55 protein-coding genes and 2 pseudogenes are annotated in these 55,597 nt (G+C 59.8%); 32 read left to right on the top strand and 25 right to left on the bottom strand.

Annotated elements, in window-relative coordinates:
• Window positions 1–171: 171 nt before the first annotated feature.
• The 5 genes from V2I08_RS14510 to V2I08_RS14490 all read left to right on the top strand — a co-directional run bounded on the left by V2I08_RS14510 (window position 172) and on the right by V2I08_RS14490 (window position 4,086).
• Window positions 172–657 (top strand): transcriptional regulator, encoded by a 486-nt coding sequence (locus tag V2I08_RS14510; RefSeq protein WP_349635761.1) that lies wholly within the window; start codon window positions 172–174, stop codon window positions 655–657.
• A gap of 17 nt (window positions 658–674) precedes the next feature.
• Complete coding sequence (locus V2I08_RS14505) at window positions 675–1,298, top strand: GntR family transcriptional regulator (RefSeq protein ID WP_349635760.1); 624 nt, start codon at window positions 675–677, stop codon at window positions 1,296–1,298.
• A 170-nt stretch (window positions 1,299–1,468) separates the two neighbouring features.
• Window positions 1,469–1,603 (top strand): benenodin family lasso peptide, encoded by a 135-nt coding sequence (locus V2I08_RS14500; protein ID WP_161600418.1) that lies wholly within the window; start codon window positions 1,469–1,471, stop codon window positions 1,601–1,603.
• 60 nt (window positions 1,604–1,663) lie between these two features.
• Entirely contained in the window at window positions 1,664–2,338 is a 675-nt protein-coding gene (locus tag V2I08_RS14495; RefSeq protein ID WP_349635759.1) for a lasso peptide biosynthesis B2 protein, read from the top strand.
• Window positions 2,338–4,086, top strand: coding sequence for an asparagine synthase-related protein (locus V2I08_RS14490; protein ID WP_349635758.1), 1,749 nt, complete (start codon window positions 2,338–2,340; stop codon window positions 4,084–4,086). The genes V2I08_RS14495 and V2I08_RS14490 overlap by 1 nt, the downstream gene beginning before the upstream one ends.
• A gap of 48 nt (window positions 4,087–4,134) precedes the next feature.
• Here the strand turns inward: V2I08_RS14490 and V2I08_RS14485 are convergent, their stop codons facing one another.
• The 12 genes from V2I08_RS14485 to V2I08_RS20610 all read right to left on the bottom strand — a co-directional run bounded on the left by V2I08_RS14485 (window position 4,135) and on the right by V2I08_RS20610 (window position 14,951).
• On the bottom strand, window positions 4,135–6,243 hold the full coding sequence (locus V2I08_RS14485; protein ID WP_349635757.1) for an Atxe2 family lasso peptide isopeptidase: 2,109 nt from the start codon (window positions 6,241–6,243) through the stop codon (window positions 4,135–4,137).
• Between the two features lies 1 nt (window position 6,244).
• A complete protein-coding gene (locus tag V2I08_RS14480) occupies window positions 6,245–8,788 on the bottom strand; it encodes a TonB-dependent receptor domain-containing protein (RefSeq protein ID WP_349635756.1) in 2,544 nt (847 codons plus the stop codon).
• 108 nt (window positions 8,789–8,896) lie between these two features.
• Window positions 8,897–9,976: a FecR domain-containing protein gene (locus V2I08_RS14475; RefSeq protein ID WP_349635755.1), complete on the bottom strand. Its 1,080-nt coding sequence runs from the start codon at window positions 9,974–9,976 to the stop codon at window positions 8,897–8,899.
• A complete protein-coding gene (locus V2I08_RS14470; RefSeq protein WP_349635754.1) occupies window positions 9,973–10,539 on the bottom strand; it encodes an RNA polymerase sigma factor in 567 nt (188 codons plus the stop codon). The genes V2I08_RS14475 and V2I08_RS14470 overlap by 4 nt, the downstream gene beginning before the upstream one ends.
• Window positions 10,540–10,778: 239 nt before the next feature.
• Window positions 10,779–11,708, bottom strand: a complete 930-nt coding sequence (locus V2I08_RS14465; protein WP_349635753.1) for a nucleotidyltransferase domain-containing protein — start codon at window positions 11,706–11,708, stop codon at window positions 10,779–10,781.
• Between the two features lie 27 nt (window positions 11,709–11,735).
• Window positions 11,736–12,125, bottom strand: a complete 390-nt coding sequence (locus tag V2I08_RS14460) for a type II toxin-antitoxin system VapC family toxin (protein ID WP_349635752.1) — start codon at window positions 12,123–12,125, stop codon at window positions 11,736–11,738.
• Window positions 12,118–12,861: an AbrB/MazE/SpoVT family DNA-binding domain-containing protein gene (locus tag V2I08_RS14455; protein WP_349635751.1), complete on the bottom strand. Its 744-nt coding sequence runs from the start codon at window positions 12,859–12,861 to the stop codon at window positions 12,118–12,120. The genes V2I08_RS14460 and V2I08_RS14455 overlap by 8 nt, the downstream gene beginning before the upstream one ends.
• Before the next feature lie 69 nt (window positions 12,862–12,930).
• A complete protein-coding gene (locus tag V2I08_RS14450; RefSeq protein ID WP_349635750.1) occupies window positions 12,931–13,599 on the bottom strand; it encodes a DNA repair protein RadC in 669 nt (222 codons plus the stop codon).
• On the bottom strand, window positions 13,503–13,943 hold the full coding sequence (locus tag V2I08_RS14445; RefSeq protein ID WP_349635749.1) for a hypothetical protein: 441 nt from the start codon (window positions 13,941–13,943) through the stop codon (window positions 13,503–13,505). The genes V2I08_RS14450 and V2I08_RS14445 overlap by 97 nt, the downstream gene beginning before the upstream one ends.
• 53 nt (window positions 13,944–13,996) lie before the next feature.
• Window positions 13,997–14,341: a hypothetical protein gene (locus tag V2I08_RS14440; RefSeq protein ID WP_086486290.1), complete on the bottom strand. Its 345-nt coding sequence runs from the start codon at window positions 14,339–14,341 to the stop codon at window positions 13,997–13,999.
• A gap of 59 nt (window positions 14,342–14,400) precedes the next feature.
• On the bottom strand, window positions 14,401–14,772 hold the full coding sequence (locus V2I08_RS14435; protein WP_349635748.1) for a hypothetical protein: 372 nt from the start codon (window positions 14,770–14,772) through the stop codon (window positions 14,401–14,403).
• Window positions 14,700–14,951, bottom strand: coding sequence for a helix-turn-helix transcriptional regulator (locus tag V2I08_RS20610; protein ID WP_405053654.1), 252 nt, complete (start codon window positions 14,949–14,951; stop codon window positions 14,700–14,702). Before V2I08_RS20610 ends, V2I08_RS14435 begins: the two co-directional genes overlap by 73 nt.
• Before the next feature lie 358 nt (window positions 14,952–15,309).
• On the opposite strand from V2I08_RS20610, the gene V2I08_RS14430 reads away from it, so the two are divergent.
• Both V2I08_RS14430 and V2I08_RS14425 read left to right on the top strand, forming a co-directional pair.
• Window positions 15,310–15,798 (top strand): sigma factor-like helix-turn-helix DNA-binding protein, encoded by a 489-nt coding sequence (locus tag V2I08_RS14430; RefSeq protein WP_349635747.1) that lies wholly within the window; start codon window positions 15,310–15,312, stop codon window positions 15,796–15,798.
• Window positions 15,795–16,703: a toprim domain-containing protein gene (locus V2I08_RS14425; protein WP_349635746.1), complete on the top strand. Its 909-nt coding sequence runs from the start codon at window positions 15,795–15,797 to the stop codon at window positions 16,701–16,703. The genes V2I08_RS14430 and V2I08_RS14425 overlap by 4 nt, the downstream gene beginning before the upstream one ends.
• Before the next feature lie 56 nt (window positions 16,704–16,759).
• Here the strand turns inward: V2I08_RS14425 and V2I08_RS14420 are convergent, their stop codons facing one another.
• Window positions 16,760–17,035, bottom strand: coding sequence for an HU family DNA-binding protein (locus tag V2I08_RS14420; protein WP_349635745.1), 276 nt, complete (start codon window positions 17,033–17,035; stop codon window positions 16,760–16,762).
• 149 nt (window positions 17,036–17,184) lie between these two features.
• Here V2I08_RS14420 and V2I08_RS14415 point away from each other — a divergent pair, with 149 nt between their 5' ends.
• Window positions 17,185–19,224 (top strand): ParB/RepB/Spo0J family partition protein, encoded by a 2,040-nt coding sequence (locus V2I08_RS14415; RefSeq protein ID WP_349635744.1) that lies wholly within the window; start codon window positions 17,185–17,187, stop codon window positions 19,222–19,224.
• A gap of 109 nt (window positions 19,225–19,333) precedes the next feature.
• Window positions 19,334–19,516, top strand: coding sequence for a hypothetical protein (locus V2I08_RS14410; protein ID WP_349635743.1), 183 nt, complete (start codon window positions 19,334–19,336; stop codon window positions 19,514–19,516).
• Between the two features lie 254 nt (window positions 19,517–19,770).
• Here the strand turns inward: V2I08_RS14410 and V2I08_RS14405 are convergent, their stop codons facing one another.
• Complete coding sequence (locus tag V2I08_RS14405; RefSeq protein ID WP_349635742.1) at window positions 19,771–20,436, bottom strand: UPF0149 family protein; 666 nt, start codon at window positions 20,434–20,436, stop codon at window positions 19,771–19,773.
• Between the two features lie 128 nt (window positions 20,437–20,564).
• On the opposite strand from V2I08_RS14405, the gene V2I08_RS14400 reads away from it, so the two are divergent.
• Window positions 20,565–24,842 (top strand): strawberry notch-like NTP hydrolase domain-containing protein, encoded by a 4,278-nt coding sequence (locus tag V2I08_RS14400; protein ID WP_349635741.1) that lies wholly within the window; start codon window positions 20,565–20,567, stop codon window positions 24,840–24,842.
• Between the two features lie 109 nt (window positions 24,843–24,951).
• Here V2I08_RS14400 and V2I08_RS14395 read toward each other — a convergent pair whose 3' ends face one another.
• Entirely contained in the window at window positions 24,952–25,836 is an 885-nt protein-coding gene (locus V2I08_RS14395; RefSeq protein WP_349635740.1) for a MucR family transcriptional regulator, read from the bottom strand.
• A gap of 187 nt (window positions 25,837–26,023) precedes the next feature.
• On the opposite strand from V2I08_RS14395, the gene V2I08_RS14390 reads away from it, so the two are divergent.
• From V2I08_RS14390 to V2I08_RS14370, 5 genes are all read left to right on the top strand, one after another.
• Window positions 26,024–26,509, top strand: a complete 486-nt coding sequence (locus V2I08_RS14390; RefSeq protein ID WP_349635739.1) for a hypothetical protein — start codon at window positions 26,024–26,026, stop codon at window positions 26,507–26,509.
• Window positions 26,502–27,164: a hypothetical protein gene (locus V2I08_RS14385; protein WP_349635738.1), complete on the top strand. Its 663-nt coding sequence runs from the start codon at window positions 26,502–26,504 to the stop codon at window positions 27,162–27,164. Before V2I08_RS14390 ends, V2I08_RS14385 begins: the two co-directional genes overlap by 8 nt.
• A 46-nt stretch (window positions 27,165–27,210) precedes the next feature.
• The gene (locus V2I08_RS14380) at window positions 27,211–27,909 is read left to right on the top strand and encodes a hypothetical protein (protein ID WP_349635762.1); all 699 of its coding nucleotides are present in this window, start codon (window positions 27,211–27,213) and stop codon (window positions 27,907–27,909) included.
• Window positions 27,910–28,022: 113 nt separating this feature from the next.
• On the top strand, window positions 28,023–28,808 hold the full coding sequence (locus V2I08_RS14375; protein WP_349635737.1) for an N-6 DNA methylase: 786 nt from the start codon (window positions 28,023–28,025) through the stop codon (window positions 28,806–28,808).
• Window positions 28,809–28,840: 32 nt separating this feature from the next.
• Window positions 28,841–29,182 (top strand): hypothetical protein, encoded by a 342-nt coding sequence (locus V2I08_RS14370; protein WP_349635736.1) that lies wholly within the window; start codon window positions 28,841–28,843, stop codon window positions 29,180–29,182.
• A 51-nt stretch (window positions 29,183–29,233) separates the two neighbouring features.
• Here V2I08_RS14370 and V2I08_RS14365 read toward each other — a convergent pair whose 3' ends face one another.
• Both V2I08_RS14365 and V2I08_RS14360 read right to left on the bottom strand, forming a co-directional pair.
• Window positions 29,234–29,785: a hypothetical protein gene (locus V2I08_RS14365; RefSeq protein WP_349635735.1), complete on the bottom strand. Its 552-nt coding sequence runs from the start codon at window positions 29,783–29,785 to the stop codon at window positions 29,234–29,236.
• Entirely contained in the window at window positions 29,775–30,149 is a 375-nt protein-coding gene (locus V2I08_RS14360) for a hypothetical protein (protein WP_349635734.1), read from the bottom strand. Before V2I08_RS14360 ends, V2I08_RS14365 begins: the two co-directional genes overlap by 11 nt.
• An 84-nt stretch (window positions 30,150–30,233) precedes the next feature.
• On the opposite strand from V2I08_RS14360, the gene V2I08_RS14355 reads away from it, so the two are divergent.
• From V2I08_RS14355 to V2I08_RS14345, 3 genes are all read left to right on the top strand, one after another.
• Window positions 30,234–31,430 (top strand): DUF932 domain-containing protein, encoded by a 1,197-nt coding sequence (locus tag V2I08_RS14355; protein WP_349635733.1) that lies wholly within the window; start codon window positions 30,234–30,236, stop codon window positions 31,428–31,430.
• A gap of 92 nt (window positions 31,431–31,522) precedes the next feature.
• Window positions 31,523–31,735 (top strand): hypothetical protein, encoded by a 213-nt coding sequence (locus V2I08_RS14350; RefSeq protein WP_349635732.1) that lies wholly within the window; start codon window positions 31,523–31,525, stop codon window positions 31,733–31,735.
• Window positions 31,736–31,855: 120 nt separating this feature from the next.
• Entirely contained in the window at window positions 31,856–32,920 is a 1,065-nt protein-coding gene (locus V2I08_RS14345) for a hypothetical protein (protein WP_349635731.1), read from the top strand.
• 37 nt (window positions 32,921–32,957) lie between these two features.
• Here the strand turns inward: V2I08_RS14345 and V2I08_RS14340 are convergent, their stop codons facing one another.
• Both V2I08_RS14340 and V2I08_RS14335 read right to left on the bottom strand, forming a co-directional pair.
• A complete protein-coding gene (locus tag V2I08_RS14340; protein WP_349635730.1) occupies window positions 32,958–34,355 on the bottom strand; it encodes a DUF6880 family protein in 1,398 nt (465 codons plus the stop codon).
• Window positions 34,355–34,603 (bottom strand): hypothetical protein, encoded by a 249-nt coding sequence (locus V2I08_RS14335; protein ID WP_349635729.1) that lies wholly within the window; start codon window positions 34,601–34,603, stop codon window positions 34,355–34,357. The genes V2I08_RS14340 and V2I08_RS14335 overlap by 1 nt, the downstream gene beginning before the upstream one ends.
• A gap of 76 nt (window positions 34,604–34,679) precedes the next feature.
• Between V2I08_RS14335 and V2I08_RS14330 the strand changes: the two genes are divergently transcribed.
• The 9 genes from V2I08_RS14330 (at window position 34,680) to V2I08_RS14290 (ending at window position 43,422) form a co-directional block, all read left to right on the top strand.
• On the top strand, window positions 34,680–36,347 hold the full coding sequence (locus V2I08_RS14330) for an ATP-binding protein (RefSeq protein ID WP_349635728.1): 1,668 nt from the start codon (window positions 34,680–34,682) through the stop codon (window positions 36,345–36,347).
• Between the two features lie 66 nt (window positions 36,348–36,413).
• A complete protein-coding gene (locus V2I08_RS14325) occupies window positions 36,414–36,974 on the top strand; it encodes a hypothetical protein (protein WP_349635727.1) in 561 nt (186 codons plus the stop codon).
• Between the two features lie 95 nt (window positions 36,975–37,069).
• Window positions 37,070–38,272, top strand: a complete 1,203-nt coding sequence (locus V2I08_RS14320; protein WP_349635726.1) for a helicase HerA domain-containing protein — start codon at window positions 37,070–37,072, stop codon at window positions 38,270–38,272.
• Between the two features lie 12 nt (window positions 38,273–38,284).
• On the top strand, window positions 38,285–39,583 hold the full coding sequence (locus V2I08_RS14315) for a hypothetical protein (protein WP_349635725.1): 1,299 nt from the start codon (window positions 38,285–38,287) through the stop codon (window positions 39,581–39,583).
• Window positions 39,584–39,595: 12 nt separating this feature from the next.
• Complete coding sequence (locus V2I08_RS14310) at window positions 39,596–39,814, top strand: hypothetical protein (RefSeq protein WP_349635724.1); 219 nt, start codon at window positions 39,596–39,598, stop codon at window positions 39,812–39,814.
• Between the two features lie 289 nt (window positions 39,815–40,103).
• A complete protein-coding gene (locus V2I08_RS14305) occupies window positions 40,104–40,574 on the top strand; it encodes a DUF736 domain-containing protein (RefSeq protein ID WP_349635723.1) in 471 nt (156 codons plus the stop codon).
• An 86-nt stretch (window positions 40,575–40,660) separates the two neighbouring features.
• Window positions 40,661–40,942 (top strand): hypothetical protein, encoded by a 282-nt coding sequence (locus V2I08_RS14300; protein WP_349635722.1) that lies wholly within the window; start codon window positions 40,661–40,663, stop codon window positions 40,940–40,942.
• Window positions 40,943–41,015: 73 nt separating this feature from the next.
• The gene (locus V2I08_RS14295; protein ID WP_349635721.1) at window positions 41,016–42,026 is read left to right on the top strand and encodes a DUF2493 domain-containing protein; all 1,011 of its coding nucleotides are present in this window, start codon (window positions 41,016–41,018) and stop codon (window positions 42,024–42,026) included.
• A 415-nt stretch (window positions 42,027–42,441) separates the two neighbouring features.
• Window positions 42,442–43,422, top strand: a complete 981-nt coding sequence (locus tag V2I08_RS14290) for an SLOG family protein (RefSeq protein ID WP_349635720.1) — start codon at window positions 42,442–42,444, stop codon at window positions 43,420–43,422.
• Between the two features lie 460 nt (window positions 43,423–43,882).
• Here the strand turns inward: V2I08_RS14290 and V2I08_RS14285 are convergent, their stop codons facing one another.
• Window positions 43,883–44,119, bottom strand: a complete 237-nt coding sequence (locus V2I08_RS14285; protein WP_349635719.1) for a hypothetical protein — start codon at window positions 44,117–44,119, stop codon at window positions 43,883–43,885.
• Window positions 44,120–44,771: 652 nt separating this feature from the next.
• Between V2I08_RS14285 and V2I08_RS14280 the strand changes: the two genes are divergently transcribed.
• The 4 genes from V2I08_RS14280 to mobF all read left to right on the top strand — a co-directional run bounded on the left by V2I08_RS14280 (window position 44,772) and on the right by mobF (window position 50,595).
• A complete protein-coding gene (locus V2I08_RS14280; RefSeq protein WP_349635718.1) occupies window positions 44,772–45,098 on the top strand; it encodes a hypothetical protein in 327 nt (108 codons plus the stop codon).
• A 159-nt stretch (window positions 45,099–45,257) separates the two neighbouring features.
• Window positions 45,258–45,557: a CopG family transcriptional regulator gene (locus V2I08_RS14275; protein WP_043152366.1), complete on the top strand. Its 300-nt coding sequence runs from the start codon at window positions 45,258–45,260 to the stop codon at window positions 45,555–45,557.
• The gene (locus tag V2I08_RS14270; RefSeq protein WP_349635717.1) at window positions 45,554–47,644 is read left to right on the top strand and encodes a type IV secretion system DNA-binding domain-containing protein; all 2,091 of its coding nucleotides are present in this window, start codon (window positions 45,554–45,556) and stop codon (window positions 47,642–47,644) included. The genes V2I08_RS14275 and V2I08_RS14270 overlap by 4 nt, the downstream gene beginning before the upstream one ends.
• Window positions 47,641–50,595, top strand: coding sequence for a MobF family relaxase (gene mobF / locus V2I08_RS14265; protein WP_349635716.1), 2,955 nt, complete (start codon window positions 47,641–47,643; stop codon window positions 50,593–50,595). Before V2I08_RS14270 ends, mobF begins: the two co-directional genes overlap by 4 nt.
• Before the next feature lie 424 nt (window positions 50,596–51,019).
• Here the strand turns inward: mobF and V2I08_RS14260 are convergent, their stop codons facing one another.
• From V2I08_RS14260 to V2I08_RS14250, 3 genes are all read right to left on the bottom strand, one after another.
• Window positions 51,020–51,667, bottom strand: a complete 648-nt coding sequence (locus V2I08_RS14260) for a transposase (RefSeq protein WP_235209790.1) — start codon at window positions 51,665–51,667, stop codon at window positions 51,020–51,022.
• A 293-nt stretch (window positions 51,668–51,960) separates the two neighbouring features.
• Window positions 51,961–52,137: a hypothetical protein gene (locus V2I08_RS14255; protein WP_349635715.1), complete on the bottom strand. Its 177-nt coding sequence runs from the start codon at window positions 52,135–52,137 to the stop codon at window positions 51,961–51,963.
• Window positions 52,137–53,360, bottom strand: a complete 1,224-nt coding sequence (locus V2I08_RS14250) for an IS256 family transposase (protein WP_349635714.1) — start codon at window positions 53,358–53,360, stop codon at window positions 52,137–52,139. Before V2I08_RS14250 ends, V2I08_RS14255 begins: the two co-directional genes overlap by 1 nt.
• A 70-nt stretch (window positions 53,361–53,430) precedes the next feature.
• On the opposite strand from V2I08_RS14250, the pseudogene V2I08_RS14245 reads away from it, so the two are divergent.
• Window positions 53,431–53,860, top strand: a pseudogene (locus V2I08_RS14245) (transposase); the annotation flags it as partial.
• 95 nt (window positions 53,861–53,955) lie between these two features.
• On the opposite strand, the pseudogene V2I08_RS14240 reads toward V2I08_RS14245, so the two are convergent.
• Both V2I08_RS14240 and V2I08_RS14235 read right to left on the bottom strand, forming a co-directional pair.
• Window positions 53,956–54,372 (bottom strand): annotated as a pseudogene (locus V2I08_RS14240) (transposase); the annotation flags it as partial.
• Window positions 54,373–54,661: 289 nt separating this feature from the next.
• Window positions 54,662–55,465: an IclR family transcriptional regulator gene (locus V2I08_RS14235; RefSeq protein WP_349635713.1), complete on the bottom strand. Its 804-nt coding sequence runs from the start codon at window positions 55,463–55,465 to the stop codon at window positions 54,662–54,664.
• Window positions 55,466–55,597 lie beyond the last annotated feature (132 nt).

Below are 55,597 nucleotides of genomic sequence, written 5' to 3'. Positions count from 1 at the left end.
GCGGCCCTCCTGCATATGCGGGACGCTGAAGATGTTCTCATATTGAGAAGCTATCACCTCATGCTCGACAAGATTAAGCGTTCAGCGAGATAGGTCATCAAACACTATCGCAGATGACAGTATTACTGATGTGCGATGTAAAATTACTCTCGATCACGATACCAATATCCGTTGACCAACGGATTAATTTACAACAAAAACCGTTACAGCGATGTGGTTGGAGTTTTGAGCCGCTGCCGGGGAGACCTGCAGATGACGCTTCAAAGTCCGAAAATGACGGGTAGTGAGGCCCTGTCGTTGATCAAGGAGCTTTCCGGAAAGCTCATCGAACGCCGCCGCCGCCGGGACCGTATCACGCAACGGCACATGGCGCGCGGTATCGGGCGCAGTGAACGCTGGGTCCGCGAAATCGAAGCAGGCGTCGAAACCTCGATGATTGAGGATCATATCCGCTGTGCGCACGCGCTGCGCATGACGACACTGCATTTGTTCATTCCTTTACTGGCCGTGGAGCATGACATGCCGATACCCAGAGAACTTTTGATGCAGGACGATCTTTGGGACCTTGAGCGTGAGATGCTTGAGGTCGTAGTACGGCATCAGTCTGCTATCCTTACGCGGATCACCCAGCGATCCTTGCTGGGAGGGAGCCGCTAGGCTCTGGCGGGGCAGACATGTCTCCCGAACCAGTCGCGGCGGATCGTGCCTATCTCCTTTTTAAGACCGATATTCTGTCGGGACGGTTCTCGCCTGGAAGGGCGATTATCGAACGCGTTGTCGCGATCGAATATGGTGTATCCATATCGCCGATCAGAGACGCAGCGCAGCGTCTTGTGGGTGAACATCTTCTCGAAATCGGCACCGGTGGTGGATTTAGGGTTCCGATCGCAACGCCTGCCGCGGTCCGGGATCTCTACAGCTGGCACGACCATCTCGTGCGTCACCTTATCAAGGTGCAGATGCCGACCGAGCTTTTAACACCGAAGCCATGGATTCTGCGGGATATTGTTGGAGGGGAGAAAATCGCGCGAGCCGCCACAGGACTGTTCAGGGCGCTGGCTGATCAAGCCGTTAATCGTGAACATGCCCGCTCCCTCCACGCCGCCAACGATCGTCTTCAAGCCATACGACTCCGGGAGCATCTTGTTATGGACAATCTTGATATGGAGCTGCAGCAGATTACGGCGGCGATCAATTGTGGTTCAGGTCTGAACCGTTTTTCGGTTCTACGCGCCTATCACCGCCGGCGGATGCGTCGCGCTGAAAAGATATCCGATTCACTTAGGTCGCTAGGATGAACAATAAAATCAGCAAGCTATAATCACGAATCGACATAAAAATAGCAGAAATGCGCGCAAGTACGCAATAGCTACATGCCCGATACCTTATAAGTTCGGTCATTCTCCATTCTTCATCGTAAAATCAATCTGGCTGCAATGGTGCAGCTGATTTCAGAATGGAGGCTATTATGAATCGCGAAGAACATGTTGGATCCGAGCTGATCGACCTCGGCTCCGTCGCGGAAGAAACCAAGGGACCCGGTTTCGACAACAGCGACGGGATCGGCGGTCAGCAGCTTGTCCCTGGACTCTCGGACGACTGAAATCCGGGCACGCGGGCCATACCGGCCCGCGTGCTTTTCGCTGTTCGGAGGAAATAGGTCATGTATTTCGGTCTTCGGCCTGGATTGAGCTTTTGCATATCGGTGGATCGCGTGATCCTGCTGGACCTTGCGATCGGTCGCTATTTTTCATTGCCGCCACATTTCCATGAAAGCTTTTCGCGTTGGGCATCTGGTGCGCAGCCTGCTGATGACGATCTCGATCATTTCCAGAAGCTGATAAATGAAGGCATTTTCGTTACGCTGCCTCAGCGACCTGACCCCGAACTGACGATTTCCGCAAAAGTCACCCCACCAACCACGCAAATCGATGTTGGTCACGCGCACCCGCCGCTTACATCCGTCATCGCGGCAATATGGTCTCGTTTGTTGTGGTTGAGGCGAGCCAAGCGTTGGTCCTTTGCCCGGATGATCGAACAACTTGGCGCATTGGCCGATCATGTGGATAAAGGGTCTTCGGAGTTACACAATGCGAAGCTGGCGCAAATCGCCCGCTCATTCGAATATGCCGATCTGATCGTTGGTAGCCATGACCGTTGCCTGTCGCGATCGCTGGCACTCGCGGTCACTTGCCGCAGGCAGGGGTTGCCGACAATGTTGGTGATCGGCGTTCAGGCGGATCCCTTCGCAGCCCATTGCTGGGTACAGAAAGGAAGCACGATACTCAACGAAAAACCGGACCGTGCGAGAATGTTCTTGCCGATAATGGTGGCGTGATGAAGCACCGCTACCTCCTGCTCATCCTTGCCGAAGATGAAGGGTGCCAAGAGCATATCCAGCACATCGCGACTCTAACGCAGCTACCTCTCGTCTGGCGGCATGGCCGAATTATTCTGTTCTCGGATCAATTACCCGATGTTCTACTCTTACCCCAAGGGAATGGCGTGATCATAGGCAAGCTGTTTCGCCGTCACGGATATCCTGAGCAGGTTTGCGAGCTAAAATCTGATGATGCCGCTCGATTTGCGCCTGATCCGGTCCAATGTCTGATCGAACACTATTGGGGCAGCTATGTTGCGGCAATTTCAAATTCTAACCGTGTAACAATACTACGCGACCCATCCGGCGGAATGCCTTGTTACTATCTATCATCCAGCGGGATCGCTGCGCTCACGTCGGACATCTCTCTCTTGATCGATACCGGGTTGCTCACGCCTTCAGTCAACTGGAATGGAGTGGGAAGGACGCTCTATTGGCACCAGTTGCCACCAGAAGAAACAGCCATTTCCGGTGTATCGCAGCTTCTGAGTGGATGTTCGCTGATCATAGAGGGACGCGAGATAAACAGGACAGAAAGTTGGAGGCCTTGGAACTATGTCGCTTATGACGGAGATGACGATCGGAAGAAACGTAGCGAAGGGCTGAGGCGCGTTGTCCAGGCCAGCATAAGCGCGTGGGGGTCCTGTTTTCCGCGCTCGCTGGTTGGTCTATCGGGAGGACTGGACTCATCCATTGTAACTGCATGCCTTGCCAGAAGTAGCGCCAAGGTTACGTGTTTGACCTTGGCTACTGACGATCCAGTTGGCGACGAGAGGTCGTACGCCCGGTATGTCAGTCAGGCTATTGATGCCGAACTTATCGAAGACTTCTATTCAGAAGACGATATCGATCTGGATAAATCAGTTGCTGCAGGCTTTCCCATCCCTTCAGGGAAAGCACACGAACAGACCTATAACAAGAGAGTAAGAGCCGCAGCCGCGACTTCTCAAGCAGCCGCATTTTTCGTGGGTGCTGGAGGAGACAATGTTTTCTATCTCACGCATTCGGTTCGACCTTTGATTGATCGGCTAAGGACTGAGGGATGGTCGTTGGATTTGGTCTCCACCGCACGCGATATTTGCCGTATCACCGGTGCGAATATTTGGGAGGTGGTAGCGGAAGCTGTTAGAATTTCCCCAAAGACGACAGGGCTTCAGTGGAACGGTGCGGAAGACTATCTTAGTCGGGAATTTGTGGAGAGCGAGCGCGGCCTTCTGCCAGAACATCCCTGGCTGAATTCCCACGACACGGTACCGTTGGGGAAAAAGGGTCATGTAGCGATGATCTTGCGTGCTCTGCATCACATTGAGCATCGTGATAAGGCCTTGGCGGTACCGATGATCAGTCCGCTATTATCCCAACCGGTGATCGAATTCTGCCTGGGCGTTCCCTCGTGGTGGGCGTGCGAGGGAGGCATCGACCGCGCTGTTGCTCGGCGCGCGTTTGCTGACGTCTTGCCTGCTCCTGTCTCTGGTCGATCCGGAAAGGGCAGCCCGGATGGCTTTGTCGCGAGATTTATCGCTCGTCACCGTGCCGCAATAAGCGAACGCCTTCTGGAAGGAAATCTCGCCCGCCACGGGTTGCTTGATCGGGCAGCCGTTGAACGCGTAATGGCGCCGAATGCAAAGTTTGAGTTGCTTGATTGCCCTCGAGTGATGGCGTTGCTGGATACCGAAGCATGGACCAATTCCTGGTCTGCGCGATAGGGTGATGGCGGACTTGACCCTCAGAAACGCTTATTTCGTTCCAGAACTTCAATGTCGAATGTATTTTTTGCGCATCTCCTCCCAGCGGATCCCGTCACTGTGACCTTGGGTGTCCGTAGGTCTTTGACCGTTCAGCCAAAAATCGAACCAGGCAAGATTGCGGCGATATACCGCAAGACGGTGGGTTGGTTGCCATTTGATGTGATCCTCATCGGGAAAGATATAGAGTTCACTTGGAATATTTGCTTGCGTCAGAGCCGTATGGCTTGCGACCATAGCTAAATATTCGTTGTCTGCGGCTTGAAACAGCATCGGGAACTGCACGCGTCCCGGTTGTGCCATCACCGATATTTGAGACCAGAAGCTAGAATCTATGTCCGCCAGGCGAGGCCATCCTCCATCGTGATAGCTTTGCGCTACTATTGGTCCCAAGAATGCATCCTGCACTGGTTCCCAGCCGCACCCTGACACCGAACCAGCGGAGAAAAGCGTGCTGTGGATGGCAGCGTACTGCACTGTAGTGCATCCATCGCTCAAGCCAGTGATCCCGATCCGTTTCGGATCTACGATCCCCCGTTCGATCAAAGATCGCGTGGCGACCTCTATCGCCGAGAGAATGTTTCGGCGACCCGCAAAATCGCGGTTGAAGGCTGCAGTTAATGCTGAGGCGGACTTCTGCTTGCCGACGATATCCTCATATGTCAGATTGTCGACGACAAGAACAAAATACCCTCGGTTGGCAAATGTCTGGATAGGAACCTCGTCTCCGATTCCGCCGCGCAGGAATCCCTTGGTGCGGTATTGAACGATGATGAGCGGATGGCGGCGTCCCGGGTTGAAGCCGACCGGATAGACAAGGTCACCATAAAAGGGGACACCAAAGCTGTTGCGCCAATTCATACGCTCTACAGTGCCAAGAGTGAGTGACGCAAATTCGGGATTCGGGTCAAATATCTTTTGATCTTTGTTGCGACCTAGCCCCAGTTTAACAAAATGCCTTGGCGCGAGTGATCCTTCGCGCAAGCAAAATAGGTCATTGCCCAATGGCTCGCATTCAATCAGATCATCGCCTGTCAGATATAGACGCCGCACCGTGGGACTGCCAGGACGCCACTCGTAAATCGCCGTCAGACTGCCCGCCCAGCCTTCCTTTCTGGTGAAGCGAAGTCGTTTGCCGTCGCCCGACCACCAAAAGGAGACGGATCTGTCCGTTTGGCACAGATCTGCCGGGCAGATCTGCCGGCGGCCTGCATCCCTTTCAACGATCACCCGATAACTTGGTGGATATACTGACTTATCGGCGGGTTCCGCATAGGCATCCCATCCCAACAATCCCACAGAGTAACCGATCTGGTCGGGGCCGAGGTAAGCGGGAGCCTTAAAGTCGGTGATCTCATCAGAAGAAGCAGGGCGCTCCAGGCCACTGTCTATGTCCATCGTGATATAATGGCGTCCCGCGTCAGGTGTCTGTGGCCTGGCACCGCGGACAGGGAACGCTCGCTCGTCGTAGCGCCATCCCGACAGACCCTCTCGGTCGATTGCGGCATTCCTTGTGATCAGATCGGGACGTGCCACATAGATTATAGCGCGCCCATCAGACGATATCCGGAAATCATCGACATCTACCAGAGCGCGGGTCACCTGCCTTGCGTCGTTTGACGAGACACTGGCCCGCCAAACTTGTGTCCTGCCTCCTGCACGCTTGAGATAGGCAATCCATCGCCCATCAGGTGCCCAGCGCGGTGTGACTGGTGCAGGCGAACCAATAGGGAATGCCGCCCAGCCGTATCGCGGCGGTTCATCCCGGATCAGTTCGGTGCTGGTATCCAACATTTTTGGCCGAGCTACGGGCGAAAGTGGGAGAACCACCAGACCAATGCAGTAGCGGTTCTCTCCCGGATCGGCACGATGTAGTTGGAAAGCAACGAAGCGACTGTCGGGTGAAATTGTAAACAATGGACGTTTGCGATCGGGACGGGGGGCTGGCCCGATGTCTCTCAGTCTCGCCAGTGCTTCAGGGGTTACCGGGCCGGGACCTCTGCTGATGCCATCCGTCGGTAGGAGCGTTTTGCAATCATCGGCCGCCAGGGCGGGCTGGCTAGTGATCCATAAAGCCGATGCCGCCAGCAAATGCGAAGCCCTAAGATAATAGCGCATATCACCACTTCTTCGTCAGAGTGAAATTGACGACCCGGCCGTAAAGCGAGTGGTTTGTAGAATCGGCCTGTACCTCGGCGGCGTAGGTGGCCCGAATTTGTGGCGGCTTGGCATTGAAGATGTTTTGAATTCCCACCTGCCATTCGACGCCGGCAAACAGACCGCCCTCAGTGCTGCTGCGGATCATGGCCACCGTATCCAGCGTGGTGAAGGAACCGACTTTTACGGTCGGAGAAAGGCGATTGTCCCTGGTTTCCCCAACATATGTAGCGGTGGCTGACAGAATAACATTGTTCCGCTGCCAGCTTGCAAAAAGTCGACCACGCCAGTGCGGCAGGGTGAAGATTATCCCAGCCTGCTCCACCAATGGCAGACCCGGGGCGATCTCCCGGATGCTGTCAAGATAGCTCGCCGATCCTTTCACCGACAATTGCCCGTAGGGTCCAAGATCTCGACGGTAGCTTGCCGAGAAATCGAGGCCCTCCAGCTTTTGCACCGAGATATTCTGCAGGTAATTGCGGAGTATTGCTGAAACCGTGGTCGGGTCGAAAACACTGTTCGTCAGGTTCGTAAACACGCCCGTTATTCCGTCAATCGCGGAAAGGACGTCCGAAGCACCAGGGTTGGACTGAATGAAGCCGCTATAGACAGGCTGGAATGCCCTTCCTGATGAAGCGACGGGGGCAGCTATGCGATTGCGATAGCGAATATTGAAATATCCTAGCTCAGCCTTGAACCCATCCATAAAGGCCGGCGTAATCGCCACTGAGGTCGTCCAGGTCGTTGCGCGTTCGGGTGCGAGGTCCGGATTGCCTCCAAAAAGGTAGAGGACCGGGAGATTTGTCGGAGGGGCCGGATTATATCGTGTGCTTGGAACGAGCTGTGCGTTGGTCAGCTGACCGGTCTGATACAGATTGGGAGCCTTGAACGACTTGCCCCAACTCCCTTTGAGTTCGACGCTTTCGAATGGCGAATAGAGCAGGCCCAGCTTCGGTGTGGTTACGCGATCGATATTATGATGATCTTCATACCGCAGGGCGCCGATCAAATTCAATTTGCGGATGAGGCTGATGCCATTGGCAGGCGACACCAAGGGCAGGAATAACTCGCCATAAGCAAAAGCCACGTCTCTGGTTTCGCGGAGGGCTTCAGTCGTTGTCTCAACGCCGCCCACAACGGCACGTGAATCAATGGTGAGGGTGTTCGACCGAAACCCAGCTCCGACCGCCAACCTCGCCTGGCCGCCAGGCAACGAAAATAAAGGCCCCTCAGCGCCGACTTCGGTGGCCTTCAGTTCATTGCTATAGTCTGGCAGCGCTCGGTAGGTCTCCCTGCCCGCAGAAAAAACGCCGGTGACGACCTTCGTATCACTTCTGCTGTAAGTTCCTGACAGGCGGGTATTCCAGTCTGCCGCCAGTTCGACTTTCAGCGTTGGGGATAGCGACCAGCTCTGAGCGGTCGATTCAACCACGCTGCCTTGCGCGTAACAACTCGAGGCAACAACTGCAATCAGACATCGCAACGTGGAGCGATGCATGTAATGACCGTCGAGCTCGACACCGATCGCATCATTGATTGCTTGATGACCGGCTGTCACAAGGCTGATCTGGTCCTGCGCGGGTATGAGCGTTGCATCGGGGGCGACGTTGGCGGTGTAGGATCGCTGACGCGCGGTGATCTGGCTAGAATCCTGATAGTCTGCCGCCACCATGAACCCGCCGGTGCGCCACGATGAGCCAGCGACGATATTATATTGTTGCGTCAGCGCGCCGCTATCAGTTGCCGCTGCCAGCCTGGCAGACGTGACAACGCCGTCGATATCTCGTCGCAGGGTTATGTTGGCAACGCCAGCAACGGCATCGGAACCATATAATGCGGATGCACCGTCGGCTACGACGTCGATCCGTTCCATCGCGGCCAGCGGGATCGATGAAATATCGATTCCCTGACTAATGGCATCGAAGGCGACGCGATGGCCGTTAAACAAAGTCAGCGAGGCATCCGGTCCGAGGCCCCGCAAATTCAATGCGGATGACCCGGAAACATTTGTGAAGCCGCCTTGCCCGGCTGCAGATAAAGTTGGATTTTGACCGCCAGCGAAATTCTGCGGTAAATCGCGGATGATCTGACCAAGATCGGTCTGTCCGGCTGCCAAGGCTTCCTGACGATTGATGGTAGCGACCAATGAAGTAGATGGACCGCCGCGAATGCGCGTACCGGTCACTATGATGGCGGTTTTGCGATCCTCGCCTTTTTCACTTTCTGTTGCAGAAAGTCGCTCCCGGACAAGTATAGCTCCGTCACGATCGACAGCTTCGAGGCCCGTTCCTTTGATCAGAGCTTCGATTGCGTCGATCGTCGTATAGTGGCCGCGCAAAGGAGGGGCCTGTAGTCCTTTTATCAATCGTGGCTGGAAGATGATCTCATGATTGGTCGAGCGGCCTACCATGGCCAAGGAATTCGCCAGATCCTGCCGCTCCAGCTGAAATTCCTGTCCATGATTCAACGCAGCAATGGTCGGTATCGGGGCAATCGCGGCTGCCATCGCTATCGCTGAACAGAACGTTCTCATTCGACTATTCGTCATCATCGCCCCCATCATGCCGGCTCGTTTTCCGGCTCCATGGGAGCTACGACGACGTTGACGAGCCGATTATGATGGTGACCGGCAATTTTTCCCGGAATTGGTGGGACAATCGCGCGCAAGCGAAATCGAGGCCGGACTGGTGATCACCGCCAACGCGAGCAGATCGGCCAGATTACCGGCAAGGCGGTGCGTATCGGTTATGCGAAATTTACCGGACACCCGAATATCGCTCACCTCTGGCGTGGCGGCAAGCAGGGGAGTTTTCGCATAGCGATTGGCTTCTTCAAACAGGTCGGCTAGCCTTATATCGGTATAATCTCGTAAGCCGTCCGGCCATCGAGCATCCTCCATCGCCGCTTTTTCGAATTGTGGGGAACTCCTGGGTGTCGCCGACAATAGCAGCTGCTGCCCCGGCGAAAGCCTGATTGTCGATTGGGACTGGTCCTTGACGTCCACGGCACCGCGCATGAGGTGTACTCTTACGAGGTTCCGGGCACTGATCGCGACATCGAAAATCGTGCCGCGTGCGACAACTGTTCTTCGACCGGCATGGACAGTGAATGGCCGGTTTTCGTGCGCGACCGTGAATCGCCCGCGTCCGCGCACAAGTTGGAGGTCCCGTCGGGATGCATCATAGCGCACGAACACAAGACTATCCGTATCAAGGGCGACCAGAGATCCATCGTTGAGCCGAAATGAACGGATCTCACCTGAGGATGTAGCCAGTCGCAATGGTACACGCGTGGATGCTAGCGATGCATCTAAAGGGGGTTGGGCTACCCCGGCAAGATTGGTCAAGCCTACACCCAATACCCAGTGCGCGCAGAGTGAAAGTAAGGCAACGGCGCTTGCAATCAGCAGGGGCTTTCGTATCTCGCTCGATCGCGTCGCGGGCAGGCGCGCCGGAACGGCTTCCGAGATGTTATCTCCGCCGCCTGCATCGTCCTGTTTCAGATGTTTGCCTACGCTATAGGTTTCGGCGACACGGCTATAGGCGGCGCGATGTAGCGCGCCGCAGGCCAGCCAGGCCTCGAATTCCTTGCGCCTGATATCCGCTTCTTCAGTATTACGCATGATGGCGAACCAGTCGGCGGCTTCTTCTCGTAGCTTGCCATGACGACGTGGTAGCTGCGTATCGTCCATCATTCCTGTTCCAAAGCTGCATCGATATGGGCAAGCGCGCGCGCGACATGATATTGCACGGTTGGGATGGAAATGCCCAGCCGACCGGCAATCTGCTTGTATGTCAGTTCGTCGACCCGGTGGAGCAGAAAAACATTTCGTGTCCTTTCGGGCAATTCGCCGAGTGCACGCCGATAAGCATGCATCATGTCCTCGACCTCAATGCGAACTGCCTGATCAGGCGCCACCGCCGGGTCATGTTGTTCGCCAAGCGGCACGTGGAATGCAGCAAGGCGCGTCTCCAGACGCTTGCGCCGATCGAGCAGCAGATTACGCGCGATCCGCTGCAAATAGGCCGCTGGCCTTGGCAGGCTGGTCTTGGCCAAGCATCCGAGCAAACGGGCAAAGGATTCCTGAACCAGGTCGCCCGCGTCATCACCCGCATGCATGCGAGCCTGGAAATAGCGGCGGAGCCGCGGTGCCTCGACCTCATAAATCTGCCGTACATCGACAAATTCCAGACTGATTTTTTCGCGCGTGCCATTCTCCGTCAGCGCACGCGGATGATCGATATTTTTCGGCGGCATGAAGACACGGTTCCTCACATACGGCAGTGCCGACCCGCGCGCGGAGCGAGGGCGAAGCTGTGTGAGGTGAACCTTCCGCTCCAGGATTTGGAGGTAGGCCGTCCGACCCGTATGTCGAACGTCGAAATACCTGACAGGATAATCCTGCGGGTGGCTGCCAGCATTCCAACCCGTACGGCCAATGTTATCGAGGGAGGAAGGGCGGATCAAGCCTTTGCAGGGCGAAATTGCTCCATCGGCTAACTCTCCAGCCGGTCAGCAGCTGCTTTCAATTCGGCGATATGATTGGTGCAGATTTCATGCACGCATTCCCCGAGCGTCTGGATGTGCGCCTGCAACCAGGTAAGTTCCTCGAGCGAAATCTTGAAGTGCTTGGAATATTGCGCCTTGCGATAGGCTTCCTTGAGCTTCTGAAACAAGGAACGTTCGGCCTTTGTACCGCGCGGCCAGACATCGAAAAGCTTCCTGTCGAGGCCTTCGGCCAAGGATCGTAGAAAGATGATATTATGGTCGTATGGCGTATAGAAAGTCAGGGTCAGCAGAACACATTGGTACAACCGTTCCGTGGCCTGCTGGAGATCATAGGCTGCGTCGCGAAGATAGCCTTGCGAGATCTCAAATTCTGCGACGTTGAAGCGCCTCATGCCAGCAGGAAACATTTCTTCGAAATATTCTTTTGCTGCGAGATAAGCCTGCTCCGGCGTCTTGGGCTTTGCCGACGCCAGCAATCGATCGTCTGATTGATACAGGATTGCGCCGTCCTTGACGATCTCGGAGAACAGGACGCGTCCATGGGCCAGCGCGTCGTTTACCTCCTGGAGCGAGTGCACGATGAAATTGACGGGCGTCCGAATGCTCCTTTCGACAAGATAGGCATCGACGAGGCGCTGCTCGGTCTCGGCCCAATAAGCGGCCCGATCGGCAAGTTCCTTCTGATTGACGATCACTAATATGTCGTAATCGGATTTGAATTGGTTCGCATCCAGTGGTGCATCGACCCAGTCGCCTCGCGCATAGGAGCCAAAAAGGATGACCTTGAGGATGCGAGCAGACTTTTTCCTGCCCTTGGCATCCTGTGTCGCTTCACGGAAGCCCTGGAAAAGCATTTCGACGACATGGTCGAGTTCGCGCTGCTTGTTGGCAGGGAGATGATTGATATCCGTCTTCATCGATCCTGTCTCATATTAGCTCTTCAATCACCGCGCCAGCTCGACCTGGACGGGAATGTCCAGCGTGGTCCATGCCTGATTGGTTGTCACCGCCACACCATCATGGAGTTGGGCCAAAGCCAAGCATGAGCGATCTCCAAGCGACAAGCCAGCGCTACGGGTAGCAGCGTGGAAAGCTCCGCCAATATTCGCCTGTTCCCGATCGACAGCGATGATATCGACATCGAGTTCCGCCAGCATGGAGCTTGCCTCGTTCGGCTTGACGCCGCGATCAATCAGTTTCGCCAGCACTTCATGATAATTCACGGCTGAAACCAGGGCGCGAGAAAGTCGAGCTTCCACGTGATCAGCACCCGGCTCCTGGAATAACAACGAGAGAAGCGCAGACGCATCCAGCACATAGAGCCTATCAGTCACTCGACGCCTCGGCCCGCCGTTCGGCGATCAGTTCCTCGGATACCAATCCTTCACTCGGGGCGAAGGCGCGCAGCCGATCCTGAATCCGACGGAGGGCAGATCGGGCTGGCCGTATCCGGATCTCTTCGTCGTTCATCTCGATCAGCACGGTATCGCCATTTTGCAGTCCGAGCGAACGCCTCATATCCGCTGGGAGCGCAACGCGCCCGCCCGCGATGATCTTTCCTCGAACGATGTCCATGACAGATCCTCCAGTATCGGTACTGTTGTCAGGATAGTACCGCATTCCGGCATCGCGTATCAAGGCCGCTGCCGACAGTTGCAAAGATTTTTGATCGCCAGACAGTCCTGGCAGCAAGAACAAGGCGTCAATCGCCTCGTCGAGCAGGAGGCGAATTTCAGGTGCCATGGCCAGATTTTTTCGCCGATAGTCGCGCGGGTCCCGTTCACGAGTGAGGATGCCCATTTCCACGAGTTTGCCGGTACGCCGATGTGCATTGACGGCGGGCTCTTCATCCGCGATCGACAGCCCGGTTTGATAGAGGGTCTTCCCTTCGAGTTCCGCAAGATAGATCACTAGCAGCGATGGCCAATAGGCCCGGGAGAGTAGGGCGCGGCCCATAAGTTTCTCCAGTTTCCCATCCAGAGCGATGAGCAATCGACAGGCAGTCGCGCGTGCATGATCGACCGCAGTGGTGCGGGCGTCTTGATTCTGCTCATGGGCAACAGAAGTCATCGCATCGACCTCCTTTCCACGGATGCTTTCGCTCCGCGGCAATACCGGGATAGTCGTGAGGCCGGAAACCTAGAGGTATCCGGCCCCTCGGAAGCTGATCGTTCCGTTGCGGGCAACGATCAGATGATCGTGAAGCACGATATTGAAACAGCGCGCTGCGTGGGCGATCTTCGCTGTGAGATTGCGATCGGCGCTCGATGGCTTGGGGCAACCTGAGGGATGATTGTGCACAAGCAGGAGCGCCGTTGCCTCCAGATCAAGGCAGCGCTTCAGTATTTCGCGGGGCCAGGCCTGAACGGCCGACACGGTCCCGACACCCATCACCTCGTCCGCGATCAGCTCGTTGCCCGCATTGAGGAACAAAACCCGAAACCGCTCGATCGGGTCATAGGCCATTTGCGACCTCAAATAATCGAGCACAAACTGATCGCTGGATAATATCGGCCGCTGCATGAGCGGGGCCCTCAATATCTGTGTCATCGCACGCCTGAAGCTGAGGAATGTTTGTTCGACCTCGATCGAACCGTCCAGCAATTCGATCCTGGCCGCCGAACGTGCTGAGACAGTCTCGCCAAGAGAGCCGAAGCGGGCAAAGAGGCGTTCGGAAAGTTCCTGAGCACGATCAGGACAGGTAAGGCCGATCAGTTCTTCCAGGGCGCGTCGGCACCCAAACGTGTCAATCGTGCCTGATGCCGCCAGGTGGCGATGATCAGGCCCAGTTGGGCGAACCAACTCCATACCGCCAGCGCCTGCATGTAGGCACGGGGAACCACGCTGGGCGCAATCATCAGTGCAACATGAATGATGACTTCGGCGCCCAGCATCCCGGCGATCCAGATCGGCCAAAAACGGGTGCTCCGAATTGAAAGCCATAGGAAAATGCCCAATATCAGCAAATCGATGATCAGGATGCCGGCTTCGACGCCCTGAAACCGGATCCCGAAAGGAGACGCGACAAACACAGTCAGGCTTGCGCCGCCTAGCAGGGTGGCCGCACCGATACGCTCGGGTTGGCCACCCTTAATGAAGGCACAGGCGCTGCTCAGAAGCAGAAGAGCCAGAAACAGGACTTGTCGCGTCATGACGTAGAGGAACGACAAAAGTCCCGATCCGTCAATTTCTCTCGACGAAAGCATCACACCGCTCGGAGATGCTGTCCCTGGGCGGACGACCCTGCCCTTGCCACCTTCAGAAGGTCGCCATAGCTGGTCTCCGGCAATCCCATCGCGTCACTGGCATGTTTGAGATTGGCGTGGGTGGTGACGATCTTCTCGCGCGTTTCTGCAACAAGCAGCATGGCTGAGGCGGAGCTTTGGATGGCGTCCTGGCCGATCATGGCCGAGAGGCGGGCATCCAGCCGCGCGAGCGGCAGCGCCGCGTTGAGTTCGGCGATACGGGCGGCTGCGATGTCGATGGCCTCTTCGGCAGCGAACAAACGCTCAGCAACATGTTTGGCGACGGATTGGCGTTGAGCACGCATGGTTTCTCCTTCCCGTCCATCAGGGCGGGTCATGGTAATGGATTTGTGGATGTGCCGCTCTATTTTGCCACAAGGTCGTTAAGGACCAACAGCAGGGATATTCCGGCCCCTACGGCAAAGAGCATCATGGGCGTGAGGATCGCGAACACGATCAGGGTGGAAGGTCCGTTCAGGTCATTGCGTTGCCTCCCGGCTGCGCGGAACGGCACGATGTCGAGCAAGGAGGAGGGCTGTTTGCGAACGCCATATCGGCGTTGTCCTTCTGCGAACAGATCCTCGAGTTCCTCTTGCGCTGGCTGTGCGTCCGCCTTGGTTTCGGTAGACGCATTTGACCCCCAATGGGCTCTGCCGGGAATAGTCATCGGATAGGGGGGTATAATCTGCCCCCCTTGCCAGCCTCCCAGTCCACGAAAAGCTGGGCTGCTTTCCATCGTGACACGTTCCCAAGTATCTGCCGGGTTTCCAGAATATGGTTGTTCACGGTATGAGGGGACAGGTTCAAGGCCCGCCCGATCTCCTTGGACGATAAGCCTTTGGCGGCTTCTCGCAGGCAATCGCCCTTACGCGCGCTGAGCCGCTCAAGCCGGTCTGAATAGTCTTCCTCGTTCAAGGGCGTGTCCCTTCGCCAGTTCGTGGCGACCGGAATTGGCGTCCTCTCAAATCACTATATTCGATTTTATTTTGCCGTCAGTATCCGGTTGCAGCCATTCTGTTTCAAACAAAAACCTTTCGAAAACATAGTCGTTCCGCATCGGGTTTAACAGATTGTTTTGCAAGCAATCCGAACCGGTCACGCTACGGCAGCGACGCTAGAGGGTCATGGCTGGCGATAGGCTTGGCGCTTCACGAACCCCTCCCATGGTCCCCGGATACAAGACGTTCGGCCGGGCGCTGCTCTGCAGCGATCGAGCCTCGCGAAGGAGAGAGGAGGCAAGGCGAGCGGAAGAACCCAGAGGGATCCGGTTGCCATGCAATATTCTGAAATTCGTGCTCTGCTGCAAGATATTAAAACATATCTTGTGACCGGAGGCTGGCCGCCTTCGCGCCGTCGGCGTCGCGCGCATCTGCTGGAGCGTCTCGATGCCATCACAGCGCAACTGGACGCGGGGCCGCATCCAGCAGTCGCAGTCGCCATGACCAAACTGGAAGGCGCACCGGTGCTGCGCATCGATGCGGACGAGCCCCATATCGAGGAGACGCCTGAAGGCGTGTGGGTCAGGGGATGGATATGGGTGGAGCAGCAAGCCTTGGCGTCCTGCGATTCGATGCGAATGACGAAGCTCCGCAACGCGATTGCGGATTTGCCTCAGCAAACTCGCGCCGTTTTCCTAGCCCATTGCGTCGAGGGTTCTGCCTATCCGGCGATAGCCCGCAGGCTGAGTCTCGAAGTTGCTGAGGTCCAGTGCGAACTGGCATCGGCGCTTTTGATACTCTCGCAGGCCCTCGACGAGACATGAGGGACAATCCGCCAGTGCGGCTGACGCCGATGAAATCTCTTGAACTGGAATTTGAGGGTGCTTCCCTGTGCCGTAAGCTGGGCGGAACATGGCAGAAAGATCGAGGCCTATGCCTGTGTCCGGCCCATGATGACCATAATCCCAGCCTGTCGATCCGCGTCGGCGAGCGCGCATTACTCTTCAAATGTTTTGCAGGCTGCGACAGGAAAGACGTCCTGCGGGCAATCCGGCATTTACGCCCGCCCCATTCGGAGCGACATATTTCGGCTTTGTCGAGCAACCTATCTTTGCCTCAAGCGGGGGCAGGTCCCGCCCTGCGCATATGGGACGCATCGGCAAAGCTCACCGGCACGCCCGCGCAAACCTATCTGTCGAAACGTCGGCTCAAGCCGCCCTGGCATGATTTGCGTTATAATCCACGCACGCCGCTGGGACGAGGCCGCAGCGCGGTGTTCCGGCCCGCAATGATCGCAGCCGTGCGCGAGCGGCGTGGGATCGTCGCCATTCACCGCACCTTCCTCGATCCGACAGTCGCCACCCGGGCAAGCGATCTGGCCGATCCCCGTATGATGCTCGGGCGTCCGGGTCGCGGCGCAGTACAACTTGTACCTCCCGGCCCGGTCCTCGGCCTGGCCGAAGGCATCGAAACCGCGCTGGCGGCGATGCAACTGCATGGGATTCCGGTTTGGGCGGTTCTTGGGGCGGAACGGGCCGGACATATTCTGTTGCCCGACTGGCTCGATCGGCTCGTCCTGCTGTTCGACAGGGATGCGGCCGGTTGGAAGGCGAACCAAAATGCGCGCCTTGCTTATAAACGCCCTGGCCTGGAGATCATCAGCGCATGGCCACCACCGCCAAACAATGATTGGGCGGACGTCCTGGAAGGCCGGCCGCGCGCTGCCTGATCACTATGAAACGAAGGGCTGCCCTGCAATGCCAGGAACAGGGCAGCCGACGCCGTTCAACCGTTCAGCCGGTCCTTGATCGCCTTGGCAGGCGTGAACGTCAGCTTCTTCGAAGCCTTGATCGCGATGGTTTCGCCGGTGGCCGGATTACGGCCCTCGCGCGCCGCTGTGTCCTTCACCTTGAACTTGCCGAAGCCGTTCAGGGAAATCTGGTCGCCTTTGGCCGCCGCGTCGGCGATGACGCCGAATAGGGCGTCGACGAGTTTGCGTGCATCCGCCTTGGTCAGTCCATGATCGGCAGTGAGCGCTTCAGCCAGCTCGGAATTGTTCATAAACTTCCTCCTGAAATTATGCAGCTGCGGTGTCTAGCGCCACGGCATCGTGCCGTCACGCGTCAAAACGGCGCAAACGAAAGGAGAGAGGGGAAGGGACCGGATGCGCGGTTCGATGTGCGGGCCGTAGCTTTTGCGGAGTTTGTTGCATGACCAAGCCATCCATCCTCGTCCCGGCAACCCATCTCACCAAGTCGCCCGTCAATGTGCGCAAGCGGACCGATCCGCGCGCTGACGCGGAACTCGAAGCCAGCATCGCTGGACATGGTCTCATCCAGAATCTCGTCGGGGTGCCGGTGTCCCGCAAAAAGGGCCATTATCGGATCACGGCCGGTGGCCGACGTCTCGATGCAATCCATCGCCTGATCGAGAAGGGGATGCTGCCGCCCGATCATGAGGTGCCTGTCCTTGTTCTCACCAACACGAAAGACGGCCGTGAAATCAGCCTCGCTGAAAACTACGATCGGCTTCAGATGTCGCCTGCCGAAGACTGCCTGGCATTTCGCGATCTGATCGAGGTCGAGGGGCGCAGCACAGCGGAAATCGCCAAGCGCTTCGGCATCGAGGAACGTTTCGTAATCGGGCGCCTGCGTCTTGCTAACCTCGCCCAGCCGATCTTCGAGGCGCTTGAAGCTGATGAAATCACCCTCGATATCGCCAAGGCCTACGCGACCACTGCCGACACCGGTCGCCAGACTGCGGTATGGGAAGCGTTGCGCAACAGCTATTCGCGCGACAACGTCAATGAAATCCGACGGGCGCTCAATGGCTACAGCTACCGGGCGAACGATCCCAAGGCCCTGTTGGTCGGGCGGGATGCCTATATCGTGGCTGGCGGCCGTGTGGAGGACGCGGATCTGTTTTCCACCGCTGCCGACGAGCGCTGGATCGACACCCATATCCTCGATGAACTGGCCGAGGCGAAACTCACAGCTCAGGCTGAGGCGATCCGCGAGCGTGAGGGCCTGGGAGAGGTTCGCGTCGTCGCCGGTGCTCGGATTCCCTATATGGAAACCTATGCGCTGCAACCACTGACGGGCGCTGCCGAGCCGCTCACGGACGAGCAGGAAGCGCGCAAGCAGGAGATTGAGGATGAGATCGCGGACATCGAGCGCCTTACCGAAGATGAGGATTATGAACCCCATGATGACGAGGAGCAGCGCTATGCCGCGCTTCAGGCAGAACTAACGATGATCGTTGCACGCGCGCCAGTGCTTGACGCTGAACAGAAAGCGTCTGCGCTCGCCTATGTCGTGCTCGCCGCCGATGGCACGCCGCAAATCCATCACCAGCTTTATGTCGCGCCGGTTTCCGATGAGGAGAGCGGCGAGAGCGACAATGAGGGCGACGAGGGTGATGATGACGTCGGCGACGAAATGCAGGATAACAGCATCGTCGGCGACGCTCGTCCGGCGATGAGCCAGCGCCTTCGCGAAATGCTGGCGATGATGAAGACAGAGCTCTTGGCCGTCCACGTCGCCAGCGATCCTGCGTTCGCGTTGAATCTGGGCACCTTCATCATGGTCGACCGCGAATCCCGCCTGGGATCCTTTGACATCCCGAGCGATCTGCGGGCCTCCGCGCCGTCCCGACTCCTCGCCGACTTCAAGCCGGCAACGGCTGCCGCCGGTGAATGGACGAAACTCGACGAGGCGCTCGATCGCAGCTGGCTCCAACACCAGACTGTTCCGGATCGCTATGACGCCTTCTGCGCCCTCGCCGATGAAGCGCGCGCGGCCTGGCTGGGATGGGCGATCGCGCGCACGCTTCACGCGGTTCCTGCAGGACGCCGCGAGGCAGGCTTCCTCGATCATCTGGGGCGCAAGATGGGTATCGATGTCGCGGCCTGGTGGCGGCCGACGGCGCTCACCTATTTCGACAAGCTGACCAAGCCCGGCATCCTCGCTTTGTTCGAGGAGATTGGCGGACTGGAACTTCGCATGCGTTATTCCGGGTCGAAGAAGCACGATCTGGCCGCGTCGGCCGAGCGGCTATTTGGTGGCGATGTCATCATCGAGCCCGAGATCCAGCAACGGGCGCTCGCCTGGCTGCCTGATGAAATGCGGTTTGCCGCGCCGGAAAACTGCGCCGCGCCGACCTCGCCCGACCATAGTGAGGGCGACCTTGCGGACGGGGTGAACGAGGAAGGCAACAGCGCGGGCGACGAAAGCTTCGCGCAAGCCGCCTGAATGCAACTCTGGGGCCGGGAATTCATTCCCGGCCCCAGGGCTTGCGCCTTGATTGAGACCAGCCAATGGTAAGAGTTGCGATCAATCTACAGAGTCAGGGATAACTCCCATGCATATTTCCGCATCTGATGCGAAAGGCCAATTAACCGACCCAGTACCGACCGATCCAGCCGGCCGCCGCGCATTGCAGGAAAAGGTGCGCTTGGCCGCCAGAGCCAAAGCGACGACTGGCCCGAATGCGGCGCATAGCCAGGATTTCCTCTATGGCGATGACGGCATGCCTGGAACTTAGCGGACGGCGTGACGTGAAACACAGGCGCGTCGGCTTGTCGCAGGTTTTGGCGTCGAGATCATCCTGGGGACTGCTTCGCCGATGAGATCGCAAAGGACCGGAATTGCCCGCTGCTGTTCGTCGGAGACGACTTTAGCCAGACAGATGTTGATCGTCCGTTGCCTTCAGCGAGGTGAGGCAGGCCGCTTGCCGTTTGCTGGGGCGCAAAGAAACGTCCAGACGGCCGATCCGTCCCCTCCGATGTACGCCATCGTCTAATTCAGGCCGCAGCATTTCTTGTACTTGACGCCTGACCCACAAGGGCATGGGTCGTTACGCCGGGTCTTTTGGCGCTTGATTGTGGCCGGTCGATCAGGGTCATTTTCGACCCGCCACTGGTGCAGCATTTCGACCCAGATCGGGATCAGGTCAGGTGCTTCCTGATCCCATCGGTCTTCCGCAGTGAGAGAGAGCGTCTCTGTGCCATCGGCGAACGCGCGCAGCTCGCGGATGCCCTCGATCGCGGCGCGGCAACCGGCATCATCGTCTTCGAGGATGCGCTGCCATCCAGACGGCGCAAGATCCATCGCCTGCCCAAAGCCTTCGATCCACAACTCCCATAATGTCTCGTCCGACCGTGTGTCGATCTCCAGCACCGGTTCGAAGCTGCCCGGCTGGTCCAGGCAGGCCAGGATGACATGATAGTGGTGCATGACGAGATCGGTGAAATGTTGCAGACCGCCCATTTCGCTGAACTGCAGCATGCCCGTGCCGTCATCACCCGCCCAGATCTTCTTCAGCCATTGGCTGGGGGCAAGCAGATCGGGGCTGACGAGGATTCCGGTGAGGAAGCCGTCCAGTTGCGACAGCAGCATGCAATCCTCGCCCTGGTCAAGCAGCAGCCGGTCGAGTTCGTCGAGATAGTCGGGTGGAATAGCCATGCCCTTCCATAGCCGCACGCCGATCCCTCGTCACCGGTTCTGATCTGTCGCCCAGACAATCCAGGGAACGAAATGAAGGAGAGCGGGAAGGGGAGAGCCGGATTGTCCTATTCTCGCATGAGGTGCCCATGACCTTGCCCCAACTTGCCTTGTCGCAGTCCCCGGATGCGCCCACGCGCCTGTTCGCGGTCGCCCGTTCCCTTGCCCACCGCCTGCGCAATGGCGGCATGATCAATCGCCAGTCGCTCAAACGCACGATGACCCAGGCGTTCGGCGAGGATGACGCGGCCGGTGCCTGGTCGATGCGCGATGCCTATGATGCGCTCGAAACCGCGCAGGTGCTTTACCTCGCCGATCCGCAAAGCCCGCTTCTTGCAGGAACGCCTGCCGATATCTTCCAGCGACTGCGGCAGTTTGAACGGGCACTGCCCACCCAGACCTACCGCTCGGAAAAGCAGGTCGACCTCCAGCAGTTCAGCACGCCCATCAGCCTCGCCTGGCTTGCGGCCATGGCAGCGCGCTGCCGCTCGGACGATATCCTGCTCGAACCTTCGGCCGGCACCGGCATGCTGGCAGTCCATGGCGCACGCGCAGGCGCGCGGCTGCTGCTCAACGAGCAGGATCCCGCACGCGCAGACCTGCTGTCCCGAAGCCTGGGCCAGATCGTGACGGGCCATGATGCCGAACATATCCAGGATCTGCTGACCACCGAGCAGCTTCCCACGCTGGTGTTGATCAATCCACCCTTCAGCCGCAGTACGGGCCGCGGGATCGATCGCCATGCCGGTGCGCGCCATCTGCGCGGCGCACTCGCCTCCCTCGCACCTGGCGGGCGCTGCGTCGCTATCATGCCGACGAGCTTTTCCCCCGAAGGCTCGGCGGCACTGAGCTACAATATAGTCGCAGAGCTTGTGCCTTCCCGCGTCGAAATCACCATATTGGGTAGCCCCTATGCCAAACATGGAACGGGGATCGATGTGCGACTGTTGGTCTTCGACAAAGGATGGGTCGGCGAGCCGGAACGCCAGGTCGCTGGCGACATCGAAGCTGCCCTGGCCCTTGTCCTCGCCATCCCCGATCGGCTCGATCTCCAGCCGCCGCCTCACGTTCCGCCACCAGCCGTTGCTCTGTTGCCCTCTCGACCCGTCATCAATATCCCGGCCAAAAGTCTCTTTGCCCCTATAGGCGTCCAAAGGCTCGCGCCGCCGTCGCGGGTGGCAGCGGTGGCAAATGATGCGCGGCCTATCACCTACACGGTTCGGGAGGAGCCCCTTGCTCCCGGCGAGACCGTGGGCATTTATTCAGCCTGGCGGCCCGCCCGGATCGCTATCGATGGCGTTTCCAGGCATCCCGATGACCTTGTCGAATCCATCGCCATGGCTTCGGTGTTCCTGCCGGTGCCGCGCTATCAGCCCCTGCTCCAGACCCGGGCGGTCAGGGCGTTGTCAGAGGCGCAGCTTGAAACCATCATTTATGCCGGTGAAGCGCATGCACGCGATCTTGTCGGCTGCTTTTCGGCCAACCTTGCCGGTGATCGCCTGATCGAGGACCGGGATGGCAAACTCTATCGAACCGGCTTTTTCATCGCTGATGGAACTGGTGTGGGCAAGGGGCGCGAGGCGGCGGGCATCATTCTTGATCAGTGGAACCGGGCCAATCGGCGCGCAATCTGGATTTCCATGGCCGATCTTATCGAGGACGCCCGCCGCGACTGGACGGCGCTGGGCGGGCTTGCCATCGATATTCAGCCCATTGCAAACTTTCCGCTGGGCACGTCGATCACGATGGAAAGCGGCATCATCTTCCTGACCTACGCCGCCCTGGGCTCTGCACGCCACGATACAGCCTCGCGCCTGCAACAGCTACTGGACTGGACCGGTGAGGATTTTGCCGGGGTGATCGTCTTCGACGAATCTCACGCCATGGCGCACGCGGGCGGGACCGAAAATGATTTCGGAAAAGCCCAAGGCTCGGAACAGGGCCTGGCCGGCGTCCGGCTCCAAAATGCGCTTCCGCGTGCCCGCATTCTCTACATGTCTGCAACGGGCGCGGCGAGGCCAGACAATCTCTCCTATGCTGTTCGCCTGGGACTCTGGGGACCAGGCACTGCATTTGCGACGCGCGACATGTTCATGAAGGCCATGGAAGAAGGTGGTATCGCAGCCCTTGAGGTCGTGTGCCGGGATCTCAAGGCCATGGGCCTCTACACGGCCCGGGCGTTGAGCTTTGCGGGCGTTGAATATGAGCCGCTGGAGCATGCGCTGACGCCAGATCAGATTTCGATCTACGATGCTTATGCCGATAGCTGGAGCATTATTCATCGCGGATTGCGCGATGTGCTGGCCGAGATCGGCATAGTCGACAGGATATCGGGCAAGACCCAGAACGCCCGGGCGCGGGGATCAGCCCTCAGCGCCTTTGAATCCGCGAAATTGCGCTTCTTTTCCAGTCTCCTGGTCAGCATGAAAATGCCCTCGCTCATCAAGGCGATCGAGCAGGAACTGGCCTTGGACAACGCCGTGCTGGTACAACTTGCGAGCACGGGCGAGGCCATCATGGATCGGCGTCTCTCCGAACTCTCCGCGCAAGAACGGGCGATGATGGATATTCAGGTTTCGCCAAAGGAGACGTTGATTGACTATTTGAAGAATGGCTTTCCCGTGCGCCAGATGCGGGTCTTTCGTGCCGACGATGGCGCGATGCGCGCCGAACCGATGACCGATGCGCAAGGCCATCCGGTGCTTTGTCGGCAGGCGATAGCCGCACGTGACGAACTGATCGAGGAACTATGTGCGCTGCCCGCGATCCCGACCGCGCTCGATGCACTTATCGCGCATTTCGGAACCGACCGCGTTGCCGAGATTACGGGGCGCTCGCGACGCATTGTGACCGACACCACCGGTCGACAAAAAATCGAGAGGCGTGGCGCGCGCGCCAATCTGTTCGAGGTTCAGGCGTTTCAGGATGGCCGCAAGTCCATCGCCGCCTTCTCCCTAGCCGGTAGCACGGGGCGATCCATGCATTCCGATCGGGGCTGTTCGAGCGCACATAAGCGCCGCACGCATTTTCTGTTGGAACTTGGCTTTCGCATCCTTTCGGCGGTGCAGGGCTTCGGTCGCAGCCATCGGACCAACCAGCTTACGCCACCCGTCTACCGCCCGCTTACCACCGATTGTCGCGGGGAGCGGCGTTTCCTCAGCACTATCATCCGCGGGCTGGAAGCGCTCGGGGCATTGACCAGGGGGCAGCGCCAGACGGGATCGCAGAATCTGTTCGACCCTTCCGACAACCTGGAATCGGACTATGCCCGCGATGCGCTCGTCCAATGGTTCCATCTTCTCTATGAAGGCAAGCTCCGCAGCGTCTCGCTCGCCGACTTCCAGGCCATGACGGGTCTTGAACTTTGCGACGAGGGCGGGGAACTGCTGGAACGCCTGCCGCCTATTCACCGCTGGCTCAATCGCATCTTGGCGCTGCGGATCGCGACCCAGAATAGCATATTCGAGGAATTTCTGGGGCTGGTCGAGGACCGCGTCGAGGCCGCGCGCGCTGCCGGCACGCTTGACCTGGGCATCGAGACGATCCGCGCCGAGAAAGTCCAACTTTTGTCTGACCGGCTCCTGCGCACAGATCCTGTGACCGGTGCCGAGACAAGGCTTTTGCGGCTGAAACTGCACCGACGCCCGCCGGTTACCAGTTGGGCTGCGCTGCAACTCGTCTGCAAGGACACCGACAATATCGCGTGGCTCCATAATGGCCGTTCCGGTCGGGTCGCACTGTGTATGCCGACCTGGCCGGGACAGGACGAAGAAGGCGAATGGATCGAACGTTGCTATCTCATTCGTCCGACCGGTCAGGCGCGCATGGTTGTTGCGGCCTTGAGCGGCAGCCACTGGCACCAGATCGATCGCGACGCATTCCAGGTCTTGTGGAAACAGGAAGTCGCCGAAGCGGTGAAAAATCTCATGGTCGAAACCATCACCATGGCCACCGGCCTGCTGCTGCCAGTATGGCATAAATTGCCCGAAGATGACGTGCGCGTGTGGCGGATCGATGATGGCGTGGGCAGTTCAATCCTGGGGCGCATTATCCATCCAGTCGCGCTCGAACGGATCGAAAGGGAGTTTGGCCTTGATGGCACGACAGCTCTTGGTCCCGTCGAAATCATCGAAGGTGCGCGTTCCGCCGGCGGAGTGTCGATTCCAGGTCTCGGTCCGGCACGGCTTGCCCGGGTTCATGTCAACGACAGTCCGCGCCTCGAAATACGGGACTATCGGCCAGAGGATCGGACCTGGTTGAAGGCTTGTGGCGCATTCACGGAGGTCGTCGCTTTCAAGACCAGATTGTTTTTACCGCCCGAACGGGCAGGCGAGATACTCGCGCGGATCATGGCGGAACGTGCCTGACACAAGACAGGTTAGCACTTGGTGAGCATCGCTCCGCTATCGCTCTGCGTTTTTAGAACGCAGAGCAGGCGAAGGGCGGATCATTGGACCCGCACTTCGCCTGAACGCTTCACTCTGCGGACGCTTTCGTTGGCGTTTCATCCGCCACATGGTTTAACTTCAACGTCCGGCGTCGGGTCCCTTTCGCCTCTGCAGATGCAGATGCAGATGCTTTGGGCTTTGTGACTTTCGCCGCAGTTTTCGTTTTGCCAACCGACTTTACGGCTTCCACAGTCATCGGGGCAGGCGTCAATTCCTGCGAGGCGGGCGATGTCTTCGTGCTGGCGCGGGGGGACTTCCTGGAAGTTGATGTCTTCCTGGCAGGTTTTGCAGACGCCATTTCGGGCAGCACTGGCTCAGGCTTAGTCTCTACTGGAGCGATATCCCGCTGAGCGTCAGGCTCGGCAGCCGCGGCATTGACCCGCCCGCGCCTGGGCTTAGCTGCCGTCGGAATTACCGGCGCGGCTTCGATAACCGGTGCCGCCTCTGCTAAAGGTGCCACCTCTTCAACTGGCGATGCTTCCTCCACCGGTGTCGCAGCCTGCGTTTCCGCGCCAACCCGGCGTCCAAGGCCAAGTTTTTGCGCGACGATGCGCCGCTGTTCCGAATAAGCAGGCGCGACCATGGGATAATCCTTGGGAAGATTATAGCGCTCGCGATACTCGGCCGGTGTCAGTCCGTTGACCGCCAGATGCCGCTTGAGGGTCTTGTACGGTTTTCCATCGAGCATGCTGATGATGTGCTCGCGTGAACCAAGGCTCTTGCGGACGGAGACCGCGGGAACATGATCGGGCGCTACTGGCGGGGTCTCCACCTGGGCCTTTCGTTCCAATGCGCCGCGTGTCGCTTCGATGATCCCGGCAATCTCGCCGGCTGGAACCTGATTGTTGGAGAAATAGGCGCTCAGTAACTGCACCGTCATTGCGGTGAAATCAGACTGCTCGGTATCGGCCACGAAGGAACTCCCGGTTGAGGAATGAAGGGAAGATGCCGGATATCACCGGATGAGGATTGTAGCAGCTAAACGGGAATATGCCGTATTTGCAAGCCGGGAATGAACGGCGTTCATCCACACCGCGAAAGGAGAGGGGGAAGAGCAAAGGGGAGAACGACCGGTATCTTGTATCAAGGAAAGGCGTGCCATGTCCGACCGCGTATCCGCACACATCATGATCGGCGGAATAATTCCCCGTTCGCAATATCCTGATTTCGTCCAGGCGATCGCCCACGATAATCCTGCTATCGATTGGGACGGCACGCCATTCGATTCCACATATCTTCCCGCAACCGGCCCTCTCACGCTCATGGATCATGAAGTGGCCAATGGATGCTTCGAGAAAATCGAAGAAAGCTGCCGACGTCTTGGTCTCCATTATGTCCGATGGTCAGACGGATTTGGTGGAAGCTTCCCCTCTGTCCGCGTCATTTACCGGGGCCATGGCGAACCGCAAAACTTTCTCACGACGCAGGATGACCAGCAGGTCTTTTCGATCGAGCGCATCCGGGAACTGGGAAGCATCGCGGTAATCGAGGCGGAATACAGACTGGCGCGTCTGAACCCGCCGCCGCTGGTGCTTGTCGACACAGAGCCGAGCGATGAAGCAATGACAGAGACAATCCATGGCTGACCATTATGTTCAAGGATCCTTCGCGTTCACCTGCACGGCGCGTGAAAGCGCGCTGATCGAGGAGGCATGGCAGCACGCGTCCGATCTGCTGGCTGACCTTGCTCCAGGCGAACCGAGCGCCGAATTTCTCGCTGCGTTCATGCCGACCGATCTCGCCAATCCGTTCAACGGCCTGCTTGAGATTTTCGATGATCCCGACTTCCCGGATTTCGGCGCCGAGATCGAGATTGCAGGAGCTGCCGAATGCATCGTCGCCATCTATGGCACGACCGACTTCCAGCCAGGTCCGATTGCAGAACTCATCCGGCGCTGTTGCCAGGAGAGCTTGGAAGTAACGCCTGTCGGGTTCGTCTGGAGCTATGGCTGTTCGCGTCCACGCCGCGGCAGTTTTGGTGGAGGATGGTGCGCGATATTGGCCGATCATGTGGAATTCGCCAGCACGCACGAAGAACTGGCGCGACGGTTGGGGAGATCCGCCGCGACATCAGCGGCAGAAGCGTTCGATCCATGGATTGACGATCCCGAATATCCCTTGGCCGACTGGCAGGCCGAGGTTGCCAATGGCGATACGCGTCTTGGCTATCGCGACTGGGTATTCGCGACGACTGAAGCTGCTGGCAGTTCACGTCCCATAATCGGAACGCCGATGGCGTAACGCAACCCACTTCCCCCGATCTTCTTAAAGCCACAAGGATATCATGATGACCGACGCTAGCGCGCCGGGCGCGTCCGCGCGCCTCTATAGCCAAACCGAGTATGATGAACGCGGCAATTTTCATTATGAGGGCGATCTCTATCGCGCCGGTGAAGCGTTGCCATCGCTCGCGTCCCGGATCGAACGCCATCTGGCGCAGCATTTTACCGGACCCGTCTTCGCGATCCGCACTGAGAAATTTTCCGGAGGGCGCAAAGTCATTGCGGAGATACTCGATTCCCCTGCCGACCTGACCGGCCGTGATGCGCAGAACGCCTTCATAGCTGAGGTGCGCGATCAAATGGAGCGGTTCGGGTTTACCCGGACCAATCCGTTGCAGGATTTCTGGTCATGCAGTTTCTACTGCGAGGTCCGCATCGGCCAGGCCTATTGGTCGGCATTGGCAAAACGTCAGGGTATCCGCAATCCCGTCGACCCAGTCATATCATTGGCGGCGTTCAAGAAGCGCATCAAAGCGGGTGATCGGTTGAAGCTGATCGACGCGCCCGCCGGTCATCGACTTCTCGGGACGACCCGCGACATCACCAAAGTGCGCTCGGGCGATCTGATCCTCGAAGGTCGTTCCTACCTTTCCTTTCCCAGGGCCTCCGCTTTCGCCTGCGACGGCCGCCTGATCAGGATCGCCATCGGTTCGCAATATGGTCCTGACGATCATCTTCTCTACGAATGGCAAAGAACTTCCTGAGCGCCATTTCTTGTCCGGCGAAACGCCGGTCGGACGCGAATAGGGCATCTCGGCGCCGTTCCATCTCATCGTCAATTGCGGAGGCCTGTGTGCACGAGCCGCATCTCAAAGCCATGGCAGCGCTCTTGCGCCGTAGCCAGCCGCGCCATGACCTCTATACCGTCTTTGGTGACTGCATGGAGGCCATCGCGATCGCCATGGCGAACAGTATCGACCTGCGCGCCCGCGAACCGCGCGAGGCTCGCTATCTGGATATTGTCGGGCGTTACCGGCGCGAGATCGTCGAATTGTTCCCGCAACTTCTCGCCGAGCTGGTGCAGGCTCTCGAAGCCGCGCCTGGCGACGTGCTGGGCACTTTGTTCCACGAGCTTGACCTTCACAGCAAGGCGCGCGGGCAATATTTCACTCCTTATGCGCTCAGCCGCTGCATGGCGCAGGCCACTCTGGGGAAGCGCGAGAATGTAGAAGCGATGATCGCGCAGCATGGCTTCGTGACTGCCATGGAGCCCGCTTGCGGCGCGGGATCGATGGTCATCGCGCTTGCCGAAGCCATGCGCGATATCGGGCATCACTATCAGCATCACCTTCATGTGACGGCGATCGATATAGATCCGCGCGCGATCCACATGGCCTATATCCAGTTTTCATTGCTTCATATTCCAGCCCATCTCATGGTCGGCAACGCCTTGTCGGGTGAGATGCAGGACCATTGGTTCACCCCGGCGCATATATTGGGGGGATGGACCGCTCGGCTCGCCCTTCGTCAACGTGGCGAACCCGTGGCTGTGAACGTCCAGCGCGCGACGACCGCGACCGGCCCGACATCACTATCGCAAGGCACCGTTCCGCCATTAGGGGCATCGCAGCGATCCATGCCCCGACAGTTGAGCCTCTTCTGACCTTCTCACGCCTCATATCATAGGAGAGTGGCATGTCCCGAAATGTCCATATCGACGCCCTGGGCCGGATACCGTCTGGTACAACAATCATTACCCTGGCCATCTGCGGACCGCGCGGCGGCATGCGTGCGGTCGAGGATATTTCGATCGATGAAGCCGAGAAGATGATGGCGCAGCTTCAGGCCGTCGTCGCTGGTGCCAGAGCCGAGACAGCCATCGACCCGGTCGATTGCTTCATGCAGGATGTTATCGACCGGCTCGGCGATCCGGCTCTCGCGCTCGATCCGTCGTTTCGTTCATGGTGTGCCGGAAATCATGGCCTGCTCAGTCCCCGACAGGCCGCTGAACGCTGGTGCTGCTGGCGCGTCGCCTGAGAGATCATTGCGGTCGGGATCATAGCTGGTTTGCCGGGCCTGCGTGAGAGGTCAATACAGGATGAGGCCCGTTCCTGGAATGAGCTGATCCAGAAAATCAAAATCGCGCCGGTTTCCGGTCAGCAGATCACATCCAGTCGCGGCAGCCTGTAAAAACAGCAGGGCGTCGTTCAGCAGGGCGATCGAATGCGGTTGACCGGAAAACCTTGTCACCATTCCTGCCAACATGCCGGCCTCTCCGAACACGCGCGAAGACGGCGCGCTCAGGCGATGCTCAGGGATATCGTCGATCGTCCGTCCCAGCGTCTTGAGAACCGACGCCGTGCGCTTGTCGGCAGGATCGAGCGCACCCATCAGATGGGTCATCTCGGCAAGCGCTACGCTGGAGTGATTGACGATCCGGTTTTCCAGCAAGGAGTCTACTTCAACCGACGTCTTGCCCTGAAGCACATCGATATAGACGCAGGTGTCGAGCAAAAGCTCCCGGCCTATGACCGGTGCCTTGTGAACGAGCGGCAGTTCTTCTTCGGGCCGCCGTGCCAGATTTGCTGCAGATCGCTGCGGCCGGATCCTGCGCAGCGAGGCCTTGCGATCAAATCCCAAGCGCAATATCCGCCGGGATCGCACCCTTCCGGCTCACAAGCCTGGCGCCGAAGTCATCTTCGAGCGCCACTTTGGCGAGGGCATATTCGACGAGATCGGTCGTCGAGGCGATGCCGCTGCGCATTTTGGCGCGATCGATGAGTTCACGCGGCACGCGCGCGCCGACCGCGCTGTTCGTTCCCGACAGCAAACCCGCCGCCTTCGCAGCGGCCACGACCGCTCCATGTCGCTGGGACAGATGATCCTCGTGCTTCGTTTCCATCACGGCCTCCTTTCGTTCAACATATACATCATTTTGTAAAACGCGCAAGCCGCGGCCGGAACAACTGCCGCCCGTCTTGGCTTTGCGAAACCGCGATCGCATGACCCGAAAAAGGGAAGAGTGGGGTGGGGATGTGACAGGGGCCGTGAAGCGCCTGTCGCTCTATATCTCAAGGAGACGATTTCCATGGCGACCCTTGCCCCCATGACCGACAGCCCCCGGCTCACGGCTCCCTATCGGATCGATGTCTCGCGCGGACATATGAGCAGCCGCGTATCCTCCGAGTGGTTCTCACGCCCCGACGACGAGAAATATCTCTCGCTCACCAGCCTTTATGACGCCGTGCGCAGTCGCGCGGACCGTGCGACCACGCGCATCGTCGAAAGCCGGTCGATCCGGGTCGAGGCTAAAAGCGACAATCCAGAGCGATTGATGCTCATGGCGCCGGGCGATGATCGTCCGCTTGCGCCCACCAACTGGTCCTTCGGCCAGGTGGCAAGTCTGGTCGGAGCGCCAGCCTCCTATCTGCGCCAGCTTCCAGCCGCGCTTGCCGGCATCAATCTCCAGCACGGGTTGATCAACCACCGGGGCGAGCAGGTCAAACTGCTCCAGACCGAGAATGGCCGCACCGAATTGCGAGCGGCTACCGGGTCGGAATATGGCAGGATCTTCGACTGGGAACTGGTGCAGGCGGTGATGGCCTTTGCCGGCGATGGTGTCGGCGACTCAAGGTGGAAGGTGCCTGGAACCATCGACTGGGGCAGCATGACCTATAACCCTTATGTCGATATCACCAGGGAGACGACCACACTCTATGCATCGGACCGGGACATTTTCCTGTTCCTCGTGGACGATACGCACCCCATCGAGGCGGGCAAGCTGCCTAACGGCGATCCCGACCTCTATTTTCGCGGGTTCTATGCGTGGAACAGCGAGGTTGGGTCCAAAACGCTCGGGATCGCGACTTTCTATTTGCGCGGCGTATGCGCCAACCGCTGTCTGTGGGGCGTCGAAAATTTCGAGGAGGTCAATATCCGCCACTCGAAATTCGCCGCCGCCCGTTTTGCCCATCAGGCCGCGCCGGCGCTTGAGCATTTCGCAAACTCTTCGCCATCGCATTTCATCTCCGGCATCAAGGCCGCCCGCGAGCGGATCGTTGCGCGCAAGGAGGAAGACCGCGAACCCTTCCTGCGCAAACGCGGCTTTTCGAAGGCCGAGACGGCAAAGATCATCCAGACCGTGCTGGCTGAAGAAGGCCGTCCGCCTGAGTCCATCTATGATTTCGTCCAGGGTATAACGGCGCTGGCCCGATCGAAGCCGCATCAGGACAGCCGCCTCGACCTGGAGAACAAGGCCAGAAAGCTGCTCGAACAGGCGCTCTGACGCCTGGCGGCACCACTGCCATTCCTGCTTCACCTTCTCATGACCATCCCGGACACGCACCGGGATGGCCATCGTCATGAAAGGATGCCGCCATGCGCGCCTATTCGTCCCTTTCCCTGCCGCAATTTATCGTCGACATCGCCTTCTTCAGTGGCGGCGAGCAATATGCCACCGAGACCTATACCATTCTCGCCTCAACCTGGTTCGCTGCGGAGCAACAGGCGCTGCAGATGTCGGTCAACAGCGTCTATGACGATGCGCGCATTCCCGACCTCAGCCGAACCGCCACCGTCCGCACCGCCTGATGAACCGCTGCGATCATTCCCAATGACAGCCCTTGCGGGCTGAAATCCTCAGATGTGTACGCCAGTCCAGCCGCCGCCTGAACTGCGAGCGTTCTGTCTCCTCCCGCCGGAGCCATATCAATGACCCGTTACGCGCTGTCCCATCTCGAAACCGCTGCTTGTCTTTGGGAAGCCGTCCTCGAACTGCGCGATCGCCCTGTGACCAATCCCGATGCAAGCAGCCGGGCGCTCGCCTTGCGCAAATGCGTCGATATACTCGGCACTGCGGCGCTACGCCTTGTCGTGGTAGGCTGGGTCGATGCGGTGGAGGCGGCATGGCGCGCGGTCGAAGGCGAATATCCGTTGTCGTTCGACTGGGATTTCGTGCCCCGCTGGATTGCCGACACGATCGACTGGTCGGACCCTCGCCATCCGGTTATCCGGGGAAAGCCACCCCGCGCCAACGCCCCAATGACTTCGACTCCGCCCATAGGAGATGACCCGGCCTCCGGCCGCGACGGCCATCTCGCGCTTCTCGCGCGGGCGCGCGCTGCCATGGTAGCGCCCGATACTCTAAATCCACCGGCGCGTTACGCCCTGATCAATGCTATCCGCGCCAGCGAAGACGCGATCGCCGCTTGCCCATTGCCATGGCCGATAGAGGTTCACACGGCGGTAATTGAACATCGGCATGGAATGAATATCCACGTTGCGGTCGATGCGATGGCTCTCGACGTGGAAATCGCTGCTTATTGCCGTGAATATTGGAGCGAGATTGACGACGCGCGCGACCCGAATAACCTGTCCGACACAGAAGCGATATCAAGCTATTTCGAATGTCATCCGTCGGAAAGCTGCACGAAGGATCGCATGCATATTGCGCCCGTCGCACACCCGTCTCCCCTTGCTGCCGGATTGATTGAGCAAGGCCGCTATTGTGTACTATCGACCGCCCATCTGACGGTTCATACCGCCTCATGCCTCGATAAATGGGCGTCCTGGCCGCCCAGTGATCGACCGATCGATATCGCGGCTTCGGTCTATGGCTGGTTCGTGCCGACGCGCGCCATTGATGATGACCGCAGTGCGCAATTGCCGCAGGATCTGCTGCGGCTCATCGCCTTCGGCCACGCGCACGGCTTCCAGTTCCTGCTCTTCGACTGTGACGGCAGTGACGTCGACGGACTACCGCTCCACCATTGGTAGGGAGGTTTCCAATCTGGCCGCCCCGGCTTCTCCGCGATTATCCGAATTTCCCCGCGACCTGATTCCAGAAGCCGATCTTGCGTCCATGCACCTTGCGAAGATCGGCCAGCCAGTCCTCATGCGGTACGACATCGACATCGCCTGCGATACGGTCGGCCAAATCCGTCGCGGCTGCAAAGTCCCGCGCGGCATAGGGATAATATTTCGAACTCGCCCGGTCGAGTACGCCAGTCACCAGTCGGCGATAGAGCAAGGTGGCCCCACCCGGATCGGCCTGAGACAATGCCTCGGCGGCAGGACGCAGAATGTCATAGGCCCGGGCTTCCAGATCTTCGAGCCTGTCCCTTGCCAGCCTGCCGGCGCGCTTGAGATCGGGCCAGGCAACCAGGAACGCCAGCGCCGATGTCGCCCGATCATATGCCATGGCCTGATCGAGGGCTTGCCTCTCCGCAGCGACATTCTCGAAATCGGGCAAAGCCCTGAGCCAGTCGCGCAGTACCTTCCCGTCGAGCCAGCGGTCGAAGATCGCCCTGCGCTGCGCCTGTACATCGTCCCTGCGGCCCAGTGCCTCAAAGGCCCGTAATTTGAGTTCGGCAAGCTCGCGCTCGTTATGGCTGCGCTCAACCGGCGCGTAGATCCAGTCGAGGGCTTCGACCGCACGGCCATGTGCGATCAATCGGGCGGCCACCTGCGCATTGAGCAGGGGATTGCGACGATCGGGATCGACCGTTGCAATATAGGCGTCCACATCGCCGTCGAGATCGGCGAGTTTGGGTAGCAGCCAGCCAACCTTATAGTCGAACTGTCGCCAGTCATTTCCTGTCTTCGCCGCCTGCCGCTCAAGCAGCATCCTGCGCAAAGCTGCGCGGCCCCTCTGCCCCAAGACTGGAGAAGCCGCATCCGGCAGGTCGTCGAAGACACCGTAGCCATCACCCTCGATCAGCGTCAAAATATCCCCGGCGAGCAGTTCGACATTGGGCGCATCCGCCTGGCACCATAGCCCGCCCAGATCCTCGCCGCCCTGGCGGAATATCTCGCCGAGCGAACCGCTGCTGTCGTCGGATCTTTCGAACACCGGCTCGGCAAGGCTCAGGAACAGCCGCATGCTATCGATCGCCTGGCTCAGCGAGTGGTCGGCTAGCGGCCCCATGATCGTTTCGCGCAACTGATCGAGTTCGCGCGCGAGTGCAGGCACCTTGTCCCATTCGACGAAACCTCTCGAACGCCGGATGGTCTTCAGTCGCTTGTCGATTTCGTGCGCCAGCGCGCCGCTATCGTCCTTGGCCGCCAGCTCCATGCGGACGGCGCGGGCGAAGACGGCGTCACGCTCGGCTTGCGCCAGAACAAGCCGGGCAAGGCGAGCGGGTCCCAGCGCCTCGAGCGCTTCGGACGTCATCTTGCCCGAACCGCGACTGCCCTTTTTGGAGGCCGCCATCAGCCGTCCTGCCCTGATACCGACCCCGCCGTTCCCTGGATCAGGGCAAGCAGCATGGCGTGCAGTGCCTCCTCGGCCCGTTCGCGCCGTGCCGGATCGGCGGCGGCGATGTCCCGGCGCATCCAGTCCGGCAGGCGCCGTAGCAAGGCGGTCAGTTGCGAATCCATATCCTTGGGCATTCCTCGTTCTTCGCAGCCGGGGACCGCTGCCGCAACAGCGGGTTGCACATCGGCCTCAACGGGCACCATGCCCTTTGACGACAAATGGAGGGGAGGAGGAGGGGAAGGGATGATGGGTTCCAGTCCGGAACCCACGGAGACCGCCATGCCCCTTCCCGTAACGATCCATAGCGCCGTCAGCCCGGACGCGATCCGCTGCGCTTCACGCCTTTTTTCAGGCGACAGCCGGGACTGCCTTCATGAGATGTTCCAGAATGCCAGGCGTGCCGGCGCCACCTGCATCGCGGTCGATCTGACCGAACAGGACGGCCGATCCCTTCTGCACATCCGCGATGATGGCTGCGGCATCGACGATCCAGCCGCCCTGCTGATGTTGGGACATTCAGGCTGGGGCGATGACATCGCGCGCAACGAAGACCCGGCCGGCATGGGCATGTTCAGCCTTGCCGGCCGCACGGTCGAAATCCAGTCCTTCTCCCCCTCTGCCGCCACGGCCTGGAAAGTCCAGATCCCCGCGCACGCATGGGACAGCGGCGTGCCGCTTGCCATCGCCCCGGCCATGATCGGTTGGGGCACGCTGATCTCGATCGAACTGCCACCCGACTGGAAGCAAGGCTTGTCCGCGACCGTCGCCGATGCCACCCGTCACTATCCCTTGCCGGTCACCTTGAACGGGGCGCTGCTGCTCCGTGAGGACTTCCTCAAGGACGCCATGTTTGTCGAAAACGCCTGCGGCTGCCGTATCGGTGTCTATGATCGGGATCCTGATTGGCCAGGCGATCACCGCATCAATTTTCACGGGCACCGCGTCAAATGCGCCTTGCCCATGGTTCGCGAAGAAATGGATAGTGGCCGTTTCTGGACGGTCCGGATCGACATCATCGATGCCCCGGAAATTCATCTGGTGCTGCCGGCACGCAAGGAGGTGATCGACAACGCGGCCTTGAAGGCGCTTCGCCAGGCTGCCGAGCGGATCCTGTACAAGGCCATCGCGACCCGGCCCGACCATCGGCTGCCCTTTACCGCCTGGCAGCGAGCGTGCGAGCTGGGCGTCACGCTGCCGCAGGCGCGCTCAGGGCTGGCAATCTGGCGGCCGCAGACCGCCGACGACTGCCATGGGCGCAGCAGCCGCATGATCGCTCCTGAAGGCGCCATGCTGATCGTGCCTTCCCTGGAGCCCGATATCGCGCAGGCGCTTGCGCTGGCTCGGGGCAAATCGCCCATCGAGAATGTGCAACTCGTTGAGGCGGAAGACGCGCTGCAAGGCTATGCCTGGTATGACACGCTCCCGGTCATCAGGGATATTGCCTTGTGCATCGACCGGGAAGGCGCCGTGCATCGCTTTGATGAGGATATGTGTCTCCCCGCTGATTTCGCTTGTGGCCTGGTCGACCGGATCGTCATCGAGCTGACGGTTTATGAAACCGGTCGCAAGGACGCGCCACATAGCGTCCATTCCATCGAAATCCCGGCGCTCGTCTGCCGCAATGGCGGTTGGGATATCGAGGAGGCCATCATCCTGGCCACGCGCGATGGTGGCATCACCCCGGACCGACTGAGCCGCATCATCTATGCGACGCTCTTCTGTGCGGCTGACGATCGCGACTGCGACAGCTGGGATACGCAGTCGCGATCCTTCGAACGCGAGGCGCGGCAGCACGCTACGCATATCCTCCTTGGGGAGGACGCTGCCACCCTCGAAGCCATCAACATGAGCGCATGGGATAATCTGAGCTGGCTGATCCCGCTCGATCGCAAGATCGTTATTCACGCCGAGCGCGGTGCCATCACGGTCGATTTCCTGCCGAATTGAAAGGGCGCCTGAGTTTTGCTCGCCGCGCCTGTCGCCCCTGTCCCAACCCAATCAAGGAGACCGGCCATGCGCCGCTTCCCCGTCTGCGCCTGTTCGACAGCGCATCTTCCCTGCGCCGAGCATGACGCCATCGACCGGCTGATCCGGCACGCGCCGCGAAGGCGCGGCCGGATCATCGTCGATCATCCGATCTTGACCATCGAAGCGCACCAATATGGCTTCTGGGTCCATCTTGGCTTCATCGATGACTGGCCCGATCGCCCTGATGCGCTTTCGCCCGAATTCTGGGCTTTGCTGGCGGATGCCCGCAAGGCCGGAGCGAACTGGCTGAGCTTCGACCGTGATGAACCGCCTTCCGATCAGTTCCCGGTCTTTGCGACCGTGCAGGGGGAGGCAACGAACGAGGCCGGGGAATCGGTCAATGCCGCAACCCCTGCTGGGAGGATCACGATCCGCTGTTCTGCATGTGGCAGCGCCGGGGTGATGCGCGATGCCTGGGCGCGCTGGGACGATGATGCCCAGGACTGGGCGCTCGGCGCTGTGTTCGACGCAGCATTTTGCGAAGCCTGTGAAAAGGACGCCACGCTGTCCGAGCAGCCGATCGATGGATCGCAGCACACACACTGATCGCGAGGCCCGCCAGCCACTTACCGACTCAAGCCCTTTTCCTCGATCAGCATATCCGGCCGCTCTCAGCGAGCCCGTGCGAAGGAGCATTTCCTATGACGATCGCCAATCATGATTTTACTCGCGACACGAAAGTCCCGCTCGGCCGCTCATCGACCAGTCCGCTCGAACTGGATCTGGGCAAGCTGATGGCGGGGCGCTGTCTGATCCAAGGATCTTCGGGCGCGGGCAAAAGCCAGACGCTGCGCCGGATCATCGAAGAAGCGTTCGACTATCTCACGACCATCATTATCGACCCGGAAGGCGAGTTCGCCAACCTGGCCGCGCATATCGGCGCCACCACGGTCATCGCGCGTGACTATGCCAATGATGGCCTCACCGCGCTCGCGCTTCGAACACGGCAGCACCGCATCGCCCTGCATCTCGACTTAACCGACCTGGAACCTGATCATCGCATCGAGAAGGCGGCGGCCTTCTTTGCAGGGCTGCTTTCGACGCCGCGGGAACATTGGGCTCACACCGTATTGGTGTGCATCGATGAGGCGCATCTGCTCGCGCCGCATATGGCAGCCTCGGCCCGCGACGCGGAAACCCGCCGTCTGGGCGTCGCCACCTTGACGGATATGTGCGCTCGCGGCCGCAAGCGCGGCATTGGTACAATAATCGCGACCCAGCGCCTCGCCAAGCTCGCCAGTTCGGTGGTCTCCGAACTGCATAATCATCTGATTGGCCTCAATGTCTTCGACCGCGATGTCGCGCGCGCTGCCGATCTTCTCGGGTTCGGCAGCGATCAGGCGGCGCTGCTGCGCCAGCTTCCGCCCGGCGAGTTCTTCGCCTTTGGCCCGGCGCTCGCGGCGACGCCGGTGCTGGCGAAGATCGATCCCACGATCACTCCCCATATCGGGCGCACGCCTGATCTCGTTCCTGCCGCCGATCTCGACGCGGACGAGAGCCGGACCCTGCTCAATCTTGACACCCTGCGCGAGGTCGCGCCGACCAGAGGGAACCAGGTGACCTTGCGAGGCCAGCGTGCGCTCGACGCCTTCCTCCTCGATCCGGCAGCCCCCGCCGCAGCCCGTATTGTCGGCGCGTTGGGCAACATAGCGCCCAACGCCACCACGGCTGACGATCTGGCGCGCCACCTCGCATTGCCGGCGAACGATATCGATGCCGGGCTCGACCTGCTCGCCGCGATCGGTGCGTCCGACACCATGCCGCGCGGCGATACGCGGATCGCGCGGCTGTCTGCCCGGTTGCGCCTGCGTGTCGTCGATACGCCCGTCATTGGCCTGGTCTGAACGGAGAGTGCCATGAAAGAGACAAGCTTCGATCTCGACGCTGATATCGTCGAACTCACCCCGTTCATTCCTGAACGCGACACTGGCGCGACCGTGCCACTTGCCGAGCTGGCTTTCCGTGCCGACGCATGGCTCCCCGATGAAACGCTGCGTTTGCGCGCCGCCTTCGCCGATGACTGCACGCTAGAGGAGATTGCCACAGTGCTGGGCCGATCGCGTGCCAGCATCGCCACCCGCCTATATGATCTTGGCCTTCGCCGGAACTCGCGGCGATCCTGGATCGCGTGGGAAGATGAGGAACTGGCGCACCGCTATACGCATGAACCAACCGCGACACTGGCCGCCCGCCTAGGCCGCGGTGTGAGCGCCCTCTATGCCCGTGCCCAACTGCTCGGTCTCTCCGAACCGGGATCGCCGCCCTATAGCGGTTGGGAAGATGCACAGCTTCGCGCCGGGTACGCCAAGGGTGTTCCTGTCGCCCAGATTGCCAGCCTCATCGGCCGTCCCTTCGCTGGCGTCATCTCCCGCGCTTCGGCGCTGGGTCTGCGCCATGCCTGCCAGCCGGACGACTGGAGCGACGCGGAAATGACCTGCGCACTTGAACTCGCGGCCACCGGCGCGCGCTATGTCGCCATCGCGCAGGCGCTTGCCGCCGAAGGTTTTCCAACCCGGAACAGTCGCAGCGTTGGCCAACGCCTGCGCAAACTGGGTTACGGCAGGGGGTGGGGCAGGCCCTGGATCACCGAAGAAGACGAGCTGCTGCGCTACGCCTATACCAGTGGCGCGAGCCTGACGCCGCTGCGGGAACGGCTTGGCCGCAGCCCGCATTCCATCCGCTGGCGTGCAGAGGCGCTTGGCTTGCGCGGCACGCATGTCCGCCGCGACGGGTTTCGGCAGGGACCTGTCTGGACGGCCGGGGAAGAAGCCCGGCTGCGAGCGGATTATGGCAAGGTCCCGACGCGGGACATTGCCAAAGACCTTGGTCGCGGCGTGCGCGCTGTCCTCTATCATGCCAATCGCCTGGGGCTGGTGCATGGCTTCATGCGCGCGTTCAGTGCGGACGAGGATAGCGCCATCCGCAACGCCTGGACCCATGGCGTCTCGATGGTCGATGTCGCCCAGGCGCTTGGCCGCGATCCCGCCGTCATCGGTAAGCATGCCGCGCGTATGGGCTGCCAGTTCAACGATCCGGCCAGGCCCTCCCGAGGTCCCAGGACCCGGCGGGCAAATCGCACACCCGTCACGCTCCAAAGCCTGCTTGCGCTTAACGCGGCTGCGGCGGTCGATGTCGACCGGTCAATGGCTGCCTGAACCTATTCCTGCATGGAGGCCATGATGCCCTCGTCCGATCTGCCCGCCCGGTTGTCACCTTGCCGGCACCGTTTATGCTCATTCGATCACGCCTATAAAATCGCCCTCAATCTTCAGCGGGACACGGGTATCCCGCATTATGTCATTCGCGGGATCGTCCCCCTTCAGGCCTATCGGGTAACGACAAGGCCGCCGGTGTGGCCGGATCGCTGGCTGGCGATGGCCGCATGATCTCGCCTTGCGGACCGCTACCGCTACTCCCCCAACCTCGCGCCTCATCCACCCTCGCTGCCCCCGGCGGCCCTGCATTCGCGGCCCGTCTTGCCGGGGGTTTGCGCAGAATTGTGGGCTGGTCGCAGGGCTGCGGGTGGCGGAGGGGCGAGCGTCGCGCGGGAGGGATGGGGAGCGCTGTTCCCTCGGCGGGCGGCGCGGGGGGCAAGGGTGGGACAGAGAGGAGAGAAGGGACGGGGAGGGTGTCGCCGGAAAATGGATTTCGAGCGACATTCGAAAGGTCAAGACGATGAACATCGGTGAAATCTTCAATCAGAACGGCCGCCTGACGGGCTCGATCGCCACCCGCACGATCGATCTCCCGCGCATCGGGCTGCGCAAGGTCATGAGCGAGAATGAGAAGGCTCCGGTCTACGAGATCCTGGCGCTTAACGTCGCGCGCCGGTGGGTTCAGGTTGGCGCTTTGTGGGAGGCTGCGTCCAAGCGCACCGGCGAGGTTTTCCTTGCCGGCAATATCGACGACCCCAGCCTGCCCGAGCCGCTGCCGATCGCGCTCTTCCCAGCCGATCATGGCGGCTACATGGTCGCATGGCGGCGCGACACCATGCGCTCCGACTTCGGAGGTGGCATGGGGACCAGCCGCACCAACTATGACGACCGCGGCGCGCGCGATCAGGGCGGCTTCGGCGACAGCACCGCAGGGGCTGACGGCGAGCTGGCCGGTGCGGGCGCGCCGTTCGGCGAGGAGGACCCGTTCTGATCATCCGTTGATCGGAACCCGTTCCGGGCCGGGGAGGCGTCAGGCTTCCCCGGCCCTTTTCCTTTCTTCCCATGAGGAGACAGTCCATGCCGCTTCCTTCTTTTCATGACATCGCGCCGCTCTCCGATCTCTCGGCGCTCTGCGCCGCGATCATGGCCAGCCCCGCAATCCGGGACCTGCTGGCACCCCAAAACACGCTTGCGGTCCGCTCGCCGGAGATCCCTGGCGGCGTTACATGCGGCGAGATCATCGCTGCTATTTATGACCTGCTCGAAGGCACACCCTTTGCGCCCCATGCGGCGCAAATCGTCGATGCCGTCCTGACGCGCTCGACCGCTTTCGCCAGTGCACGGGCGAGCACGCACTGATTCGACATAATGGGGCGGAACGTCGTTACGCGTTCGCGCCCCTTTTTCCTTTTCCCTGATGAGGATAAGTCCCATGACCCACGACCATTCGCGGCGTATCAGCCACTTCGCAGACCTGCCGGCGCTGTTTGCGCAGATGACGGCGACACCGGAATTCAAGCGCGCCTTTGGCGATCCCATCCCGCTTTCGATCATTGCGCCGGGCGAGGCTCCGGGCGAGCATGACATGCCCGAACCGCTCCATGCACAGGCCGACTGTGCCGGCGTGATCGCCACCATATTCGATCTTTTGACCGATACCCGCCTCGACGCGCTAGCGCCCGAAATCGCATGGGGCATGGTCAACAGCTTCCACTTCGTCGCGGGCAAGCTCGAACGACAGGAAGACATGCTGGCCCATGAACTGCGCGACATGATCCGGCGCACGGAGCCTTCCGAGGTGTTCAATAGCGAACTGGAGGAGAAACAGCTCCTGTGCCAGTCGCTGACCGAACAGCGCGAGGCGGTCGAGTGCATGCGCGATTATGCCGCCGAAACTTTCCGCGTGCTGTCTGGTCGCCCCTGGTCGCCGGCCCGCGGATCGCGTGTCTCGAAGGCCGCCACCGCCACGCAGGTGTCGATTCAGGATTTCCTGCGTGCCCGGGAACTGGCCGAACGCGAGCGGTACCGCCCCCGTGGACCGATTGTCGTCGCCTCGGGTCATGCCGACTGGCATGACTGGCAGCTGCTCTGGGACAGGCTCGATACCATCCTCGAGCGCATCCCGCATATGACGCTGGTGACGACCGCCCAGCGCAAGGGCTTCGATGCGATCGTGGCGTCGTGGGCGGGCAATCGCGATGTTCAATTGGTGACCTATTCGCTGACGGGGTCAGGGCGCGGAGCGCCCTTCGCCCGCAATCGCAAGCTTGTGGATCTAAAGCCTGTCGAAGCCTTGCTGGGTGAGGGATCGGGTATTCAGGCCAATCTTTATCAGGCTCTGCGCAAGGCAGGCGTTCCGATCCATGCCTTCCGCAAGGCCGACCAGGTCCCGGTCGAAAAAGTCACTCCGCCCAAGCGCAGCCGACTTCGCCGTGCCGCCTGACATTACATCGCTCGCATTCCGTTCGGGGACAGCGCTACGCGTGCTGTCCCCTTTTTCATGGAACAGATGCTGACCCTGGCGATGAGGGCAAGCGTGGCTAGCTCTCTCCCGCGAGGACAGCGTCTGGAGGCACCCATTTGCGAATCAGGGGCATCGAGCCCCAGATTCGCAACGCCTCTTCTCTCTCTCAAGAATTCCAAGGGTGGCACGGGACCGCGTCGGCCTCAAGGACGACGGGGCCCCACCATTTTTCGGGGCGGGTCAGGCGCGGCGCTTCTCCTAAGGCCATGGTGGCCGCCCCAAAAAATCGTGACCCCCATCGCCGGCTTCGCCGGTCGCGTTCCGCGATCCTTGACCCCACCGCTCGGAGCCCGTGCTCAAGGGGGAACCTCTTTCGTTTCAAAAGGAGGTTCACATGACGAAGATCAACCAGTCCAACCGCACATTTTCCGACATTGCCGCATTCATCACGCAGGAGACAGCGGCCACCACCGACGATTTCCACGCCGCCTTCGCGTCCGATCTCGATGGTGTCCGCATCGGGCGAGGCGGTGAGGAGATGGCGACCGACATGCCCAATCCGAGGGATGCACAGCTCGCCGTCGAACTGATCGTCACGACACTTTTCGATGTCCTGCGGGACACGCGCCTGGAACCCGCCGCGCAACGCCTGGTATGGGGTATCGTCAACAGCTTCCATCACGTCGCCGACCAGTGGGAGGGCCAAGCCGACAAGGCGACACGGCAGGTTCAGGACCTGCTGCGTCGCGCCGATGGCAGCGAAATCCACAGTGTCGAACTCGAGCAGGCACGCGACGAACTTGAATATCTTGACGAAGCTACCGATGCGCTGCGGTGCATGCGCGACCATGCCGCCGACGTCTTCCACGCTGAAACCGGGCGGCCATGGTCCGCGCCGAGGGGCTCGCTGGTGTCGAGCAAGCGCGCCGCGTCGGTGATTGCCGCCACCGATTTCCTCGCCGCCCGTCGCCAGCGCAGAACCGACGCGCATAACCCGCAAGGACCCATCGTGATCTTCTCAGGAGGAGCGGAATGCTGGTTTGACGACCGTCTCATCTGGGGCAAGCTCGATGAAGCCAAATCCCGAAATCCGACGATGGTGCTGGCGACGACCGCGCAGGACAAGGGATGCGACGCCATGGCCGCAGCGTGGGCAGCATCGCGCAAAGTGACGCTCATAACATTCCGGCTCAGCGCAAAGCTTGGCAAGCGGGCGGGGTTTGTCCGCAACGAGCAGATGGTGGGCCTCCGACCCGTCGAAGCGCTGGTTTGCGAAGGGTCGGGATTGCAATCGCACCTTGCGCGACTGGTCAGGGAGAAGCGTATCCCGGCGCGGTTTGTGAGGCTCAGCGATCAGGAATGGGAGGCGCAATGACGCCCCGAGAGGATCGGTCCGCTTTGCCGGGCCGATCCTCATTTCTTTTTTCGAGCGCAGCACTCGCCCCCGCTCAGGGACCCGCAAGCGGGCCCGTCGCGGGCGCGATGCGGAACCGCAAGCGCGGTCCCGGCCTCCTGCGCGCGGCTTCGCCGTGCTCGTCGCAGGGACACCCTTCGGGTGCGGTTTGGAAGGGCGGGGCGTCGCGAAAACGTTCAGCGTGACCATCAGAGGAAGGGAGGGCCATAGCGCGGAATGCCTCCTATGGCTTTATCATCTGGAACAATCGGAGCAGGGGAAGTTTCGCTGATATTCGTCGATGTGCAGAACGGGGATGCTTCATCACAATCTGATTTGCCCTGGAAGACCGCATACTCATCCTGCGCTCTGATACCGACAGAAATAGGTTCATTATGCCCCACCTCTGCCGGTTATCATCAGATTGCCGCTTCGCGGCGGGTCAGGTCACCGGCGGCAACTTTTTCAGGGCCGTCAGTGCTGCGCTGCCACCAACCCGGATCGCCTGCATCAGAAGTTCGCGGAACTCACGTTCCGTCAGCGTCTCGATCGGCACGTCGCTCACCATGGCCGCATATTTGCCCCGCAGAGCGCGGCGGGCGGTTTCCAGATCTTCGGTCAGCTTGCGCTGACGTGTTTCGAGATCGGCAAGCCGATCCCTTTCGGTCATCTTCGGCATTTCCATCGTCCTTCCCCGATGGCCTGCCCGTCACACGCAACTTTGCCATATCGACGGGCCAACGCAAGAGCGGCTTGCCGCTTCCTGCGGAACGAGCGAGGTGAAGGGCGCGCCGACGAGGCGGCGATGCTGGCATGCGAAGCCTGTCGTTAAATCCCCTGATGAAAGTAATCCCGCTTTTGGGACCGGGCCTGATGCATGGCACCCATTTTTCTATTCTGGGAGAACAAGGCCATGAGCTTTACCCTTCAAACCACCCAAATATTGGCGCCTGAAAAACAGCAGAAAGGGTGCCCCGCGCCTACCGGCACGAGGCTGCGCAGCGCGAGCGCGCTGCGTAAGGCGGGACGCACGGCGCAAGGCCGTTTTGTAATGGACCCTACGCACGGGTGCTGCGGCCACATTATGCCCTGAAAACATCGAGATAAGTCTGTACCACACGTCTCACGTCGAACCGGTGGGCTGTCGTACGCGAAACACCACGGTCACTTGGTCCAACCTATCTTATTGAAACGACTGCGGGAATTTCGTGATACGCGTCGTACGCCATTGCGGATTCCAGAATGCTGTGTCGCCGGACCCGTCGGCGCGACGCCCGTTGAATCCTGGCCGAATTCATGGTCTTTTTTGCCGCTTCAGAAAGGATAGCGCCATGACGGAGTTGAACGAGGAATATATCAGCGACCTACGCCGGGCGGTGGTCAAGGCCATCTGCGAAGTGTCGGCGCAAAGGCAGCACTCTCCGGAAGCGGGGAAGGGGGACACACTCTATATCGGCTCAGCCGAAGTCTGTCAGATGCTCACAATTTTGCTGGCCGAGTTTCTGGAGGGCGTCCCTGGTCTCGATACGCCCAGTGAGGTGCGGCGCATGTCGGACGTTGTAGCCAAGAAGATCAGACTGGGGATCGGCGAAATCCGTCGGCATCGCGAGGAGACAGGCGGAACGCCGCCGCCGTCTATCATCATCAGAGGCAACTGACCGAGTCCGCTCAGCCTATTTTCCTGTCGACACATATCTCCAGTACTAAATCTCTGGATCAACCTGGTGATAGGGCGGCTTGCGCCAATATTGCCATTCCGGTAATATGCGACCGCTTCATGATATTTTCGAAGGTCTCCGGATAAGGAGACCCTTCGCTTGCCCAAGCTTAATTTCCGCCTCGATGAATCGCTGCATGCTGCCTTGATGCGCCGTGCGCTCGGCGCGAACCTGTCCTTATCGGGGTTCATCCGTCAGCTCCTGGAACAGGCGGTCGATGAGCGCAAACGCTATGTTTTCTCCTCCCAGGATGAAATCCTCGCCACGTCGATCCAGATCCTGTCAATCGTCGCGACGTCCGTCGGCCAGCAATCCCCCAAAGCGCTGGAACAGGGCATGGCGCAAGCCCGAATGATCCTTGCCGAACGCGGACTGCTTGGCGGGGAGGAGATCCCATGAGCATCTTTCGCAACGACACATTAGGCTCCTGGACGCGCGGTGGCCAGGCGATCGTCCACAATGTCCGCATGACGACCCAGGTCTTTTACCAGACCATATTGGCCGGCTTCATCATCTGGATCATCGGCACGCTCTGGTATGCGTTCGAGAAGTCGACCGAATATGAGCGGTTCGTTCTGGTCAAACTGGCTGAGGCCACGATCAAGGTGGATGCGGCCGCCGGGACCAATGATCCGGTGCAGTTTCGCACCCCCGAAGGCCAGGCCTACTGGACATCGGCAGACTGGCTGGTTGCCTCCACCCTCGCGAAAAAGACCCTCCATGCGTTCGAAGGCTATCTGCTGCATGGCGCACTGCTCTCTGGCCTGTTCACCCTTGTCATGCTCGCCTGGGCCTGGTTCTACTTCACCCGGACGGGTAGGGGCCTGGGCTCCAACGAATATTTGCGAGGGGCAAGGTTCGGTACGATCCGCCAGGTGAAACGCGCGCTATGGCGACAGACCAAGGGACCTCTGGTGATCGGCAATGTGCCGGTGCCTGAGGCCTATGAGCCTGAGCATATCCTGCTGTGCGGTGCGCCTGGCACGGGCAAGACAAACCTCATCGTCGGCATGCTCGACGGCATCCGCAAATCGGGTCGGCGCGCCATCGTCTATGATACCGCCGGTACCTTCGTCGAGAAATTCTATCGGCAGGGCACTGACATGTTGCTCAACCCGCTCGACCAGCGCGCGGCGCGCTGGTCGCCCTGGGTCGATGTGCCACGCGATTATCATTATGATCAGATCGCGGAATCGACCATTCCCGACAAGCATGGCGATCCCTTCTGGGCGAAGGCGGCGCGGGGGACGCTGGTTGCAGTCATGCGCAAGCTGGCGCGCCAGAAACATACCTATGTCTCGGTCCTCCTCGACCGTCTGCTGCGCTCGAAACTGAAAGACCTTGCCGCCTTCGTGACCGGCACCGATGCCGCCGCCTTCATCAGCACCGAAGGCGAAAGGACATCCGCCGGCATCCAGGCCGAACTCGCTTCGGTCATGCGCAGTTTCGGTTATCTCGATGACACCGAAGACGGCTTCTCGATCCGCGACTGGGTGGATAAGGGCGCAGACGGGAGCTGGCTCTTCATCACCGTGAAGGCCGACCAGCTTCCCTCGCTACGCCCGCTTATCACCGTCTGGCTCGACATCGCAATCAGCGCCATCATGAGCCTGACGCCCGATCGCGACCGACGGCTTTATTGCGTGATCGACGAACTGCCGACGCTGCATAAGCTGCCGTCGCTCTCGGACTTTCTCGCCCGTGCCCGCAAATATGGCGGCTGCGGCATATTGGGCTTCCAGTCCTATCCCCAGCTCAAGGCCACTTACGGCAAGGATGATGCGGCGGCGATCACTGGCTATTGCTCGACCTGGGTGGCGCTGCGCGCGAATGACACGGATACCGCCGAGCATGTCTCGATCAACCTTGGTCAGGTCGAACAGGTCGAGGCCAATGAGGGCATGTCCTATGGCGTCAACGACATGCGTGACGGCGTCAATCTGTCACGCATGCAGGTAACGCGGCCGCTGGTCATGCCGACCGAGGTCACCAACCTGCCCAACCTGGTCGGCTTCCTGCGCTTTGGCCGCAATTTACCCGTGGTGCGGTTCGATAGCCGGTTCAACGACGTACCCTCCTTGGGACCAGCCTTTCTCGAACGCACGACGCCCCCAATTCAGATCGACAAGGCCGGGATGCTCGTTCGCATCGCCCATGCTGAAGCACGTGTGCGTGAAGCGATGGAGCGGGAAGCCACGCAGGCATCTTTGCCGCCGACACGTAGCGAGGGTAAGCCAGCGAAGCTTTCGGTATCTTCAGAATCCGCCCCGACGCCACCACCCCAGCCGGATCTGTTTACGCCTCCAGCGCCGAACATCGATCCGCAGCGTGTGGAAGATATATTGCTCAATGACGAGAATGCCGAGCTTCCTGCGCCCGCCCGCACCCTTTGGACGATCCTTGCCGGCAGGCAGGGAGAAATCCGGTCCGATCTTGTCCAGCATGGCCGGGATGACGGACCGCGTGAGCGGGCGAGGCCAGCATGATCCAGCCGCAACGTCTCCATGGCACACCAGCCAATATAGCCCGCTACTACACGGTTGGCGATTACTACACCAAGGGCGGCAATGAACCGTCTGCATGGGGTGGGAAGCTGGCAGCCGATCTCGGCCTCTCCGGCGCTGTTGATCCAAAGCTGTTGCGCGACCTACTTGCTGGAAAAGTCGGCGATCAACAACTCGGGCGGCACCGCGAGAATGGCGAAATTCAGCATCACCCCGGTTGGGATTTTGCGGTCAACGCGCCCAAGTCGGTTTCGATCATGGGGCTCGTGGCAGGCGACGAACGCGTGCTTGCCGCCCATGAGGACGGGGTGACCGCAGCTATTTCCTATCTGGAGGAGCAGGCGCAGTTGCGCCGCCGCGATGAGGGCAAGATTGTTCATGAAACGACGGGCCGGATTCTGGTTGCTCGTTTCACCGAGCATGGCAGCCGGGAACTTGATCCACATCTGCATACGCATCTTGTCGTGCTTAACATGACGAACCGCGAGAATGGCGATCCCATGGCAAGCCTTGAAAGTCGGGTCATGTATGGCGAACAGCGTGTGGCCGGTCAGATCTATCGCAACGCGCTGGCGTTCGGCTTGCGCGAAGCGGGCTACGAAATCGAAGCTGATCCGCGTTCCGGATTGTTCGAGATACAAGGCGTGCCCAAGGACCTGATCGACCAATTCTCGAAGCGCGCCGAGGCGATTGAAGACCATGCGCGCGAACATGGTCTGGTGGGACAGAAAGCCCAGCGTGCTTCCTTCTACGCCACCCGCAAGGCGAAGGTGAAGATCGGCGAGGCCGAACTCGGCGCGCAATGGCATCAGCGGACAGGCCAGCGTCTCGAAACGCTTCAGGAGGTTGCTGCGCTGGCGCGGGGTCGGGAAGGGGAGCATCCGGTGCCCACGGAACGCGATGCGTCGCGTGCGGCTCTTTTCGGCTTGCGGCAACTGGAGACATCCGAGGCGGTCAACAATTTAGGCGATATATTGCGCACCGGTCTTGCTGCCCATGTCGGTGAAGCCCGGCTCGACGATATCCGTCCCCGGATCGCAGCGCATGAGGTCCTGCGCAAATTGCTGCCGACCCATGAACAGACCGGTGACAGGGTGTTGACCCGTGGCCGCACCAGCCGGAAGTCCTGGCGTCTGGAGCTGGCATTGACCCAGCATATCGCGCTTGGCCTCAATGACGCGCGTCCAATCGCCACCAGCGATCGCTTGCTGGCCGTGCTCGACGGGACGTCGCTGAACACGCAGCAGCAGCGCGCACTTGTCGAGACGGCGCTGACGCGGGATCGGGTCACGGCGATTCACGGTGTTGCCGGTTCTGGAAAATCGACGCTAGTGAGAGTCCTGGCCGAGGCAGCCGAGCCGGGGACAACATTGATCGCGCTGGCACCCACATCATCGGCCGCTGCGGAACTGGGAAGCAAGGCAAACATCATGTCCCATACTGTCGCCAGCTTTGTGGCGCGCGGCGGGCAGGGGAGCACGGACCGCCATGTGCTGGTTCTCGATGAAGCAGGGCAGCTCGGCAACCGCCAGGCCCAGCGGATGCTGGAGATCAGCAGGACGACCGGGGCACGGCTGCTTTTCCTCGGAGATGAGAAACAGACCGGGGCGATCGAGCAGGGCAAACCCTTCTGGTTGATGCGGAGGCTGGGCTTGCCGACGGTCGAGTTGACGCAAGCCGTTCGGCAGGAAACAAAATCAATCAAGGCTGCCGTTACCGCCGCGCGCGCTGGGAACTTTGCCGAGGCATTGGCAAAGCTCGATAGCGTCAACACCGTCGACGACAATGAAAAGATGGCGGAGCAGGTCGTCAATGCCTGGATACGGCTCAAGCCGGAATCACGGGCAGGGACCAATATCCTTGTTCTCGACAATGCGACCCGGCTGATCGTCAACAGTAAGATTCGCGAAGCGCTGAAAAACGAGAATGGGCTGGCCGCCTTGGATAGTCGGTTTTCCATCCTGGCCCCGGCGGGCTTGACGGATATCGAGAAGCATATGGCCCGCTTCTACGGGGCAGGACAGGTGGTGCATCTCGAGCGAGACATTGCAGGGCTTGGTATCGCACGGCACGCCGATTATCGGGTCGCAGGACTAGGCCGGGAGGCTAACGGGCGGCAGGTTGTGCGTCTCGTCGACGATCAGGGGCGCGTCATACGCTGGGATCCGCAGACGACGAAGGTCCGCCACATCAATGTGTTCAATCCTGAAGAACGGGACCTCGCGGAGGGCGACCGTATCCAGTGGCGGCTCGTCAGTCGCGAACTGGGTCTGCGCAATGCCGAGCGCGGTACCGTTGAAAGACTTGATGGGCCGGTAGCGACGATACGATGGGATCGAGATGGGCGCGTGCAGCAGGTTAATCTGTCGGAACACCGGACCTGGGATCATGGTTATGCAGAGACGGTCTATTCCGCACAGTCCAAAACCTATCCGCGCGTTTTCGTGCTGGCGCCAGTCGAATCGCCGCTGGTCAACGCCCAGAATTTCTACACTGCCATTACCCGCGCGGCATTCGGCGCCAGGCTCTGGACCAACAACGTCAAGGAACTGATTGCCAAACTCGATCGCCAGTCAGGAGAGAAGACGTCTTCTTTGGAAGGGTTGGGCCGGTTGAAGACTGATCGCGTAGATGCCTTATCGAAACGCCGGGAAGGCCATCTGGCAAGTCTGAGGGCCGAGCAGGAGCGAGACCGAAACGAGCGGCGCGATCGGGCGCTCGAGCGACAACACCGCTATCGTGACCGCTCACCCCGTGGCGCGGCTGAGCATCTTGCCGACGGTGCCCGGAGCATCGCGCAGGTGCTCGACAGGTTTCTCGCAGGCATTCCCGACCATGCGCGCGCCGAAGGGAGAGCGCCGAAAAACGCTATCAACCGGGAAAATCACTCTCCTGCACCTCGACCCGAAACCTCTCATGGCCCCGAACGATAAGGTCACTGCCCATGCTTCGCTTCAAAATTGCCGTTCAGCTGACCCAGGCAAAGCGCTTTGCAGGCGTCGTCCCACCTGAGTATCGATTTGAATTCAGTACTTCGCGCCAGACCAGAGGGTGTAGAGTCTCCCTGAGCCGCATTGGATGGACCAAGCCGCACAGCAGGACTTCTGTCAGTCGTAGCGCCGCCGCCGAGATCAATTCGGGGAGAGCGCTCTTTGCATTTCTGAAAGATGGCCCGGTTCCGGTGCTTTCATTTTACATCGATCCGACCAATCCGATTACTGCGCCTGGAACAGCTATCCGGAGGGTCGGATGAGGTCATACGGCATCCCCAGGCTGTTATGCACTGCAGCCATCAGTATTGTATTGTACACCACCCCCACACTTTCGAAGTAACTACCCACCTCCTCGTAGGGTCGCTCAGGCGGAGATAGCGCCCAGGATGGTGCGGAATGGCAGTTGTCCGGTGAGGCGCGCGGTGTCGACGGTTGACCGCAGTGCGGCCTCCGCGTCCGCAGCCCATTTGGCGCGATAGCCGTTGGTGACTTTTCGCTGGATGACGCTTGGCCTCAGCGCCCGCTCGCTCACGTTGTTCGTGGCATCGACCTTTCCGGCAAAGTCGCAGAAGGTGAGCAATTGGTCACGGGCACGGCGGATTTGGCCGAGCAGTTCACTGGCCAACGGACAATCGGTCGCGCTGGCGAGGATGGCGCCGAGGTCGCGCTCAAGCTTACGCTTATGGCTTCTTACGGTGGAAGAGGCCAGTTCGGCGATACTTCGGGCGAGGCTGAAGGCACGATCAAGCCAGAGCTGAAGACGCACGCCTGTCAGATCGCTGCCATGTTCGGCAACAAAGCGGGCCTTTCGGTCGAGGTGGGCGAGACACGTCTGGTGCAGCCGGCCATGCCCTTGCTGGGCGGTATAACGGTCCGATATCCAGACGTCGGGCTGGTGGCCATTCATGATGTCACGCACGACTTGGCCTGCCCGGGTAAAGTCGGCGGTATGGACGATGGCCTCAGCCGAGCAGAATACCCACTGGTAGGCATTGCACCCTTCGATCCGCACACCTGTTTCATCGCAAGCGACGACATCGGCTCGGCGCAATGCGGCCAGCGCGCTGTCGCGTCCCGTCTCCGCCTGTATTCGGCAAGCCTCGCTTGGTCAGCCCTGGCTCGAGAAAACGCTTTGGGGATTGCGTGATCAGGAAGCGGGCTGGATTGGCGCTGAAGTTCGTAACAGCAATGGCTCTTATGATCTTGGTCCCTTGCAGATCAACAGTTGGTGGATACCTCGCATCGCTGCGCTTGTTGGGCGTGCACCTGTTCAGGTTCGACATTGGCTGCGGTTTGATCCCTGCTTCAATGCGCAGGCTGCAGGGTGGATAACACCAGTTCCGAGGTCCACCCACGCAGGCCCTCAAGTTCTTCGACCAGCTCTACCGGATCGAAAGGCAGGCGCGGGACGAAATACCCGATGAGGGAGAAACGCAGGCCGGGACTGTCAGGAATTTCGTGTGCGGCGAGGCGGTTGACCATCAGGCCGTCATGGCCCTGATGAAACGTTCGCCGAAGAGCACGGCAAATTGCGCCTTCGCCATGTTCCATTCGCGCGGCGGCATTTTCCACTCTTTTTCCGATCGGTTCAAGATCAGATAGAGCAGCTTGGTGGCCGCCTCGTCATTGGGGAAATGGCCCCGCGCACGAACAGCGCGACGAAGCTTGGAGTTCAAGGCCTCGATGGCATTGGTGGTGTAGACGATCCGCCTGACCTCATCAGGAAAGGCGAAAAATGGGATGACCTCGGGCCATGCCCGGCGCCAACTCTGGCCGATAGCGGGATAGCGCTGGCCCCAGAAGCTGGCCTCGAAGGCCGTCAGCGCCTCCTCGGCGGCCGCGGCATCGACGGCACGGTAGATGGCCTTCAGGGCCGTTCCGAGCGCCTTACGGTCTTTCCACGCCACAAAATCCATCGAGTTGCGCAGCAGATGGACAATGCACGTCTGAACCATCGCTTCGGGGAAGACCGCAGTGATGGCGTCGGGAAAGCCCTTGAGGCCATCGACGACGGCCAGCATGATGTCCTCGACGCCGCGGTTGCGCAGTTCATTCATGACGCGCAGCCAGAATTTGGCGCCTTCATTCTGTTCCAGCCATAGCCCCAAGACCACCTTGGTGCCGTCGGCCATGACGCCTAGGGCGATGTGGATAGCTTTATTGCGGACCATGCCCTCATCGCGGATCTTGACCCGGATCGCATCGAAGAAGACCAGCGGATAGGCCGGGTCCAGCGGGCGTTGCTGCCAGGCCGCGACTTCCTCCAGCACAGCGTCGGTGATCGTGCTGATCAGATCGGGTGAAGCATCAATGCCATATAGTTCGCGCAGATGGCCCGTGATCTCCCGGGTGCTCATGCCGCGCGCATACATCGAGATGATCTTGTCGTCGAAGCCGGGGAAGCGCCGCTGGTATTTGGCGATCAGTTGCGGATCGAAACTGCCGGCCCGATCGCGCGGCACCTCGATCTCGATCCGCCCGCTGTCGGTCGCCACCGTCTTGCGACCATAGCCATTGCGGTTGTTGCCGACCTGGTCATCGTGCCCGAGATGATGATCCATCTCCGCGTTGAGAGCCCGTTCGGCAAAAGCCTTCTTCAGGGAATCGAGTAAGCCGCCCTGGCTGAGCGCCGCCGCCGCGTCAGTGCCGGCCAGCAACTGATCGAGAATGTCGTTCGGTATCGAGGGTTCTTTCCGTCGTGACATATTGGGTCTCCTTGTTGCCCATTATGCCTCGCCGCACACGAAATTCCTGACAGTCCCACGCAGGCCAGCTACACAAGCCAGCTACATGCGCCGCTTCCGCCAGAAACATAGCGTCCCGGTCCTGGACGCACTCAAGGCGTGGCTCGATGACATCGCACCCAAGGTTGTGCCCGACACCAAGCTTGGTGATGCGGTATCCTACACCCTCAACCAGTGGGAATACCTGACGCGCTACGTCGAAGACGGCAGGATGCCGATCGATAACAATCTTCTCGAACGCGACATCAGGGTTTTTGCAACAGGAAGAAAATCCTGGCTTTTCTGACACCGTGGACGGCGCACGGGCGAGTGCCGTCACCTACAGCCTGATGCTGACTTGCCGCGCCTGCGGCGTCGAGCCTCTCGCGTGGCTACGCCATGTCCTCACTGAACTGCCCCAGCGACCTCACGACGCCGATATCGACGACCTGCTGCCATTCAACTTCGAAAGACACGCCTGACCCGCCGACGTCGTTGCGGTGGCCTGTCTCGTCCAGCGTCAACTATGATGGCCGCTCTGCCTCCGGAAGCAACGTGCTGCGAAATGCGCGCTTACGATCAAATCGGGTGAGACGTCGATGCCGTAAAGATCGTGCAGGTGCCTGGTGATCTCGCGGGTGCTCATGCCGCGCGCGTACATCGACACGATCTTGTCGTCGAAGCCGGGAAAGCGGCGTTGATACTTGGCGATCAACTGCGGGTCGAAGCTCGACTGGCGATCGCGCGGCACGTCGATCGCCAACTTGCCGGTGTCGGTCATTACCGTCTTTCGACCGTAGCCGTTGCGCATGTTGCCGACGCCGTCTTCGCCAGCGAGGTGGTGATCCATCTCCGCATTCAGGGCACGCTCTGTCAGCGCCTTCTTCAGCGAATCGAGCAGACCGCCCTGCTCGAAAGCGGCACTGGCAGCGCCGCCCGCCAAAAGCTGATCGAGAAGCTCATTCGGTATGGCAGGCTCTTTGCGTCGAGACATAGTGGGACTCCCTTTTTACCTATTATGCCCGCCCGCACACGGAAATCCTGACACTCCCAAGGGGTGGCGGGAGTAGCTTGTGGCATTTTGTGCCTCGCTGCAGGGCTGATCCAATCAATCCTTTCCTACAGCAGAACAATACCTTACGCTACTCTCACCACCCCTTCAGGCACAGCCCCATGCATAATCCGGGTTAGGTACGTCGCAATGGCGCAATGCTGCGTGCGTACGCCTCGGCCTCAACTTTTTTACTTCTCACCCTGTTAGTGTGATTAATTTGGTTTCGGCCCTAACCCTGCCAACCGATGGCCCTGCTTGCACTGCGCGCTACATCAATCATCTTATCGATCTTGACCTTGCTGAAAAACGTCTTTGGTTCTGCACGAGCCAAAACACTCATCGTCGCGACCAAGCGATCTTGAGAATCCAGGACCGGCACCGACGTCGCAGATAGTCCCGGTACGACAGTTCCGCGAGTCTTGGTGAAACCCACCCGCCTAGCTTGCTCAATTTCCGCGGCAAGTTTGAGGTCATCGACGACTATACCCTCAGCCCGCTCGCGTTCGACCCGTTCCCTGGTCTGTTCAGGAGGGCAATGCGCCAGAAAGAGGATCCCCGCCGATGATGTCTGCAATGGCAAGACCGATCCCGTGTGCAGAGATGTAAACAGCGGAATTCCACCATCGATCCAACGAATGACAGTTGGGCCGTAATCGCCCCACACGGAAAGCAAGCCAGTAGTTTTCATTTCTGCCAGTAGATCTTTCAAATGCTCAGCGGCTATTCGCACGGTGTCCAGCCGTGCCATTGCCGCCAAGCCAAGACGGATGGTTAGCCCTCCCAAATAATACCGACCGCTCCTTTCGTCCTGTTCGGCCACCTCGGTATTCACAAAGGAAAGCAAATATCGGTGCGCTTGGCTACGGGACAGACCTGAATGTTCTGCCACTTCGCGGAGAAAGGCCCCTTCACCTCCTCCGGTCTCCACTAAAGCTAGTAAAACTCGTACCCCAACTTCAACTGATTGAATGGATTTTCTTTCATCTTTATCTTCTTTAAACCCATTTCCAGATTTTTCACCAATTTTATTCATATCGTACTCCATGATCTTCCAGTTTTTAAAATATGGTGATGATGAGTGAGATCCTAGACCCAACTTGAACAGTGCTTTTGGAAAAGGCATTGTGATTCAATGAGATGCATGCACCGGCGCGAGTGTTACCAC

The sequence above is a fragment of the Sphingobium sp. MK2 genome (assembly GCF_040170545.1).
GTDB lineage: Bacteria > Pseudomonadota > Alphaproteobacteria > Sphingomonadales > Sphingomonadaceae > Sphingobium.
This window is presented reverse-complemented; position numbering and strand designations above follow the sequence as displayed.

Coding starts and splice junctions, on each gene's coding strand:
- V2I08_RS14340 (WP_349635730.1), bottom strand. CDS start 34,355: ATGGCGGCCTCCAAAAAGGGCAGTCGCGGTTCGGGCAAGATGACGTCC.
- V2I08_RS14385 (WP_349635738.1), top strand. CDS start 26,502: ATGGCTGACCATTATGTTCAAGGATCCTTCGCGTTCACCTGCACGGCG.
- V2I08_RS14270 (WP_349635717.1), top strand. CDS start 45,554: ATGAGCATCTTTCGCAACGACACATTAGGCTCCTGGACGCGCGGTGGC.
- V2I08_RS14370 (WP_349635736.1), top strand. CDS start 28,841: ATGTCCCGAAATGTCCATATCGACGCCCTGGGCCGGATACCGTCTGGT.
- V2I08_RS14415 (WP_349635744.1), top strand. CDS start 17,185: ATGACCAAGCCATCCATCCTCGTCCCGGCAACCCATCTCACCAAGTCG.
- V2I08_RS14250 (WP_349635714.1), bottom strand. CDS start 53,360: ATGTCACGACGGAAAGAACCCTCGATACCGAACGACATTCTCGATCAG.
- V2I08_RS14475 (WP_349635755.1), bottom strand. CDS start 9,976: ATGATGGACGATACGCAGCTACCACGTCGTCATGGCAAGCTACGAGAA.
- V2I08_RS14450 (WP_349635750.1), bottom strand. CDS start 13,599: ATGGAGTTGGTTCGCCCAACTGGGCCTGATCATCGCCACCTGGCGGCA.
- V2I08_RS14325 (WP_349635727.1), top strand. CDS start 36,414: ATGCGCCGCTTCCCCGTCTGCGCCTGTTCGACAGCGCATCTTCCCTGC.
- V2I08_RS14410 (WP_349635743.1), top strand. CDS start 19,334: ATGCATATTTCCGCATCTGATGCGAAAGGCCAATTAACCGACCCAGTA.
- V2I08_RS14285 (WP_349635719.1), bottom strand. CDS start 44,119: ATGCCGAAGATGACCGAAAGGGATCGGCTTGCCGATCTCGAAACACGT.
- V2I08_RS14335 (WP_349635729.1), bottom strand. CDS start 34,603: ATGGTGCCCGTTGAGGCCGATGTGCAACCCGCTGTTGCGGCAGCGGTC.
- V2I08_RS14290 (WP_349635720.1), top strand. CDS start 42,442: ATGACGAAGATCAACCAGTCCAACCGCACATTTTCCGACATTGCCGCA.
- V2I08_RS14295 (WP_349635721.1), top strand. CDS start 41,016: ATGACCCACGACCATTCGCGGCGTATCAGCCACTTCGCAGACCTGCCG.
- V2I08_RS14320 (WP_349635726.1), top strand. CDS start 37,070: ATGACGATCGCCAATCATGATTTTACTCGCGACACGAAAGTCCCGCTC.
- V2I08_RS14420 (WP_349635745.1), bottom strand. CDS start 17,035: ATGAACAATTCCGAGCTGGCTGAAGCGCTCACTGCCGATCATGGACTG.
- V2I08_RS14350 (WP_349635732.1), top strand. CDS start 31,523: ATGCGCGCCTATTCGTCCCTTTCCCTGCCGCAATTTATCGTCGACATC.
- mobF (WP_349635716.1), top strand. CDS start 47,641: ATGATCCAGCCGCAACGTCTCCATGGCACACCAGCCAATATAGCCCGC.
- V2I08_RS14300 (WP_349635722.1), top strand. CDS start 40,661: ATGCCGCTTCCTTCTTTTCATGACATCGCGCCGCTCTCCGATCTCTCG.
- V2I08_RS14255 (WP_349635715.1), bottom strand. CDS start 52,137: ATGGTCAACCGCCTCGCCGCACACGAAATTCCTGACAGTCCCGGCCTG.
- V2I08_RS14375 (WP_349635737.1), top strand. CDS start 28,023: ATGGCAGCGCTCTTGCGCCGTAGCCAGCCGCGCCATGACCTCTATACC.
- V2I08_RS14440 (WP_086486290.1), bottom strand. CDS start 14,341: ATGCGTGCTCAACGCCAATCCGTCGCCAAACATGTTGCTGAGCGTTTG.
- V2I08_RS14405 (WP_349635742.1), bottom strand. CDS start 20,436: ATGGCTATTCCACCCGACTATCTCGACGAACTCGACCGGCTGCTGCTT.
- V2I08_RS14445 (WP_349635749.1), bottom strand. CDS start 13,943: ATGACGCGACAAGTCCTGTTTCTGGCTCTTCTGCTTCTGAGCAGCGCC.
- V2I08_RS14495 (WP_349635759.1), top strand. CDS start 1,664: ATGTATTTCGGTCTTCGGCCTGGATTGAGCTTTTGCATATCGGTGGAT.
- V2I08_RS14280 (WP_349635718.1), top strand. CDS start 44,772: ATGACGGAGTTGAACGAGGAATATATCAGCGACCTACGCCGGGCGGTG.
- V2I08_RS14345 (WP_349635731.1), top strand. CDS start 31,856: ATGACCCGTTACGCGCTGTCCCATCTCGAAACCGCTGCTTGTCTTTGG.
- V2I08_RS14380 (WP_349635762.1), top strand. CDS start 27,211: ATGACCGACGCTAGCGCGCCGGGCGCGTCCGCGCGCCTCTATAGCCAA.
- V2I08_RS14485 (WP_349635757.1), bottom strand. CDS start 6,243: ATGCGCTATTATCTTAGGGCTTCGCATTTGCTGGCGGCATCGGCTTTA.
- V2I08_RS14470 (WP_349635754.1), bottom strand. CDS start 10,539: ATGCCGCCGAAAAATATCGATCATCCGCGTGCGCTGACGGAGAATGGC.
- V2I08_RS14390 (WP_349635739.1), top strand. CDS start 26,024: ATGTCCGACCGCGTATCCGCACACATCATGATCGGCGGAATAATTCCC.
- V2I08_RS14360 (WP_349635734.1), bottom strand. CDS start 30,149: ATGCGATCGCGGTTTCGCAAAGCCAAGACGGGCGGCAGTTGTTCCGGC.
- V2I08_RS14235 (WP_349635713.1), bottom strand. CDS start 55,465: ATGAATAAAATTGGTGAAAAATCTGGAAATGGGTTTAAAGAAGATAAA.
- V2I08_RS14430 (WP_349635747.1), top strand. CDS start 15,310: ATGCAATATTCTGAAATTCGTGCTCTGCTGCAAGATATTAAAACATAT.
- V2I08_RS14435 (WP_349635748.1), bottom strand. CDS start 14,772: ATGGAAAGCAGCCCAGCTTTTCGTGGACTGGGAGGCTGGCAAGGGGGG.
- V2I08_RS14315 (WP_349635725.1), top strand. CDS start 38,285: ATGAAAGAGACAAGCTTCGATCTCGACGCTGATATCGTCGAACTCACC.
- V2I08_RS14400 (WP_349635741.1), top strand. CDS start 20,565: ATGACCTTGCCCCAACTTGCCTTGTCGCAGTCCCCGGATGCGCCCACG.
- V2I08_RS14490 (WP_349635758.1), top strand. CDS start 2,338: ATGAAGCACCGCTACCTCCTGCTCATCCTTGCCGAAGATGAAGGGTGC.
- V2I08_RS14330 (WP_349635728.1), top strand. CDS start 34,680: ATGCCCCTTCCCGTAACGATCCATAGCGCCGTCAGCCCGGACGCGATC.
- V2I08_RS14305 (WP_349635723.1), top strand. CDS start 40,104: ATGAACATCGGTGAAATCTTCAATCAGAACGGCCGCCTGACGGGCTCG.
- V2I08_RS14455 (WP_349635751.1), bottom strand. CDS start 12,861: ATGACTTCTGTTGCCCATGAGCAGAATCAAGACGCCCGCACCACTGCG.
- V2I08_RS14505 (WP_349635760.1), top strand. CDS start 675: ATGTCTCCCGAACCAGTCGCGGCGGATCGTGCCTATCTCCTTTTTAAG.
- V2I08_RS14425 (WP_349635746.1), top strand. CDS start 15,795: ATGAGGGACAATCCGCCAGTGCGGCTGACGCCGATGAAATCTCTTGAA.
- V2I08_RS14310 (WP_349635724.1), top strand. CDS start 39,596: ATGGAGGCCATGATGCCCTCGTCCGATCTGCCCGCCCGGTTGTCACCT.
- V2I08_RS14355 (WP_349635733.1), top strand. CDS start 30,234: ATGGCGACCCTTGCCCCCATGACCGACAGCCCCCGGCTCACGGCTCCC.
- V2I08_RS14480 (WP_349635756.1), bottom strand. CDS start 8,788: ATGGCAGCCGCGATTGCCCCGATACCGACCATTGCTGCGTTGAATCAT.
- V2I08_RS14500 (WP_161600418.1), top strand. CDS start 1,469: ATGAATCGCGAAGAACATGTTGGATCCGAGCTGATCGACCTCGGCTCC.
- V2I08_RS14465 (WP_349635753.1), bottom strand. CDS start 11,708: ATGAAGACGGATATCAATCATCTCCCTGCCAACAAGCAGCGCGAACTC.